Genomic DNA, 55,567 nt, shown 5'->3' with positions numbered 1-55,567 from the left:
ATAAAACTCATTTCTTCTCTCTTTATAAGCATTAGCAATAGAAATATTAAACTCATTAAAGTTTTGGGGACTAAAGTTAGGATCTAAGATTGATATATCCTCATTTGTTAAGTTAAGTTTAATCTCACCTTTGGAACTGATACTTGTAGCTTGGATTCTTTTCTTTATATTTACTTTAGCAAGGTTTACAAGTTGTTCAAGCACTTCTCCATCTAAATGACTAGTATCTCTTACCTTAGCAATAGCTTGAATGTCTTCAGCTGGTACGTACTTCCTAACAAGTTCCCTACGTTGTGCTTGCATTATATCTTTTAATAAGTAGCCTTTAGCAAGTAGTGTTTCTTTATTAAAATGCGAACTTAAATGTTTGCGTGCTAAAGTATCAATCTCATTAATACGAGAAGCCTCACTTAATAATTTATTTTCTTCTTCCAAGCGTGCTTGCGTATCGGCAAGCTCCTTTGATATCCTCTCATTAATACTTAAATTCTGACTATCAGATTCTCTTGTTGCTTTATATGCTTTATATTCTTCATATTCCTTTAAACTTAAAGTAATACTATTTTTATCCTCTTTATTATCCTCTGTACTTTGCATCAAGTTATCCTTTTGCGCGCTATCTACATTTTCTTGTGTTTTTTTGTTCATAAAATCTCCTTTTAGCCTTCATAAAAAAATAATTTTGATCTTAAAGCGTCAAGTTCTCTTTGACTTAACGTATTGCTTGATTCTAATTCCTTATATTTAAGGGTTAATTCTATAAGTCTAGAATCTCTCTCATATTTTTCTTCTTCACTCAAAATATGCAATGAATTAAATCTCATGTCTAAGTAGTAATGCTTACCCAGTTTACTATTACAATTAATTTCTAGCTCTTCTTGAACACCTTTTAGAAAGTCATAGTAATTCGATCTGTCCCCCTTACCATCACTTCCCAGTCCCTTAACTTGTTCATTAAAGCTCCTTGTTAGTGGTTCTTTTGTGTCAGCACCTATCTTTGCTTTTACTAATGCTAATGCTTCCTTTAAATAGGTTAAGTCATACTTAATAACCTCCAGTGAGGCATCTGGTGTGCCACTGTAAAATATTCCTTCATTATTTAAGTTAGATTTAAGTCTGGAAAGCTCTCTTTCTAAATCTCTATTTACACTCTTAAACGCACTTATATGATTCCTATCTAAATCATTTCTTTTAAAGATATTAGGAAATATGCTCATCCTATCATTAACACCCTTAGTTAAAAGTTCCAATGAGGTTGTAGCATTACTTAAGGCATCTTGTAATGATACTAATGATTCATCCCTGTAAAATAAAAAGTTATGACTCTCTATCCGCTTTTCTATTTCTTTATATATTTGTTCAAAAAGATATATATTAAGCAAAAAGCTTTGCGTATAACATGGGCTGTATGCTTTAAGCACATAATCATAATTGGAGTGTATGATTACCCTGCTCTTATGAATCTGTATTTCCTTATAAGATATCTTCCCATTTGTATTTACTTTTAAAGTATATGTTATATAAGTAGCATCAGGCCCCTCATCACGAACATTACTATAATCAAGATACATAAACCCAATAGGCAATTCTTTATTTACTTCCAAGTATAAATCTTGTAGCTGATCTGCTGTTTTAACTAAAATGTATCCAACACCATTAAAACGATAACTAATAAGACACTGCAATAATGTTGCTTTTAGCTCTATTTTTAACGTTTCTAAAGCATCATTAACATTCAAAGCAGTAGTTACACTATTTAAAGTGATTCCATTCTTAAGGCAATCTTCTGCTACATTTGAAATGTAGTTTCTAAAAAATATTGAATATTTATATAAATCTCTTGAATTAATCTTAAAATTTAAGCTCATGGCTTATTTAACCTTTAACGATAGCAAGTATAATGCAATATTTAATTTTTGCTAATTATTTCTAACAAAAAAATTAAATAATTTTTGTAAAAAAAATGCCGGAAAAAATAATTGACAGAAAGTCAATTAAATAAGGGGCTAGTTAAATAAATTTACTTTACTAATAGTGATATTAATGCTAAAAATATTCCTATATTAAGGGTAATAAGGGTTCCAAACATCCAATTATGTAATCTTAATGTACTTTTAAGTTCTATTGTATTAGTATCAATCTTGTTATCAAGTTCAGTAAATTTAGTATCAATCTTTACATTTAGATTATTCTCAACATTATTGATTTTATTATCAAGTTCATTGAATTTAGTGTCAATCTTGTTATCAAGCTCAGTTTTGACTGCTTTAATCTCAGCTTGCAAACTTGACTCTACCTTCTCAAGCTTAAGATGAAAGTTATTCTCTGCAGCATTAATCTTATCTTCTAATCGCTTCTCAATACCACTTATCCTATCTTCTAACTTATCAAATTTAACATTAAAATTATTCTCTAAATACTCAATATCTTTATGAGTAAGCTCATTACGATAATATCTGTAAGACAGATCAATAGCAATCTCTCTATTTATCCCAGCTTTGGTAAGTTCTGCTATAACCATTTGTTGTGTAATTACTGGTTGTGCAAGTCCCATAAAAATCTCCTTATTTAATTATTATATAATATTTTAAGTGTTATAGGAACCTTCTTTTAGTAAAATGTGCTTTAAGAGAACGCGTACCTGAAGTTAAGAATAAATATGCTGCTGAGAGGCTATCTAATGAATCATCAGCACTCTTTCCATCTCCTTTGTACTTATAAATATCAGCAATTGCTGACTTGCTTGAATAGTACATAATACTTAAGTTAGAACTTGCAAATGGTCCTATTAACGTAGCAATTCTAGTAAATTTATTACTTATAGGTTTAATTGGCGCAATTCTAAACTCATGATTCATACCTGCTCTAAGTTTAAGAAAAGTTTTAGTCACATTCCCATGCCCAGAAGTATCATCCCTATCTTCAACATATAGTGTATGTACATTAAGGTTTGTTAAAATAGTTTTAATTGTATTTAATACCCTAGGGTCACTGACTGGTAACTTTTCTTGAAATATAAATGCATAATACTTTTGATCTACTCTTTCTAAAACACAAAGCGCAGTATTATCACCTCCAATACTGTATGCAGGATCTAAATATGCTATTGGTGCCTTAAATTCATGATTACTTGTAAGATTAATATTGGTAAATATCGAATCGTATGAGGCAACCCATTCTCCCAAAAGTACCCTTGCTTTATATGTTGGCATGTCTTTATAAATCTCTTCTTGGGTTTTAATAAATTCTTTTGATATTAGTTCATTATCATATGTTGTAAAGTTATATGTAGCATAAGTTTTCTTGTTATCAATGTAATCAGTTTTAAAAAAATGTTCTGGACTGTCTGGATTTGTATCAAATATAATAGTTTCCATACCTACTCTAAGTCTCTTTAAACATTCTATTAATGTTTCTTTATGCAGTGTAGTTGCTTCATTAACGTAAATAAGAGCGGAATTACTTCCTCTAAACCTTTCAAAATCACTTGCCTTATCTCCACCATATAGATTGACTCTTAAGGAGTCTATTTCAAAATATGATGTATTAGAAAACTTTGGCGTAAAGGGTACTCTTAGCATGCTAGCAATCTTTTCAAACTGCCCTAAAACATTAATCTCTAATGATTTTTGTGAATTACCTAATATAAAATTATTGGTATCCTGTTTATAAAAATGTCTATTCTTAATGAGCATCTTTAGATATAAATAGCAAGCCAAGAATGTTTTACCACTGGCAATACCACCTGACAGGATAATTTTACTTTGATTATTATTCTCAATTAATTTTAAAACCTCACATTGTTTCTTAGTTAGATATGTCTTCTCAAACCCTCTAAAATCAATAACAGTTGCTTTCAGTTTAATTAAATCTGCTATATCAATACCAAATTCACGCTTGTATTCTTTTTGCATTTCCTTAAAAAGAGGTAGTTTATATATATCCATTTCCTAACCTTTAAATTTAAAATTTAGATCTCACATCAACATCAGTAGCTTTAAGCTTAAGCATTGTCTTATAATAAAGTGACATCTTCTTAAGTTCTCTTTCCCTTTTAAGTTCATCCAGTTTAAGTTTTAATTCTTCAAGTCTCTTACTCTCTTCATCTGAATGCGAAAGATTATTATCCCTAATTTTATTATCAAAACTTATAATCTTAGATTCTAATATTTCTATCTCGTGATTATGGGCTTTAAGTTCCAACTCTAAATAACGACTAAATGAATTTATAAATTCAATTCCCAACATGCTTCTGGCCATACTGAACTGACTTTTAAGATCACGCGCTTGGGCCGTACTTTGTGAAGCATGAAGCAAAATATTAGTTAGAGTATCCTCATGAATAGTAAGCTTAGCAGTTTCTTTAACGTATTCAGGGTCATCCTTAACCTCTTCCCACTTGCGTCTCATCTTTCCTACATTAACACGACTTACTCCCAGCTCTTTTGCTATTGATGCGTCATTAAGCCTGCCTTCTTTAAAATACACAACATAATCATCAAATGACTTCTTTACTCTTCTCATATCTCTTTAACCCTAGTCTAAATTAATAAAACTTAACAAAAACCAATATAAACTCTATAACAAAACAATCAACTTTACAAAAACAATTAAGACTTATAAGTACATATACCTTAAGAAAAAATAGAGATATATTTTTAAAATCATAAAGATAAGGAGGTTTGTTATGAAAACGATTAATTTTATTTTGGTTTTATTGCTACTAATTAGTAGTTGTGAATATGAGAATGGAAATATTACACCCAAAAGTAGAGGTAAAAGAGCATTAAACGAAGAACAAGCAGAAGTACAAAAAACACCTGAAGAAATGTTAAAAGAAAAGCTAAATGATAGTCAAAAACAAGGTTTAAACTTCTTAAAAGATGCTTTAGGTGATGATTCTATTTTCAACAAAATTTTAAGTCATGATGAATCTAAAATAAAGGAAGCCCTTGATCACATACAAAGTGAACTTGCAAAATGTACAGGTAATGATGCTAGCCAGCAAAAAGAAACTTTTAAACAAGTAGTAAAGGGCGCTCTTAATGGTGGTAAAAACTTAGATAAGTTTAAGGAACAAGCATCAAGCGCTTGTAATGCAGGTGGTTAAAAGCACCTCTTATAATCACAGATGAAAGTTAAGAAATAGTATTTAAGAAAGGAAGATTTAAAAGAGTAAAGCCACAAACAAAGATAAAGAAAACAAAGCAGTAAGATAAAGGCAACAAAAATTCTAGACAAAAAAGCGTGAAAAAGAATAAATTAAACTGGTTACAAAAATGGTAAAGGAAGATAAAAAGTAAACAATTGGTTAACAAAAAGAAAGAGGTTAAATTTTAAAGAGCAATACGTACCATTGTAAAATGAAGATCCACTAAAAAGACAAATAGAGTATATGTAGAGGATATTTTCAAGTATTTGTTAAAGATAGGATAAAGTATACTAGAAATATTAACCTAACATATCAAAAAGTACCCTTTCTATTTACATAAAGTACCTTAGAGGGGGTATTTTATATACAATGAAGCGACGTTAGAATTGACTTACAATACAAGTATTTGCTAACATTTTTGTAACTAATTTTAAATATTTTTAAAATCTTTAGTTAACAATAAAATGCATGAAAAGGAACTCTTAACTAACAGTAATCTTAACTTTATTAATGAACTAATAAAGCAAAATGAATGCCTCAATGAAGAATTGTCACAACTTAAAAGTACACTTAAGAGTAAAAATAAAGCTTCAAAACAATCAAAAAACACTCCTGTAAGATTCTATCTAAATGACAAAACAACCAAACTAGTAAAAAAATGTATAAAAAAGCTTATACAAATCAACCCAATCTCAGGATGGTTTGTATATATCTTAAGTATTACTGGTTGCAGAGGTGTTGAGATACAAAATGTAAGACTATCTGATGTATCAAAAGAAACAAGCTGTGATGGTGAAGTATTCTATTCTCTTCGTGTTAATGTAGCAAAGAAGAGAAGTAGTATCTGCATAAGAGAAGTAGTTATTAGTGAGTCTGAATTTTATGCTATTATGCAAATACATCAAGAACATTTTGCAAGCAAAGGAAAAGACAAAAGGCGTACTTATCTTTTTCAAAAGAGTAAACACAAATTCCGTGACAATAGAATTAGCATAATTAAGATTTCAAAACAATTTAAATCATTGCTAGAGAGCGCAGGATTTAAACACCGTAAATCTTTACATATATGTAGAAATATATTTATTGCCTCACTAAAATCTAAAGGATACAACTCATTTGAAATTAAAGAACTTATGAAATACTCATCTACTACTGAGATTGATAATGTTTATGGACTCTCCCATGCAAGTAAAATTAATGCTTACAAAGATATCAAAACTAGCTTGAAATAACTTACAATTTTTGCTAATTTATTATATACTTCTACTAAAGTTATTATCAAAATTCATTTTACCGCATATAAATATGTACAAATATAAATATCTAAGAACCAATCCTTAGGTATTTTTTTTAACAATAAATTATTTGCTAAGCTCTAGTTTTTGGCAATTATTTAGTGTATAATACATATAAACCCTGAAAGTTTAAACCAATATTTCATTTTTAAAATAAAAAAAGACTCTACTTCTCTCAATCTTTTAGAGTCTTTTTTTATACACAAATTAAGAATACAAATTCACGCTTTCTCTTTAAACATTTCAAGCTGAATATGACTAGTATTTTTACAAGTCATACTTGATTTACTGGTTCTATATGAAGTTGCAAGTATTTCATGTTTAGTATGCCCAAAAGTATTAGCTATTCCAGTTGAACGAGCTATATAATTAACATTAAGATTATATTTCAAGAAAAGTTCTAAAACCCTTAAATCATCAAATTCACTTATTGCAAATTGCCAATTATATCTCTTCATCTCTACAATGAGCCTCTCAAGAGAATCTAAACCCCACCCCCGATTATCAGCAAGACTTCCACGTGAAATTGAATATGGTGGATCAAGATATACAAATGTTGAAGCGATCTTATCTCTTTTCGGCAAAGCACCCAGAAAATCAAAGATATCACGCGAAGTAAATATTGCATAATCAAGCATCTCTTTTACTCTAGACTTATAAGTCTTAAGCATACCCAAAAATAATCTCTTAGAATTACTTCTATCTAACCTCATAGTTGAATTACAGGAAGCATAAATAGAATACAAACTTCTTAAAACCATATATTCTATTTTGTCTTGATTTTCATTTATAATTCTGTCATAAATAATTGCGTCTCTTACCTTCTTATAAAGTGAATCAGGATTTCGTCGCAAATAATAAAAAAACTTATAAATAAACTGAGAATTATCATTGAGTATATTGTAACAAGCTAATGGTTTTGCAAAAAAGATTGCTCCTGTTCCAAAAAATCCTTCAATATATGAAGTATGCTTAGGAAAAAGACTTATAATAACCTTACTATAACGATACTTACTTCCCTCTCTAGCTAGCAGTTTCAATGTTTCCTAAACACTCTCCTTGATGTAATTTGATATTCAACTCCTCTTTCCTTAAGCGTAAGTGAATCATAAAGAACACTGGTATCGTTAGTTGCTATAAAATGATAGCCTGATACACCTTTGATTTTAACTTCACTTATTTCAAATTCATTATTTGTGCATCTGTAAGAATGACTTATCCAACGCACACTTGTCTTAATCCCAAAACTTTGGAGTATACTGCATGGATTTAGAATATAACAATTACTTTTAATGTATCCTAAACCAACAAATTTATGATAATTATTGTTAATATCATTAATACTAAACTGCAATTTTTTAAATCGTTCTATGTAATAATGCAGACATAAAAAGTAACATCCCCACTGACGTATTTCTAAAATTAACTTTGGATTATTTTGCGTTATTTTCATCTTTAACCTCTAACCTTTAATCTTTAACCTCTACTATCAAATTTAATACTTTGAAATTCAACTTCAAACAGCGATAAATCTTCAAAAAAAATTAACATAAGGTCCACAAACATAGAAGACCTGAAATGCTTATTTACAGAAAGACTTTTTTCCTTAATCTTAGTTATTCCACATATAGCTTTAATATGTGGAATCCTTAGGCAAAACCTTAAAAAAATATCAAGATAATGCCTCGCCAATGAACAAGTAAATTCCTCATCGTAAGGTTTTACAAGCACTACCGCTCCCTTCTCAACTACCTTACTAAATAAAACTTCTTCAAATTCATCTCTTTGGTCCATCATCTTCTCTACAAGTTCAATTTTTGCATAGATCATACTCAAAACTCCTTAGCTTACAATTATTTTGATTGCAATATATCATTCCTAAAAAGGGATATCCTCATGAAACCCTTCATCAGAATCAACCTTATTAGGTGCTCTTAAAGCAGGCAATGGGCTTAGTATTTGAATCTCATCCACTAAAATGCTGCTCTTGCTTCTCTTATCACCAGTTCGCTTGTCATCCCAACTCTCATACCTTAAAGACCCATTAACTACAACTTGTTTCCCCTTTAAAAGAAATGCTATTAGTTTTTCTGCTCTACTTCCAAAAAGTACACAATCAAAAAATTGAGCATAATCTATCCATTCATTATTCCTTTTTATTCTCCTATTATTAGCTAAACCAAACTTCAAAATAGGAATGCTGTTGTTAACGTAAGTAATTTCACTGTCTCTAGTCAGACGTCCTGATAATACTACTGAATTAATATCAGACATGAGAGCTCTCCTTATCCCTTAATCTACTCATCATTTCCATGAGTCTTAAATCATGATCAAGTCTTCTCATATCCTCTAAAAATTCTTGTCTTGAGTAATAATCATAAATTATTTTTTCTAAAGTTCTTTTGCTAAATTTACATAAAAACTTCACAACCTGATAAGTAATTAGTAAAAGTACTACCATAAAGCTAATCCTCATAACCTCCAACCTTAAGCACTTACAATGGAAGTTTCAATATCAGACCATTGCTGCACTGAATCTAAACTACTAGCAAGAAAACTGATATTGCCACTTAAAGACTTAAATCTATCTTTAATAGCTCGCTTGGTTGTATCTAAAGAGAATAGAATACCTTCAAAATTATAATTTACATGTTCCATTAATGAAAATTCTGCAAATATTTCATCTATTCGGGATTTAAGTTTATCTTTCATGGGTTTTGTTGCCTTATATAGCTCTTGTGTATGTCTACTCTTAGCTATCTCTTCTGCTTCTTCTATCTCTGTTTGCAAAGTACTAATTTCACTAAGATATCCTTTCAACAGATTATCCTTCTCTTCATCAATCTCCAGGTCAGTACATCTTACAAATTCTAGAAAGTTATCTTTATACTCTGATTCTGAAAAATATTTGTATACCTCACTACTCTCAATCCCTTCTTGAATTAGTTCACTTAAACTATCTAAATCTATATTCTCAATATCATACTTTGCTCTTAAAGCTTCAGAAATACTACTTACTTCCGCTTCCATTGTTGAAACATCAAACATTACTTCATTAATAAACTTATCATCCCTCTCAATTACACAATTAATAGCTTCATTACCTATTAGAAAAAACAGATTCCCCTTACTTAAACCTGTACATAAAAGTTGTATTTGCACTTGAACGTAATACTTGAAAAAGTATTTGTTTTCTAAAAAATTACCATTCTTATTGTATTCAATTACAGCACTCTTTAAATAAATATTATCACTGCATTTAATTTCTAAAAGCTCTGCTTCCCCTTCTTGGTTTTCAAACCAACCATCAATTGTTGAACCAACCAAATTGTCCCGTCCCTTAAACTTCTTGAAGTAATTATATTTATCTATCCCATTTGCATATTTATTCTTATGTAAAACAGCAATCTCATCAGAATGCATACGTACAAATTCATCAAACCCTAAATTCTCAAGTAGCTTTCCTTTCCTCATGCTTAAGTTCTCTTCTAATGAAATCTCTTTTCCTAATAATTTCAAGACCCTATCAAGCATTAATTTTGAAACACTCTCAGCTCCAATAAACATACTCCCAACTTCACTTGCTCCTATACGCTTTAATGAATTCCTTTGAATACTAAAATCAACTTTGCTATTAAACTTGAAACATTCATTTTTGCCAATTCTTGATAGCTTGCGTCCTATTCTGCTGATTTTACTTACACTTTTTTGTCCCTTATTATCTGGTCTTGACTTTGATGTGCAAATGAATCAAATCCTTCAAACATTTTTTGATCATACAAACTTGGCTGCTCCATCCCTACCTCTACTATTTTCTCATTTGTTTTTGTTTTTTTTATCATATCAAACTCCTTATTATTTGTTTTATAACAAAAATAATATAGCAAAAAATTGTTTTTGTCAAAACTTTTGCTATATTATTTTTTTGTTCTTTTAATAAAAACATTTTATAAAATGTTTTTATTAAAAGAACAGTTTACTTTTCAATGGGTATTGCGTTATGATGAGTAACAGTAATACATTAAAGGAGTTTGAAATGGGAAGAACAAAAAAGCCTACAAACAAATACCAACATAAATTAATCGTTTTAATATCTACACTAAACTACATGAACTTAAAGCTTAAAAAATACACTCAAAGCAACATACTTTATTACTTTAATAACAATATGAAAAGAAATGGTCAAAAGCTTGCTAAGCTTAAAACACTTCAAAACTATTTATACAAATTAGAAAAAGAATTCAAAGTAACGATTAATTATTACAGACATTTGGGTGTTAACATGGGAACTGAAATTTATTACGAACTTAAATACTCCAAAAAAGAATGTTACAGTATAATCAATAAACTCTTCAGAGAGAAAAAAGGAGGGAAATTTCAAACTCGCGTTAAAGCAAATATTAAAAAGGTTTGCACTAAAAATGGGAGTGTAGAAAAATGGGAGTGTATATATAATATATATAATAATAAAAAAGAAGAAAAGAAAGACATAAAAGAAATAGAAAAACTGCAAGTAAAAAAGTATGCTAAAAAATGTAATTTTAGATCAAATGCTTTCTTCTCTATTTTGAATTTAAAACTAGAAAAAGATGTTACAATTAAAGTGCTTAAGGTACTTAAAAGAACAGAAAACTTCATTGAAAAAACTAAACACAAGAAAAAAAGCAACATTGAGCTAAAAGAAAACAAGCTTGCAAGTAAGCAAAAGGAATTAAGTAGAATACTGGATGAAACAAAAGTCATCTTAAAAAATGAAGGCTATAACAGTAAACAGTTAGAAATCCAAATACAAAAGGTATATGAGCAATATAAAGATAAACCACACTTTATCATAGAAAACAATAAGTACAATGACTTAGAAAAGATAATAGGGAAGCTTAAAAAGACAGTTGAACGTGTTAAAGTAACCATAAAAGAAGATGAGAAAGAAATTAGGAATAACGTATTTAGCATATTTCTTGAACAATTAAGACATAAAGTAGACACATCAGTTTTAGTACCAATACTGAAAGATTATTTAAACAAACAGGACAAATTAGAATATAACAAGGTATTTAATAATCATTATTACTATGAGCTTTTAGAATTAGTTGAAAATGGCGGGAATTATTTAAAATTAGGAGAACCCAAAAAAATTACGAGTTAAGGATTGGTTATGGAGAGTGTATTAGAACGTCTCAAAAAGAAAGAATCAGAGATTAAAGAGAAAAGAGATAAACCCATCTTTGTTAAGATAGAAAGTCATAATGACAGGACATTATACCACACAAAAATTATGATGGATTTCTACGCATTTGGAATCAGTGAAAGACAAAATAGTAAATTTTTTATTGCATTCAGGGGATTATTTAATAGGGAAAAAGTAGAATGGTTCAGTTTATTTGCTCTAAGAGATGATGATAAATGCTTAGGTATTTTTTATGGTTGTAGAAAACCAATAAAGAATGTGGTTAGAAGATATGAGGAGAACGGGGTTATGAAAGCATCTACCTTTTCAAAGGTTTACTACATAGAATTTAGATTTAAAAAAGGCAGTGTGTTTTGTTATTTAAGAGGAATTTCTTACTTGCTTAGAGAAGATAAGATAGATACAAAGTATTGCAAATCTTTAATTGAAAAGCTTGCAAACTTAGAAAAACAAGTATATGAGTTTTATGGTAAAAAGTTACCAGACGGAGGGCGCATAAATAAATGGATAGAAAAAAACCTAAAATAATTAGTATTGCAAGTCTTAAGGGTGGTGTTGGGAAAAGCAGTACTGGATTAATATTTGCAATTCTTTTGGCAAAAGAGTATAAAGTGCTTTTAATAGATATCGATACACAAGCATCAATAACAAGTTATTTCTTTGATAAGATTAAAGCAAAAGGCGTGAGCTTGGCAAATATTAATATATATGAAGTGCTGAGAGAAGATTCTTTAGAAATAAACAATTCAATTATAAGTGTTGATCACAATTTAGATCTGATACCTAGTTATTTAAGTTTGCACAAGTTTAATCAGGAAGCCATTTCATTTAAAGAATTACGATTGAAAAAGAGATTGGAATCTTTACAGGATAGTTATGATTATATCTTAATTGACACGCCGCCAAGTTTAGACTTTACTTTAATAAATGCCTTAGTGAGTAGTCATTATATACTGGTTCCAATAACAGCTGAAAAATGGGCAGTTGAAAGTTTAGACTTATTAGAATTTTATTCGAAAAAAATAGGAGCTAATATACCTACCTTTATACTAGTAACAAGATTCAAAAAAAATAATACTCATAGACATTTACTTGATATTTTACAATCAAGAGATGATTTTTTAGGAACTATATCTGAGAGAGAGGATTTGAATAAAAGGATAGCAGAAAACAATGTTTTTGATTTAAATAAGGATTATATACATGAATATCAAAGCGTACTTAGATGTTTTTTAGACAAAATGGAAGTTACGTTATCTTATGGATGGAAAATATGATGGGAATTTTAAATAAGGGAGAGAACAAATTTCCGGTGCCGGAAAAAAAATTTAATTTAAGGAGGTTTAGGTATGAATATACAATTAAATAAAAGAAATTTATCCAATGAAAGTGATGCATTAGTTAAATATAAGTCATTGAAATCAAAATTAATTATTAACTTTAAATCTGAAATTTGTTCTAGAATAGAAACGATGAAAGTTTTAAAAGAAATTAAAGATAACGAGTATTATAAGTTAGATGGGTATAAAAACTTTGAAGATTTTACAAAAGATTATAAATTAGCTAAATCTCAGGCCTATGATTACTTGAAAGTCGCTGGTGCTATAGAAGAAGGAATAATCGAAGAAAGTTTTTTAATAGAAAATGGGTTTAGGCAAACGTTGTATGTCTTGAGAAATAGTGACAGTAATACACTAAATAAATCAAGAGTAAATCCAATAAAACCGTTGAGGTTTCAACTTAAAAGTCAAGAAAGTTATGATTTTTATAAGAAAAATGCCAAATTTACTAGCTTTTTGATGGATAATCTTTTTGAAAATCAAAAAGATTTGCTTGAAAAGCTTATGAAAGAATTTAAAAGTTTAAAAGGCGATTCATAAGGAGTGTTTATGAACAATTTAGCATATAAAACATATAGAACAGAAGATTTAAGGATGGAGTTTTTAAATAAGGGGTTTACTGAAGAAGCAGTAGATTTCATTTTACTTCATAATGATAATTCTAATTTTGAAGTCTTAAGGGAAAAGATGAATTCATTAGAACAACAAATGATTAATGTAGAACAGAACTTAGAAAAAGATATTGAATTCATTAGGATGGAATTTAACAATAAACTAGAAAATTTGGATACTAAGATAGATAATGTAGAGAAGAATTTACAGAAAGACATATCTAATTTAGAGCGCAGTTTACTTAAAGAAATAGAAAGAAATAATGCAGTCTTAAGAGAAGAAATGAAAAAAGATAATGCAGTCTTAAGAGGAGAAATGAAAAGTAACAATTCAATCTTAAGAGAAGAAATGAAAAAAGATAATGCAGTCTTAAGAGAAGAAATGAAAAGTAACAATTCAATCTTAAGAGAAGAAATGAAAAAAGATAATGCAGTCTTAAGAGAAGAAATGAAAAGTAACAATGCAGTACTATTAGAAAAGCTTGATATGTCAAATAAAGTTTTATTAGAAAAGCTTAAGATAGGGAATAGGATGTTAAACCTTATTTCATTGATAGGAATGCCCATCATTACTTCTATTCTTGTATACATAATAACAAACTATTTTGGGAGGGGGTAATGATACTGAAAATACAGGTAGTTGATTTTACTTTATATTTGGTGTACGATAATTATCGTTAGTAGTGCTATTGTTTTAGGACTACCTTTAATGTTCAGCATTAATAGCCTTTAGAGCTTAATTAAACATTCTATTTGAGAGTTTTTAATTAAGCTCTAAAATTTTGTATTCTTATGTCTTAAGTTTTAACAATGCAATATTTGGTAAAACTTTTTTATTAAAATGTTGCGTCAAAAAGTTGACAAAAAATGGGTTTTTGATATATATTTATTTTTAGTAATACATTAAAGGAGTTAAATATGACAAATACAAAGAATATAGCAAAACCTGAGATATCAAATACGATTAGCACAATAACAGAAAAAATGAATTCAAGTAATATTTATGAGGTATGGGAAGCATATAAGAGTATGCATGGACTTAAAAGAATGGATACTCAATCAGAGAGAGAAATCTTAACTTTACTACAAGTAAATAATCTAAATCCATTCAAGAAGGAAGCATACATAATCCCATTTAATGGGAGATATGCAGTTGTGGTAGCATATCAAACCTTACTTATAAGGGCATATGAGGCAGGGTATAGTAAATATAGCCTTGAATTTAAAGAAGAGATGGTTAAGACAATTAAAATTGATTCTAAAGGTAATAAAATGGTACAAGAAGATTGGCAATGTACAGCTTACTTCAAATCAGAGCATGGTAATATTTATAGTTTTTCTGTTTTATTTAATGAGTATTACAAAAACTCACCTATTTGGAGAGAGAAACCAGTATTTATGTTAAGGAAATGTGCAGTTAGTTGTCTATGCAGAACTTTGCCAGGCGCGGGGCTTGAGAGTATGCCCTATATAAGAGAAGAGTTAGGAGATACAGATGATCTTTATGAAGCTCATAAGGTACAACAAATAGGGCATACTGAAACTGAAAAAATAGTGACTAAAGAGATGCGCCCTGTTGATTATGAGTCTGTTACCAAAAGTGATAATAAGCATGTACCATCCAATCTATCAGTTGAGAGTGAGGAAGATAATGATGCAAATACCTTAGGAACTAGACAAGACACAACAGAGGAACAATCTAAGGGTGTAGAAACCCCACCTGTAGATGTGAATAGAGTTGTGAAATCTAATAATACTAATACAGTAGGAGTAAATAAAGATAATAAAGCTAATTCAATTAAGTTTAGTTGCTATAAAAGTCTTCTTATAGCAGCACGTGGTATGCATAAGCATTTGGTTGATAAACCATTTAAGAGTATATCGCAGATAAATGCATATTTAAGTGCTATAAAGAAGGGGGATGATTCTTCCTTTTTAGAGTATTTTAATATGAATAAAGCTTTAAGGAGTGTTAACTATTGGATAGAACTCATTAGAGAATATATATTTAAGAATAATCATCTTATGAGGAAGTTAGATCAATTTGAGGCATTTATAGCGCTTATGCAGCCTAAATATGAGGATAGTCCACTCAGATTATTTGGATTCTTGTCAAGAGAAGAAGAATTAAGATATTTATTTGATACATAGATGATAATTTAAAGCAAATAAGCCCCATTAGGGGCTTTAAATAATATTAATTTTTAGTTTTGAATATTTTTTGTAAACCGCTTCAGCAATAGGTTTAGTTATCTTGATGTATGCTTTGAAAATGTTGATGTTAAACATTAAATCCTGGATTGTCTGTTCAGACTTGAGTATAGAAGAATCAAAATAAGTAAACTTAGGATACTTTGGATCATTAACTTTCTTTTTTGTACGTGTTAAGAATACTTGCAAGTACATAACATAATCAGCTAGCTTAGCTTCATAAGTACTTAATTCTGTGAGGGTTTGGGTTTTAGGAAATGTTGGTTCTTCCGTTAGAGAAGCAATAGATGTACATGAGAAGATAAGCGTTAAGAAAGTTAAATTTACTAGTTTTTTCAAATTAGGCCTCCTTTAACATTTTGATGTAAGTACTCATGAGCTTATTACGTTTAGCTCTAAGTTGGGAAATGTATTTTGAATAATCATCATAATCCCCAGCAGTTTCTATTATCTCGATGTTGAGCCTTAGTATTTCTTCAATTTCAGAGAGTAGTTTGATAGCTTCCTTTTGTTCCATTTGATATACACTTGCCTCATATAGTGAGTAAAAATAATTAACCACTTTGGTGAAAATATTAATGTAGGTTACGGTGTTTTTACCTTGGTGGTTATTTTTTATAATTTCTGTAAATTTGTTTAGGATATCAACACTCAATTTAGCAGTACTTAATTTCATTTGACCTCCTTTTCAATTGATGAGATTTCTAATGGTAATTGCATATTATCTGGATTGCTATTAACCTTTTCTATGAATTTTTTGATTTTAGTTTGGATAGGTTCAAGTGTTTCTCTTATTTGCGGAGTTAAGGCATTCTCTAACCTTTCCATATTTTGTGTATAGATAATCTGATATTCTGTGTAAATGTCATTTAATAGCATGAATGTTTTATGAGCATTTTCATTAAACGACCCATCTTCAAAATTAGATAGTGTGTCAAATAATGTTACGATTGCATTTAAAGCAGTATCTAAAGAATTACGATCAAGTATCATAAATCCTCCTTTTCTTTGTCTCTGTCATGTATTTTTATCTTACTTAATAAGATACTTAGCATATCTTTGATTACTGGTTTGAAAATCAAACCCAGACTTAATATAAAAATACTAATAATGATTAACTTCACTTCATTGATGTTAATTAGTTGAAGTAAAAAATCTAATATGTTATTAATACTTAATTCATTCAACTTTATCACCTCGAGTTTATAATAGGTAAGCTACAACTATATAGCAAAGAATAGCAAAAACTATATAAAGTTATAACTTTACTAAAACCGGAACACGATTACCATTTATATATCCACGTTTTTGAATGTACCATCCTCTAAGTACTGGACATAAAATATCTACATAAGCATTTTTAGCACCGTAATAATATGCTGTTGACTTTTGTGAGCTATCAGTGTATTTAAGTGCTACTTTTTTTGCATATTTAGTACCAGACGCATTGATTGTGAGAGCAACAGTAATGTCTAAATAAATAGGGTTATCATCATCAGATGTATAAAATAAGAGTTCAACTTCTTGATTTGAATATTCTGATGTCATGTCTAATACGTAAGCTTGATTTTTAAAATAAGATGGGTAAATATATGAACTTGTAGTTTTGCTTTTTGTTGTAGTAAACCCAGAAGGAATTCCTGTTAAATATTCAGGTACTGGGGATTTTTGTAGCGTACTATAATTCATAATTACAAACTTATCATTTTTAGTTAATGTAGTTGATGATATATTTCCTATAATTCTGTCTCTTACTTTATCAGAAATATTATAAACACCGTTATTGGCATTGTTGAGTAATTTTTCAAGCACTTTATTATAAGCTTGATTTATAAAGTTTTCATTTGCTAATAGTTCAGTAGCAATTGTGTCTTTAATGACTTCTTTGAAATACTCAAGTCCCTCATTTTTGAAGATTTTGTCTTTAGTTTTTTTAAGAAAATTTTCATATGTAATTGCATTGCAATTAGAACCTCCATCATCAAGTAGCATTAAATCAGTTTTTTGAATATCACCAACTCTGTTTAGGTTGTTGATTTGGATAAATTCTTCTTCATCAATTAAGAGTTTCTCTTCACTTGACATTAATGTTCTCCTTAATTAAAAGTAATAATTTCTATGTTTTCATTATTTGTAATTTTTAAGACACGTCCTATAGGAATGAGATTTTTTATAAATGCATAAATTGAGTGTGAATATCCTTTAGGAAGGAAATTGAATGTTAAAAATTTATATGCCGTTTTAAATCCTTTTTTTGTTTGATGTAATCGAATACGTTTTGGTTTATGCCCTTTAACGGTGCTAGGAGAGATAAAGGAAATAAAGTTAGTTTTTATCCTGTTTAATAATTTTATGTTAATTACACCAGCTTGTGGGGTAGTAACTTCAATATCGACATTTAAGAAGGCCTTAAAAAGTCTTATAAATGATTCATCAGTGCCAATATGACGTAAAGCAAAAAGTACACTATCAATGTTTGCTACAAGTGATTCGAGTGGTTGGCTTTCAGAGTAAAAGATTCTAAATAGATTGGATAACCAAATGGCAATAAAACGTGATGAGCAGTGGCGTGTAGCAGTAATACTTGTGAAATTAGAATTTAGCCTTTTTAGTTCTAAATACATTGTATTTGCATACTCTAATTCATTTTGTATGAACTTTTCAACCCCAGTATCTTGAAGATGGATGGGTATTTGCATTTTTAATAGCTCCTTTAAGTTGTAATGTCAATGATTAATCTGTCAGTAAGATTGAAGATAAGTATTTCCTCAGGCTTAACTTCAATATTAGTATTTTCCTTAAATTCTGAATCAGTAATGCTTGCAATTTTAGTGTCATCTGTGTCTTTAATGCAAGCATATATTTTCATACTCTTAATTCCCTTAATTTCATTAACAGGAGCTATAAAATCTTGATATTCAAAGCTGATACCCATATCAGGATAGTTATTAGTTACAATACGTTTGTATATATCTCTTATTTGCATGTCTATGTTAAGATATATGTGATTTTTAAGATCAAGTTGATATTTTACTTTAAGGTATACGTATTTTTTCTTTCCTAAAGATATTTTATAGCTTTTGAGTTGATTGTGAGTGTTAAGGCCATCAATTGTGATACTACCATTAAAGAGTGTACCTACAGGCATAGTTGAATAAAGCACTTTCCAAAGTTTGGCTTTAAATGTAGAATCAGTGATATCAGTTTTACTAGAATTTAGTAAAGAGTCATTTAATATAAGATAAATATCAGCTGTTCCGACTTTAGAATCAATATTGACGTACTCTATTTCTTTAAGTTTAAGCAATGATGAACGAACCGCATCAAAGGTAGTGCTCTTAACACTTATGTGCTCTTCGATTGCCTTAAAGTATTCGCCACCGGGACTTACTTTAGAGAAAAATGAATTAAGTTCATCAATGATTTGTTCTTCAATTGTTGCAAGTGAGGTTGCAATAATATTGTAAATGGAGGATGGGTCATTATTAATGACAATCCCATGCATATCTCGTAAGTATGCTCGTTTGGCATTAACTATTTGTTGGATATTCTGTTTTAGAATACCAAAATCAGGATCAAAAAGAATGCTCATATTCTAATCTCCATATCTAAAGTGTCGTTTGCAAATTCAAATATAATGTTTAATGTGTTATTTTTAGTAATTGTTTCAATGTTGACAACATCAATTTTGAGGTCTTGTATAATGCTTGAAAAGTAAGTTTTAATTTGTGTTAAAGAGCTTGTCTTAGCAAACCTTGTAAAGAAATTATAATCAAATCCCCAATTAGGAGCATTCTTAAGACTACCCTTTGGAGTTCTTAAAAATATAAATAAACGTTGCTTTTGTTCATTTATTCCACTAGTTAATGCTAAGTCTTTTTTAAAAACCAAATTAAATTGATTGTCAATCTGTAAATCCAATCTTTAACCTTTTAATGATTCTAATTTAACCTTTAACCGGTAGTAAGTATAGCACTATTTTAGCAAAAACCTATTTTAGTAACATATTTATTTTATTTGTAATCTTTGTAAGATTGCTGTAAAAGCTAGGTTCAACACTAGCATTCCCAATTACCCGTAAATTGTATAGACAAGAAACAATTTCTTCTAATACTGACCTTAAACTTGTATTGTTAGCTTTAATGTCTATGGGGTTTTGTATGTCAATTGCAAAGTCATTAACTTTGATAGTAGCATTTTGCATGTTAATTGGCCTTAGAATATAAAAATAGTTTTTGTCAAAATAATGATTATCATCCTCATTAAAAAGGTTAATACTACTTTGAAGTAAGATTACCCCGTCATTTTCTTTAAGATTAAAATGCATGTTTGATATATTGCGTGTCTTAATCTCTAAGTCTGTGTGTCCAGAGAGTAAAACAATACCTTTTTGTGTAGAGGTGTTAAAAGATTTAATTATTCCTATTTTAGAGATAAAAATGTTTCTATAAATCCATAGTTTTATTTCTTCTTGTGTTAACGGGGAGCCTTTCATTTGGCTATTCATTCTGTATATTTCATAATTCAAGTTCATTTATTTAGCCGTCCCATTTATTTCTAAGTAATTAGAGTCATCATAAAGCTTAAGGATAAGCGAGCATTCACCAGTATTGCTTAAGATAGCATTAGACTCTATAATACTGCTCTTAACTTCTTTTCCAAGCGAGTCAATAAATTTTATCCTGTCACCAACTTTCAGTTTGTGTGTGTACATAACTTTGGCATTCCAATATATAAATCTTATACTTAAAGTACTGCCAATAGTAATCTCTTGTTGAGGAATAAACTGCAGACCAAAATCTTCAAGAGGTAGATAATTTGTATTTTGCTCTGCAGGTGTGGCGTTAGTAAAAATATAATTACACTCAACATGAGTGTTCCCGAGAGCCGATTCTTTAATAAGTTGTGTATGCTCCTTAGGTACAATATCTGTTCTAACGCTTTGAACATACTTTTTAGTTATCTTTTCAAGAAACTCAAGAGGAGTATTTGCACAAAAACTTTCTGTTATAATTTTTGTTCTATCAGCATAGCTCATATTGATAATGCATTTACCAGGAAAAGCTGATTTAATTGCATTCTCTACACTCATTCCTTGGAATTGATTTATTTTAAGCTTGCGATTGAAATAATTACTTTTTGTTGCCAAATGAATTTCAAGGTCAACACTAAAATCACCATTAGCATAATCAGTACTCATAGGAACACCCAAATAACCTGCCATAATAAAGTCATAATCTTTAGAGTCTGCGAACTTTTTATAAGATATTTTTACAATATCTCCTTCATTTACATTATCGGTAAAGTCTATAGGTAGGTTCCAAAGGGTTAGCTTGCTTTTCTTTGCACACACATAATTGTTACTTGAGTACATATCAGATATTGATATGTCAATGTGTATTCCATCTTCAGTTTTAATTATAATTTTAGGCTTTTCTTCTGATGTGATATTCTTAGTGCTAGTTTTACTTGGATTATAAAATTCGATTTTGAAGTCGTATTTGATAAGTCTACATTCCATGAAGTTACCCTTTATATATTGAAAATGTTTTAAGAACTTCTAAGGTAAGACTAATTTCAACCTCATCAAGGTATACTGTGTCCTTAAGGGTAAGAGAGGTAATTGCAACAATACCCCTAAACCCTAAAGTTGGACTGTAGAAACTAAATGGTACACTCTCTTCAACTCTATTAATAAGTTGTTGTTTTGCCAGATTACTGGTATGAGGAAAGATTAACTTTCCAAAAGCCGTATTAGCCGAGAATTTAAGCAGTTCCTTATAAGCACTAGTTAATACAGCATTATTTAATGTGATAACTTCACCAGTGAAAGTTGGATTGTAACTTACATATTCAGATTTACGTGTGTAGTAGTCAATTACAGGACGCTTTGAACATGTTGTGGTGTAAGTTGTGCTAATTAGTTCAGTTTTGGGTAAGATGAAAAATCCTTGTGGAACGTATCCAAGTCCCTTAAAGTCCATCCTTGGACATAAACTTAAGAAGTTATATGCCATAAACACACTAGAAATTTCATTGAATGTTTCTTTAAGGATACTTGTTACTTGTGATGGAGTAAGCTTTAAGAAGTCTAGTGTTGCCTTTACTGGTGCTGTGTCTTTATATTTATGAATAAAGTCTGTTGTAAATTGTGGTATCATATTTAAATGTTCCTTAAGGTGTTTTTATACTTGCGTCTGTTTCTAATTTTGATTCAGTATCAGTACTTAAGAGTGGTGAATGGCTTTTATCTGTTGTAGGTATTGAACCAAATAACCATTTGTATGCCCAATTAGGCAATGTTAATTTTAGAATTTGATTTCCAAGCTTTATAAGCCATTCGTTAATGTCACCGAAAAAACTTTTAATTCCGTCTATTATGGGCTCAACAATATGTGTTTTGACGGTAAAACCTGTTAACCATTTAGTTATGGTTTCTATTTTTTCCAACATGGGTTGGAATACACTAGCTGAAAGTTTTCCAAATGAATCTTGAGCTTTATCCAGACTATCCTTAATTTTTTCAGCTTCACTAGCATAAGTAGGAAACTCAAGAGAGTTCCAGTCCTTAATAATTTCTTTTAATTTGTCTGTTCTGTAATCAAAGGTATAACCAGTTGCTACTCTGTCATATTCCATTTCAGCTCGTTCATTATATTTATCAGTAAATTTATTAAATGAACTCATAATGTTATAAAGAGAACCGCTTTTGCCTTGCAAGAATTCTGCTACTGCAGTAATAGCAGAATTCTTATCACCAACAACCCCGGTAGATTTAAGCTTTGCAGCAAATGCTACAGCCTGCTTAAGATTATCGTCATTGTTTTGACCTAAGTGTTGTAATACTTTTCTAAGAGTCCCAGCAGAGTTGAGAAAATCTTCTCTTTCAATGCTGTTCCCAAAACCAGGTATGCCTTGAAGCATGCTATCAAGTTTGCTCTTTTCATTTGTTGTAAATACTCTTGAAGTAATTAAGTCAAGCTTTTGAAATCTAGCATCATTAAGTATAGATTTTTTTGCAAAATTCAAGATATCACCAATACCACTTTGAAAGGTATGACCCACTATATGTCCAAGAGCAGTTCCAGTAGCAATTTTCAAAATGCTGCCGCCTTTAAGAATACTTTTTTGAATAGCTTTGTGAAGTATTGTTTCCTTATGCTTGCCACTTTTCATTTCTTCATATTCTAATTGTCTTCGGTCTTTACTTGACATAAGTGAACGCTTGAATGCTTTTTTTCTAGCTTCTTCAAATTTGTATCCTAGCTTAACAAGTTTTTTAGTTTCAGTAAATCTAAACTTTTCTACCCTTTCTCGTAATTTCTCATATTTGGTTTGTTTGGCTAGTTCACGTTTCTTCTCAGATAAGTTATGTTTTAAGATATCTTTAGTGCTCTTTAGAGAAGATTTTTTAGGTTTAATTAAATGTTCTAGTTTAGAAATGTCTTTTTCTAATGATTTGCGAGTTGATGCATGATCTAGCACTCCTGTAAATTTAATTGTAAATTTTGGAGTATTCATAACATTCCCTTAGAGAGAGTCATTTCAAATATTTGCTTTTCAAGTTTCAGATTCGATATTTTGTAAACCTCATTTAGTTCTTCGTAGTTCAATGTTTTGACTTCATTTAAAGTGCAAATACCCATGATAACAGGAAAGAAATATTTGTTTTGTTTTATCTCTTCAAGTAACTTAAAATATTCAAGTTTGGTTTCATTAAAGATTTTACTTCCATTATGGATTTTCATCCTGTATCCCCATTGATGTTTGTTGTGACTTGATATTTTGTATTATCTGTTCATAATTCCAACTATCATTAATGTAATCAAATTGTACAAATCCATCAGCATTATTTAGATAATGGCTTAAGTAAACTAAAGTTGGTTTCTTAAAGTCAGGATCTGATTTGAATACATCAAACTGAATTGAGTAAAGTATGTACTTAAGATAATCTTTGTAGTAAGTAATGTACTCTCTATTTTCATTTAAAATAAAGTAAAATTCATCTAAAAAGCCAGGTTTAATCATAAGGTCTGTTATTGCTCTTAAGTATTCAAGATTATTAAGTTTTTTGATGCCTTCATTTTGTGAAAATCCTAATATAGAGTCCCATTCGTAAACGGGCAGTACTCTTACTTCAAATGTAAAAGTCTTATCTTTAGTTAAGATATTCATTTTGTAACGCGTAATCATAAAATCCTCCTTAAGCGTTCAAAATTAGGTGTTTACTGTGCAGTTAACCGCTCTGATTTCAAATGTAACCTTTTCAGCTTCAGCAGAATAACTTCTTGAAGGTTCTTCTGCAAAAAATGCATATTGAGATACAATTTTGATGTCTTCTAAGTCATTGAATACTAAATCTAACATCTTTGCAGTTTTACTTTGATGAGTATTATAAAATTGGTCTTTTGAAAGCTTTGTTAGCAATTTGTACTCATAAGATCCAATTGTAACTTCAATATTGAATATGAAAGTAATGGTTCTAGGATCCCTGAAGCTAACTACGGGGAAACCCCTATCTTCACTGCTAGCTACTGCTCTTGTTGTAGGTTCACTTGTAAGTTCTAACTTACCGCCTTGAATTTCATTCCCACCAATTGAAAAAAATATGTTCCTTAAATCATAGTATTGTTCCATTCTCAATTCTCCTTCAAGCTATTTATATAACTATTTATATCTTGTGCTGTGATGTTTAAAAGGACAGCGTTCATAGAGTGGTTATAAGTAATCTCTATTGATAAGAAAAGCTTTAGCTCGGGTGTTGGTGATATGTGAATCTTAAGCTTGGAGTAAGCAACAATAATATTCCTATCAATGAAACGTTTAAGCATACATTCAACAGCAGCACTGTAAGCATTATCTCTTTTTCCTGAGAGTTGTAGTTCTGATAGTTTACTATTCTGTCTACCATTAACATTCCATACTCTAATAAGCTCGGATGTAAGTTCAGATTTGATATAATGATAAGTAAATAATTCGTCAATGGGAGTTCCTTCAAGAGTTACTCCTTCCTTAAAAGCCATAACACCATCAAGACCAGTCTCATTAAGCAATGAGTAAAAGTTAATATTAGCATTCCTAAGTTTACAGGTTGTATCCCCATCAGTAATAGGACTCATACCGCTAAACTTAAGTCCATAAGGGTTTACAGCATGAAATATACTCGCTTCATGTAAGTATTTAGATATAAATCTTAAGTGTAAGTATTCCTCTCCTTTAGAGTAGATAACAATAATTTTAGATTTAGAATTCGTACCATTTTTAAACAACTCTTTTATTTCAGATTCTTTTGTTGCAAATACAAAGAAGTGAGCAGGGTCTTTAAAATGAGTATAATCATCCTTATATATTGTAAGCCCATCACCACCATCACTGTTACTTGAATAAGTATTAATAAGGGCAACAAAAGTATATCTATTGTCTTTAAGTTGGGTTTTAATTGCCTTTGCTTCGGTTCCCTCTTTATATATAAGTAGCTTGACTGATCTAAGTCCGGCATCACCTGCTGAGAAGAATGCTTGCATTGCTTTTTTTAGGTATTCTCTCTCCTTATTAAATTCATCCTCACCATTATTTCCTTCCTTTTCAAGTGCCTCGATTTGTTTTTCAAAGCTATTTATATTTAAGTTTAATATCTTTACCTTAGGTGTTGAATCATTGAGTTTGATCTTTGCACATTTATACACTAGTAAGGGTGTATAGTAACTTACATAGTTTATATCTAATTCAGAATGTGCCAAATTCACACTGATTGTATCTTGTGGCATTCTGTTCTTCCTCCTTAATTTGGTTTTCTTTTACTTGTACATTAGCTTTAAAACCACAACTTGCAGAGTATGCTAACTTACTATAATTGCTTTCAATATCAATAAGACCAGAATTTTGCATATTGGTTGTAGCATAAATGTAAAACTTTAGCTCTATTTCATGAGTGCTTATACCTTCTTCAGGTTTGAACGAACAACTTTGGGTACCTAAGTCATGTAAAAAATCACTAAATAACGTATAAAGTGACATAAGTCTCTTATATGCATTTTTATTAACGTTTGCAAATGCCATGAAATAGATTTGGAAACAGATACCAAATTCATTTACATTTTTGTAAAATGAACCGGTTCTTAAGTTGTGATTAAAGAGACCTAAGGTATTTTCAAATTTTATTGCAAGGATATTGGGCTTTTTTATTGTATGTTCAGACATGTATGGATGGTTATGCGTATTTATAATATCAACATCAAGTTTATGAATGCTTGCAAATTTAGTGAAGTCTTTTAAAACTGATATCAGAGATTGCTTTATAGTAGTAATATCCAGTATCATTCATTTATCCTATATTCAATGGTCTTAAGCATAAGTCCGCTGCAACTGAGTGGTACCTCAGGTGTTTTGCTACCCCTTCTCTTTTTTAAAGCAATTGTCTTAGGAGAGAGTGCAGGTTTTACTTTAGATGCTAATACGTAATTTTTATAATATTCTATGAATGCATTTCCCAAAGCATTCATACCATTTTGAATGCCTTTATTAAATTCATTATTCATGTAATTGGTATTAACGTACTCTCTAAACTGAGAAGAATTAGCTACTTCGGTCAAGTGCTTACGTATGGGTAAATTCCTAGTACCCATTTCATGTATAAATGCTACCAAAGCACGCCCCCCAAACCAACCAATCTCTAATTCTATTTCTCTAAAACCTTTTATCTCCATTCTAAACCCCGTAAAATTAAAGTCTTATAACCAACGCTAGAGTCAATATTTATAATTTCAAAAAATGAACCTTCAAGTGATACTCTGTCTTTAATTTCAAAATTAATCTCAGCATTTGTATAAAGCTTTGATAAGTTTTTCAAATCATAAATATTAGAGTCATTAATTTTTACAAGTTCTTGTGGAGAGATATCGATAATAATTCCAACAAATTGAGTGTAATTATTTTTATCGAAATTAATCTCAGGGCTTTCAAACTCATCATCATGCGAATATGTTCCTTTGTAAAACAGGAAGTATGATTCTTCACGAAACCTGCCAATCATGCGTTCTGCCATACTAGCAAGCCTGTCTCTTGTGCTCATTACACAACACCTATGCAGTAAGTCTTACGCGCTCCTGACTTAATTTGTGTGATAAGCTCTTCAAAAGAGGAACAATAATCTTTACTCCCACAATTCAATTCGGTACCTGAGGATGGATAATAATCAATCTCAAGCTCACCAAATTTTTCTTTTTTGATTTGTTCAAGACCAAACTCACGAATCACACCAGAACGCTTTAGATGGCAACCTATGTAATAATAAAGCAGTAGAGATGCTTGACTAATATTTAATGTGCTAAGGTTAACACCACGTGTATTAAGTATCATCTCAAGTAGCTTTGCTTGTTCTTCAAACTTTGCAAAACTTAAATCCTCTTCAGATAAATCTAAGAGAGCTTTAATTCGTAAGTAAAGCTCTCCAAAACCTTCTGATGATTCTACATCACTATCCATAAGTCACAATTCCTTAACTTTGCTTAATATCAACTCTTAAAATAGTCTTCTGTGTTGCCAAAAGTCCACCAAGTACAAAATCAATGTATGAATGAGCAATATCAGTTGAATCCTTATCAACTTGTTCATTTGGCATTGGTAACATATATTTACTTGGTTTAAATTTAATTAGTTCTGCATTTAATGGATAAATTAGTACCTGATTTGAGAGTAAGTTACTTGTCTCTACGTAAACTTCTTGTCTATTATTAACAGCTTTAATAGTCTTAACCAAAAAGTCTTCCCAAGAGTCAGTTGAAGAATAAATATTAGATGATGAGGACGCATTTGGTATTGCATATGGTTTTACAAGTTTCAAACTGGTTGCTTGGTCAACTAATACCATCATAGGAGTAGAAAATTCATCACCAAGTTCTAACTTTGCAAGTCCTGATTCAATCTTTTCAAAGATCTTATCCATCTTATCTTTATCACTACTGCTTACTTCTTCTTTGACTTGATCTGGCATATTAAGTAGGCCATACATATTAGGAAGCATACGTTTTTGATTCTTTCCATCTTTTTGGATTGAAACAGTACCCGTTAATATGAAGTGATTTATAAGTTTAATAATCTCATTAATTGCAAGCTTATATGCTTCCTTGAAAGGCAATAAATTATTATTTACATCGCCTGCATAATCATTATTTTTATAAAACTGTTCAGAAGTTTGCTTTAAATGTCTAAACTTATATTGTAATTTAAGGTAGTTAAGCTTGACTGCTTCTGACCTAAATCCTATTGTTGCAATAGTATTAACTTCATTTACTAATGTTGTAGGGTTGGCATTAAGAAACGCATCCCATTTTATTGTTCTTAAGTACCCGGTCTTTAAATCAACATCTTCGATTTGTTCATTTGAAAACCAGTTGTAAAATACTGGTAACTTTATTTTAGAAAATATATTTGATATTTCCTTAGCATAATAATTTTGATCATATAATTCTGACATCTTCAAACTCCTTTAATTTATTAACTTGGTTTACCTTTATTGCCATAAACAGCTACATGTACTACGTAAAGTTTCTTTTCGGTACTATCAAGTTCAATTGAATCTGATAGGGCTACTACACTAATTTTGTTATTACTTGAACTATTCTTTTCAACCTGACCATCTGAGTTAAATTTAAGCTTATCTTTTCTCTTAATAGAATTGTCTTTTGCAACAAGATACCCTTGAAAGCTATTTGTAATAGGTATTACTGTAGCAGTTTGTGTAAACTCATCAATATCTGTGCAGATACCATAAAGGTCATCCTCACCCCCAGCTTCAACATGTGGTTCATAGTGTGGTTTACTATTATCTGATGTTGTATCTACAACAAGCTTTACTCCTCTTTTATATGGATACCCTTTAAAAAAATAATTCTTAAATTTGTCGTGCCTACTAGTTACAGTTCCACCAGAATTACTAAAATGTAAATTTTTATTCCTAAAATCAGCTGTATTACTAAAAGTACCAGCATCCCTGGTAGGATTCTTCATCAGCTTTTTAAGCTCTTTAGCTTTATCTTCATATTGTTTTACTAACTGAGTTACATTTGACACTTTAATCCTCCTATTTTAAGAAACTGCCTTATTACCATAAAGAGCTATCTTTACTAAATACAATTTATAATCTTCTTGTCCTCTTTTAGATTCATCATCAGTAAGCTGCAAAGTAAATATGTTACTAAGTGCAATTGCATTAATTGAAACTGATGAAGAACTAGATGTCTTAAAGGCTTCTCCATTTGAATTGAAATCTAATTTATCACCAACCTGAATACCAGAAGAATTTTGCGCAAATACATATCCTTCAAAATTATTTGTTATTGGTATTACTGTTGCGATATTAGTATATTCATTAATATCAATGCATATTCCATAAAGGTCAGCACCACCACAAGCTTCAACACAAGGTTCATAACCATCCTCAAAAGATAACTTAATTCCTCTCTTGTATGGATATCCTTTAACAGGATAATTTTCTAATCTGTCAACACTGCTAGTTATAGTCCCACCTTGATTTGCAAAGTGTACTCCTTTATCCTGAAAACCTATATCTACATGAAAAAGACCAGCATCTCTATTCGGGTTCTTCATTAGGTCTTGTATTTCTTTTACTTTCTTATCATATTCAGTTTTTAGTTGTGTTATGGCCTGTGACATATATACTTATCTCCTTAAGCGGTTTTTTGTTTTCCAAGCTTATAAAACTCATTTCTTCTCTCTTTATAAGCATTAGCAATAGAAATATTAAACTCATTAAAGTTTTGGGGACTAAAGTTAGGATCTAAGATTGATATATCCTCATTTGTTAAGTTAAGTTTAATCTCACCTTTGGAACTGATACTTGTAGCTTGGATTCTTTTCTTTATATTTACTTTAGCAAGGTTTACAAGTTGTTCAAGCACTTCTCCATCTAAATGACTAGTATCTCTTACCTTAGCAATAGCTTGAATGTCTTCAGCTGGTACGTACTTCCTAACAAGTTCCCTACGTTGTGCTTGCATTATATCTTTTAATAAGTAGCCTTTAGCAAGTAGTGTCTCTTTATTAAAATGCGAACTTAAATGTTTGCGTGCTAAAGTATCAATCTCATTAATACGAGAAGCCTCACTTAATAATTTATTTTCTTCTTCCAAGCGTGCTTGCGTATCGGCAAGCTCCTTTGATATCCTCTCATTAATACTTAAATTCTGACTATCAGATTCTCTTGTTGCTTTATATGCTTTATATTCTTCATATTCCTTTAAACTTAAAGTAATACTATTTTTATCCTCTTTATTATCCTCTGTACTTTGAATCAAGTTATCCTTTTGCGCGCTATCTACATTTTCTTGTGTTTTTTTGTTCATAAAATCTCCTTTTAGCCTTCATAAAAAAATAATTTTGATCTTAAAGCGTCAAGTTCTCTTTGACTTAACGTATTGCTTGATTCTAATTCCTTATATTTAAGGGTTAATTCTATAAGTCTAGAATCTCTCTCATACTTTTCTTCTTCAGTTAGCACATGCAATGAATTAAATCTCATGTCTAAGTAGTAATGCTTACCCAGTTTACTATTACAATTAATTTCTAGCTCTTCTTGAACACCTTTTAGAAAGTCATAGTAATTCGATCTGTCCCCCTTACCATCACTTCCCAGTCCCTTAACTTGTTCATTAAAGCTCCTTGTTAGTGGTTCTTTTGTGTCAGCACCTATCTTTGCTTTTACTAATGCTAATGCTTCCTTTAAATAGGTTAAGTCATACTTAATAACCTCCAGTGAGGCATCTGGTGTGCCACTGTAAAATATTCCTTCATTATTTAAGTTGGATTTAAGTCTGGAAAGCTCTCTTTCTAAATCTTTATTTACACTCTTAAACGCACTTATATGATTCTCATTTAAATCATTTCTTTTAAAGATATTAGGAAATATGCTCACCCTATTATTAACACCCTTAGTTAAAATTTCTAATGAGGTTGTAGCCTTACTTAAGGCATCTTGTAATGATACTAATGATTCATCCCTGTAAAATAAAAAGTTATGACTCTCTATCCGCTTTTCTATTTCTTTATATATTTGTTCAAAAAGATATACATTAAGCAAAAAGCTTTGCGTATAACATGGGCTGTATGCTTTAAGCACATAATCATAATTGGAGTGTATGATTACCCTGCTCTTATGTATCTTTATTTCCTTATAAGATATCTTCTCATCTGTATTTACTTTTAAAGTATATGTTATATAAGTAGCATCAGGCCCCTCATCACGAACATTACTATAATCAAGATACATAAACCCAATAGGCAATTCTTTATTTACTTCCAAGTATAAATCTTGTAGCTGATCTTCTGTTTTAACTAAAATGTATCCAACACCATTAAAACGATAACTAATAAGACACTGCAATAATGTTGCTTTTAGCTCTATTTTTAACGTTTCTAAAGCATCATTAACATTCAAAGCAGTAGTTACACTATTTAAAGTGATTCCATTCTTAAGGCAATCTTCTGCTACATTTGAAATGTAGTTTCTAAAAAATATTGAATATTTATATAAATCTCTTGAATTAATCTTAAAATTTAAGCTCATGGCTTATTTAACCTTTAACGATAGCAAGTATAATGCAATAATTAATTTTTGCTAATTGTTTCTAACAAAAAATTAAATAATTTTTGTAAAAAAAATGACGGGAAAAAATAATTATAGAAAGTCAATTAAATAAGGGGCTAATTAAATAAATTTACTTTACTAATAATGACATTAATGCTAAGAATATTCCTATATTAAGGGTAATAAGGGTACCAAACATCCAATTATGCAATCTTGATGTACTATCAAACTTGATTTTATTAATTTCCATATCTTTTCTAACAAGAGAAATTTCATTGCTCACAGATGCAATGTCAGATTTTAATTCATTTCTAACGTTATCAATCTTATTATCAAGTTCATTGAATTTAGTATCAATCTTATTATCAAGTTCATTGAATTTAGTATCAATCTTATTATCAAGTTCATTGAATTTAGTATCAATTTTGTTATCCAGTTCATTGAACTTAGTGTCTATTTTGTTATCAAGTTCATTGAATTTAGTGTCAATTTTGTTATCAAGCTCAGTTTTGACTGCTTTAATCTCAGCTTGCAAGCTTGACTCTACCTTTTCAAGTTTTATATCAAAGTTTTCTTTTAAAAACTCAATATCTTTGTAAGTAAGCTCATTGCGATAATATCTGTAAGACAGATCAATAGCAATATCTTTATTTATCCCAGCTTTAGTAAGTTCTGCTATAACCATTTGTTGTGTAATTACTGGTTGTGCAAGTCCCATAAAAATCTCCTTATTTAATTATTATATAATATTTTACATGTTATAGGAACCTTCTTTTAGTAAAATGTGCTTTAAGAGAACGTATACCCAAAGTCAATAACATATATGCTGCTGATAGGCTATCTAATGAATCATCAGCGCTCTTTCCATCTCCTTTGTACTTATATATCAGATATAGCTGACTTGCTTGAATAGTACATAATACTTAAGTTAGAACTTGCAAATGGCTCTATTAACGCAACAATTCTAGTAAATTTATTACTTATAGGTTTAATTGGCGCAATTCTAAACTCATGATTCATACCTGCTCTAAGTTCAAGAAAAGTTTTAGTCACATTCCTATGCCCAAAAGTATCATCCCTATCTTCAACATATAATGTATGTACATTAAGGTTTGTCAAAATAGTTTTAATTGTATTTAATACCTTAGGATCACTGACTGGTAACTTCTCTTGAAATATAAATGCATAATACTTTTGATCTACTCTTTCTAAAACACAAAGGGCAGTATTATCACCTCCAATACTGTATGCAGGATCTAAATATGCTATTGGTGCCTTAAATTCATGATTACTTGTAAGATTAATATTGGTAAATATCGAATCGTATGAGGCAACCCATTCTCCCAAAAGTACCCTTGCCTTATATGTTGGCATGTCTTTATAAATCTCTTCTTGGCTTTTAATAAATTCTTTTGAAATTAGTTCATTATCATATGTTGTAAAGTTATATGTAGCATAAGTTTTCTTGTTATCAATGTAATCAGTTTTAAAAAAATGTTCTGGACTGTCAGGATTTGTATCAAATATAATAGTTTCCATACCTACTCTAAGTCTCTTTAAACATTCTATTAATGTTTCCTTATGCAGTGTAGTTGCTTCATTAACGTAAATAAGAGCGGAATTGCTTCCTCTAAACCTTTCAAAGTCACTTGCCTTATCTCCCCCATATAGATTGACTCTTAAGGAGTCTATTTCAAAATATGATGTATTAGAAAACTTTGGCGTAAAGGGTACTCTTAGCATACTAGCAATCTTTTCAAACTGCCCTAAAACATTAATCTTTAATGATTTTTGGGAATTACCTATTATAAAATTATTAATATTTTTTTCATACACATTCCTATTTGTAAGCAGTATTTTTAAGAATAGATAACATGCTAGAAATGTTTTACCGCTAGCAATCTCACCACAAAGGATTATTTTAGTTTGTCTACGTTTTTCAATAGATTTAAGTACTTCTTGTTGCTTTTTAGTTAAGTGTCTCTCCTTAAACCCTTTAAATTTAAAATTTAGATCTCACATCAACATCAGTAGCTTTAAGCTTAAGCATTGTCTTATAATAAAGTGACATCTTCTTAAGTTCTCTTTCCCTTTTAAGTTCATCCAGTTTAAGTTTTAAACCTTCAAGCTCCCTACTCTCTTCTTCTGAATGTGCAATTTTATTACTTAAAGTCTTCTTATAAAGATTGCTAATTTGCGACTCTAATTCTTCTATTTTGTAATTATGAGTTTAAGTTCCAACTCTAAATAACGACTAAATAAATTTATAAATTCTAGTCCCAACATGCTTCTGGCCATACTAAACTGACTTTTAAGATCACGCGCCTGGCCTACTTTGCAATGCTTGAAGTAAATATTCTTCAAAGTATCTTCACGAATAGTAAGCTTAACAGCACCAGTAATATACTCAGGGGCATCTTTAATTTCTTCCCACCTGCGTCTCATCTTTCCTACATTAGCACGACTCACTCTCATCTCTTTTGCAATACTAACGTCATTAAGCTTTCCTTCTTTAAAATACACAATATAATCATCAAACGATTTCTTTACCCTACTCATATATTTTTAAACCTAGTATAGATTAACAAAATCTAACACAAGATAGCATAAACTCTATAACAAAGCAATAAATTTTACAAAAACAATTAATACTTATAAGTACATGTACCTTAAGAAGGTAAATAGAGATATATTTTTAAAATCATAAAGATAAGGAGGTTTGTTATGAAAACGATTAATTTTATTTTGGTTTTATTACTAATAATTAGTAGTTGTGAATATGAACATAGAAATGCTACACCTAAAAGAAGAGTTAAAAGAAACTCGGAAGAACAATCAGAAGTACAAAAAACACCAGAAGCAGTGCTAAAAGAAAAGCTAAATGATACTGAAAAATCAAATCTGGATTTCTTAAAAGATGCCTTAGGTGATACGGAAAAGTTTAATCAACTTCTAAATCTAGATGAAGAAAAAATAAAAGCTGCACTTGAGCATATAAAGACTCAACTTGAAAGCTGTAAAGAAAATGCTGAAAACAGCAAAGCTACTTTTAAAGAGGTAGTAAAAGGATACTTTAGCAAAATGGATGATAATACACTCAATGGTTTTAAAGACGGAGCAACAAGTGGTTGTGTAGAAGGAGGAACAGGAGGTTAGATGAAACTCGCATAATCACAGATAAAAGTTAAGAAATAATATTTAAGAAAGAAAGATTTAAAAGAAAAAGGCAACAAAATTTCTAAATAAAAAAGTGTGAAAAAGAATAAATTAAACTCGTTATAAAAATGATAAGAGTAACTATAAAAATTAACTTTTAGTTAACATAAAAAATACAGTTAAAATTTAAAGAATAATACGTCTTATTGCAAAATGAAAAGCTACTAAAGAGACAAATAAAGTATATGTAGAGTAAATATTTAAGTATTTGTTAAAACCAAGTTAAAGTATTCTAAATATATTCCAAACATATTTTTTAAAAAAACCTATTCTATTTATATAAATAACCCTAGAGGAGATATTTTATATACAATGATGCGATGTTAAAATTGACTCTACGTTTAAGTATTTGCTAATATTTTTATATACCTTGGTACTACTTCCCATTTCAAAAATTTTACCAACTACCAATAAATACCTAAGCATCAAATTAAGTATTTATTTACAAAAAATTATTTGTTAAACTTTTGTTTTTGATAATGATTTGATTTATTATATATATAAATAGTGAAAGATTAAACCAATATTCCACCTTTTATTTATAAAAGTAATAACCTACATCTTAATCACGCTTAAATATACGCTTAGACGTTCAAAAAACTCTTTTTCCCTCTCTTTAAGTTCAAGTGAACCATAAAGCACACTGGACTTGTTAGCTACTATAAAATAATAGCTCAGAACACATTTGATTTTAACTTCATTTATCTCAAATTCATTACTTGTATATCTGTAAACAGGGTCCTCCCACCTCACACTTATATTAATACCAAAACTTCTAAGTACAGCGCATGGATTTAGAATATAATAATTACTTGTTATATATCCTAAATGAACAAACTTGTGATAATTCTTATTTATATCATTAACACTAAACTGCAACTTTTTAAATTTTTCTATGTAATAATGAAGACATAAAAATGACATCCCCACTGCTGTATTTATACAATTCTCACATTTTAAAGACCTACTAAATACAATTTAGTTGCCTTTCATAACAAAGATAATAAAACCTTCAGTTCTTTTACAAAAAACACAATCACAAAACTAATCTGGCTAAAACATCCCTTTAAACGCTGCTTTCCACATCTATTAATCTCAAGATCACTAGATTTTACAAATTCTAAAAAATCAAATTCGAAATCCATATCACACAACTCTTGATACACAAAGCTCTCTTTCAAAAAATCTCTGATAATAATACTCAGCTCGTCTAACTCAATATTCTTGATATCAATATCACTATTTAATTTTAAAGATTTGGCAATATTATTTACTTCTCTCTCCAATCTTGAAACCTCAGTCATTACATCACTAATAAAATTATCATCTCTATCAATTACACAGTTGATGGCCTCATTACCTATAATAATAAATAAATTACCCTTGTTTAAACCTGTACATAAGAGTTGCATTTGTACTTGAACATAATATTTAAAGAAATATTTATCTTCTAAAAAATTACCTGTCTTATTGTATTCAAAAGCTGCACTTTTTAAGTAAAGATTATCACTAAATTTGATCTCAAGTAACTCTGCGTCTCCCGTACTGTTCACAAACCATCCATCAATTATTGACCCAACTAATGTCTCACAGCCCTTAAATTTTTTGAAATAATTATATTTGTCAACACCGTTTGCATATTTGTTTTATGCAAAACTTCAATATTGCCTTCGTGCATACGTACAAATTCTCTAAATCCTAGGTTTTCTAGTTCCTTCCCCTTTCTCATACTTAAATTATCTTCAAATGGAATTTCTCTTCCTATAGCTTTAAGTATTCTATCTCTCATTAATTTTTTAAAGAATCAGCACCAATAAACATGCTTCCAACTTCACTTGCACCCATACGCTTCAAGACTTTTCTTTGCATATTAAAGTCAACCTTACTATTAAACTTAAAACATTCATCTCTGCCATTTTTTGGTAATTTACGTCCTATCCTGCTTATTTTACTTACTTGTTTTTGTTTACCTTTAAGATTTCCTTGAATTTGATATGCAAAAGATTCAAATTTTTCAAATACCATCTATCCGCACAAACCAAATTGTTGCATCTCTACCTCTGCTCTTTGATTATTTATTTTTGTTAAATTCTACAAAAAAATATCTTTTATTAAAGACTAGTTTACTTTCCGGTAATAATTACGTTATTATGATTAGTAATAATAAACCAAAAAAATAATAGGGATTAGAAATGAAAAGTAAAAAAAACCTACAAACAAACACCAACACAAATTAATCGTTTTAGTATCTACATTAGATTACGTGAACTTGAACCTTAAAAAATACACTCAAAGCAACATACTTTATTACTTTAATAATAATATGAAAAAAAATGGCCAAAAGCCTGTTGAACTTAAAACACTACAAAGTTATCTCTATAAATTAGAAAAAATATTAGGTGTCACAATTAATTATTATAGACATTTGGGCGTTAACATGGGAACTGAAATTCATTACAAACTTAAATATTCTAAAAAAGAATGTTACCGCATAATCAATAAACACTTTAGAGAAAAAAAAGAAGAAAGACACAAAAATCGTGCCAGTGCATATATTGAAAAGACTTGTATTCAAAATAGCAGTGTAGAAAAATGGGAGTGTTTTAATAATAATTGTAATAATAAAGAAGAAGATAAAAACATAAAATCTATAGAAAAATTACAAGTAGAAAAATACGCTAAAAAATGCAACTTTAAATCAAATGCTTTCCTCTCTATTTTGAATTTAGAAGCGGAAAAAGATTTTAAAAATTCAATCATTAAAAGCCATTAAAATAGCTGAAAATAGTGGGTATAAAAGTATAAATGACATTAAACCAAATAACAGTAGGCTTAAGAATAAACAAAAAGAATTAAGTAAGATACTAGATGAGACAAAAGATAATCTAGAGAATGAGGGATATAACAGCAAACAATTAGAAACACAAATACAAAACGTATATGAACAATATAAAAACAAACCCCACTTTATCATAGAAAAAGACAAATACAGTGATTTAAAGAAAATAATAGGCAAACTTAAAAAAACAGTTGAATATACTAATAAAAACACACAAAAAAATGAGAGAGACATTAGGAATAACGTATTTAGCATACTTCTTGAACAATTAAGACATAAAGTGGGCACATCGGTCTTAGTACCAATATTAAAGAATTACTTAAGCAGGCAGAACAAATTAGAGAATATAACAAGGTATTTAGTAACCATTACTGCTACCAACTTTTAGAGTTAATGGAAAATAATAAAGATTATTTACAATTAGGAGAATCTAAAAAAGTTACAAGTTAAGGATTAGTTATGAAGAATGTATTAGAACGCCTTAAAGAGAAAAAGTTAGAAATTAAGGATAAGCTGAAAAGTAGAGGTCTTTTCACAAGAATAGAGAAAGTTGATAGCAAAACAATATATCACACAAAGATAATGAATGATTTCTATGCGTTTGGAGTTGATGAAAGACAAAAGGATAAATTTTTTATTTCATTTAGAGAGCTATTTAATCAATCAAAAATAGAGTGGTTTAGCTTATTTCCTATAAAAGAAAGTGATAAATTCTTAGGTATTCATTATGGCTATAGAAATCCTCTACAAAATATTATAGTAAGATATGAGCATGAAGGAGTATCTAAAACATACACTTTTTCAAAAGTTTATTACATAGAATTTAGATTTAAGAAGGGTAGTGTGTTTTGTTATGTTAAGGGAATTTATCGTTTAATTAAAAAAGAAAGGTTACAGACAATATATAATAATTTACTGCTTAGTCGAATTCTCAATTTAGAAGAACAAGTATATGAATTTTATAATAAGAAACTACCAGAAGGAGGGATAATTATCAAATGGATAGAAAAAAACCTAAAATCATTACTATTGCTTCAATTAAAGGAGGTGTCGGGAAAAGTACAAGTGCTATAATATTTGCAACTCTTTTGGCAAAAGATCATAAAGTGCTTTTAATAAATATGGATACCCAAGCGTCTTCTACTAGCTATTTTATTAATACAATAGAAAAACAAAAAGTGGATATTATTCAATATAATATATATGAGGTAATAAGAAATAATATAGATGTTAACGAATCAATTACAGTATCTATGATGGTTTAGATTTAATTCCAAGTTATTTGAGTCTGTATCAATTCAATTCAGAAACTATTTTATTTAAAGAAATGAGATTAAAAGAAAATTTAAAATTACTCAATATCAAATACGATTACATAATATTAGATACTAATCCAAGTTTAGATTTTGCTTTAGTTAATGCTTTAGTTGTTAGTGATTATATTATAGTTCCAATGACGGCTGAGAAGTGGGCTGTAGAGAGTTTACAATTACTAGAGCATTTCATTAAAAAGGCAGGATTGAAAATACCTATATTTTTAATTGTAACAAGATTTAGAACCAATAAAACACATAAATATTTGTTAAACTTGATAGAACCTAGAGAAAATTTTTTAGGTTCTATCAAGGAACGAGAAGATTTAAATAGAAAAATAGCCAATAATGCTACTTTTGATCTTGATAAAGATTATATAAAAGAATATCAGGATATATTTAATAAATTTTTTAAAAAAATAGATATGATATAGAAATTTTTGTCCATTTAATGGACAAAAGGAGTATAAAAGTGCAAATTCAAGTAAATGATAGGGTTTTAAAGAAAATTGATAGTGAAGAAGAATTAAGGATTTATTACAATAGATTAAAGGAAAATTTTATAAATTCCTTTAAAAAGGAAATAGTCTATAAAATAGAGTGTATGAAGATCCTAAAAGAAATAAAGGATAATCAGTATTATAAGTTAGATGGATTTAAGACTTTCGATTCATTTACTAAAAATTTTAAAATAGCAAGGAGTCAGATATATAATTATTTAAAGTTAGCAGGTGCCATGGAAGATGGACTTATCAGTGAAGAGTATCTATTAGAGAATGGTATTAATGATTCACTTGATTTAATAAAGAATAAGGAAAGAGCAACACTTAAAAAATCAACGCAAAATTCAATTAAACCCCTTCGTTTCCAACTTAAAGACAGGAAAGTTATGATTTTTACAAAGAGCATTCTAAGTTTACAGCATTCTTTTTAGATGAGATTTTTTCAAATCAGAAAGATTTACTTGATAAGCTTCTGAAAAAATTTAAAAAACGAATGATAAGTTTTTATAGCTATTTAAATAGCAGTTGATTTTACTTCAATTTTGATGTATTGTACTATTAGTAGGTTCTCATTTTGAACTATCTATTTTTTTTGGTTATTTTGTTGAGGCAGTAGGCCTTACTTAAGTATTTTATCAAAAATACTTAAGTAAGGCCTAATTTTTTTGTTCTTATGTTTTAAGTTTTAATAGTGTGGTGTTTAAAAAAATTCTTTTTTTGTCAATTCTTAACAAAAAAACTAATTTTTAGTATTATACTTTCTTTATAAGAACCAAAAAATTATAGGGGTTAATCACGACAAATAAAATAACAAAAAATATTATAAATACAAAAACTAGAATGCGTAAAGCAGTTAAGAAACTAAATAAACAAACAAGAAAAGTAACAGATATAAGAGTAAATAATCAAAATTCAGTAACAAATGAAAATCAATCAAAGATAAACTTTCTAAAGTCTTTGCATAGTCTACAAATGCATTTAAGTGGTGTTGCTAAGAACCTTAATGGATATGGATATAAGTATCAAGATTTTAATGAGATAATAAGAGAAATAAAGAATGTTATAAGGAGAAATAATCTAGATATTGGTTTCGTGCAATATCCAACTATAAAGAATTTTGATGGTGATTTAGTTAATTTTATTACAACAACATTTTACAGTCCCAAAAGTGGATATAGAGAGTCATTTGATACACCTATTTACAGCGAAGAATTAATTTCAACGGGAGTAAAGAATCAAAATACATTACCTCAACTTGTAGGTTCATGCATAACATATTTAAAAGATATGCTCTTGTAGCATACTTTTTAATTAAGAGTGAAGTTGACACTGATGCTAGTTACTTGGAGCATGTTCAAGAAGCTAATCAAGAACAAGCTAATAGTGTAAGTGTTTTACTTGTAAAATCTCTAAAAAAAGTAAAGGTATTAATACTAAAACAGTAACTAAAGGCATAACAAAACAGCAATCTGTAAGTCATAAATCTGTAACTAGCCTTAAAAATCTTCTTAAACGTATACTTGCTAAGTATCATTATTACAAGAAATTACTACAAGCATCTAAAAGGATGCATTCGGTATTAGGTGAGACATCTTTTGATAATTTAGAAATGATAGATAAGTTTTTACTACAATTAAAGAATGATGATGATTCGAGTATACTCAAGTTTTTTGAAACTAAACCAGAGCTTAAAACTATAAAGTATTGGACTGAGCTTATAAATGATTATTTAACTTATTTTATCGCTTAATGATAACTTAGATTGTTTATTTGTAACTTTATTTTTACTTCTTAGTTGTGGAAGTGGTAGTACTAAGACGGAAGATCCTAAACTGTGTATTTAACATCTATAGCTAATTTAGGGAAAGGATTTTTAGATGTTTTTGTGACTTTTGGTGATATGGTTACTGGAGCTTTTGGTATTAAGGCTGATACTAAAAAGAGTGATATAGGAAAGTATTTTACTGATATTGAGAGTACTATGACAACAGTTAAAAAGAAGTTGCAAGATGAAGTTGCAAAGAATGGGAATTACGTAAAAGTTAAAACAGTTGTTGACAAGTTTATCACTGACACATTAGATAAGATTGCATCAGGAGCAAAAGAAGCAGCTAAAGGTGCTACAACTGATGTTGTTATTGGTAATGCTAAACAAAATGAGGATGCTGTAGCAGCAGAAGCAGCAAGCGTAAACTCACTTGTTAAAGGAATTAAAGAAATAGTTGGTGTAGTGTTAAAAGAAAATGAAGGGGATGCAGGCACTACTAAGACCAAAGATGAACAGCAAAAATCAATTGGTAAGTTGCTTGGTGGTAAAGATAATGGTGGAGCAGAAGCACAAGCAGCAGCAGCAAGTGCATCAATAGGAGCAGTAAGTGGTGCTGATATTCTTCAAGCTATTGCTAAGTCTGCAGAGGCTATTGGTGAGCCCACTATTCAGGCAGCAAAGAATGCGGCAGAGATTGCTGTTGCTAAAAAAGAAGACAATAAGGATCTTGGGGTTTCAGCACAAAAGGATGCAGTAATAGCAGCTGGTATAGCATTAAGGGCAATGGCAAAGGATGGTAAATTCGCTGCTAAAACTGGTGAAGAAAAATCTGCACATGCAGTAAATGGAGCAGCAGCAAGTGCAGTAGGTAAAACATTAAGCACCCTTATTATTGCTATTAGAAATACAGTTGATAGTGGATAAAAACAATAAATGAAGCACTAGCAGCTGTTAAGCAAGAAGATAAGTCAGCAGAAGCAACTAATCCTGCAGAAGCAACAACTAATGGGCAGCAAGCGAATAACTAGTTAAGGGTAAATATAAAGGATAAAGTTATTGTAAGGGAATAAATAAGTTAAGTAGTTATTATAAGGTAAGTTATTTTGAGAAGGTTTTTCTGCCTTAACAGGAGTTGTAAGCTCTGCGATTGCAGCTTCCACTGCTGCGTTAGCAGCCTTTAATAACTCATCAACTGATTTGTTGAGCTTAATAAGTTCAGAGGCTCCTTTATCCTTAGTACCATCTGATACATCTATAGCGGTCTTGGCATTAACATCAGTAACACCTTCTTTAGCAAGATCAGTATGCTTTGATTTTACTTGGGTTACGAATGCTTCACTTTCTTTCTTAACCATGCCAACCTTTGTCTTTAATTCATCAGAGATTCCAACGATTTGCTCTAATGATGTTAATTTAGCTTTTACAGTCAGTATTACTTGAAATACCCCTGCAATTAACGATCCATTATGGTCCTTCTCGTCCTCAAAGTTACTATTATCATTTTTAATTTTCTTACCAATAGCTTTAGCAAGTTCATCAATAGACTTAACCAAAGTATGAACTTCTTTAACGCTTGCTGCAAAATCACTAGCATCTTTTATCTTTTTACTTATCTTTGCCAAATCAAGTACTGTTCCGTCAGACTTAGCCACTTCGTCACTTTTAAGCTCTGGACCTCCATTATTACATGACATAAATACCATAAATAAAGTCATTATTATTGCACTTATTCTTTTTCTCATTTTTTTACGTGCCTCCTTTTAACTTATGCATTACCTTCAGCATCAGAACTATCGTTAGCTAATAGTTTCCTGTGCCGAAAACAAGAAAAGAGTTTCCCTTAAATGACTTTATTTTTTCTGGCTCTTACCTTTTACTTAATTAACTTATCTTACAATAACTACTTAACTTATTTATTCCCTTAGTTAAGACTTAGCAGGGGTTGTAAGCTCTGCAATTGCAGCTTCTACTTCACCCTCAGCTGCCTTTAACAACTCACCTATTGATTTGTTAAGTTTAACAAGTTCAACACCACCTTTTTCTCCAGCAGGAGTATTTACTTGATCTATAGCTTTTTTTACATGCTCATCCGTAGTCTCTGCTTTAGAAATATCAGAATCTGCTTTTATTTTATCCACAAATTCTTTACATTTACTCTTAGAATCAGTAATCTTTCCTTTTAGCTCTTCAGAAATTTCAGGCGTGTCCCCTAATTTTTCCAATTTAGCTTTCACAGTCAACATTACTTGAAATGCTCCTGCAACTAACTCTCCATTCTTATTATTTTTACCATTATCCACTTCAAGGTCTTCGGAATTTTGCATTTTGCTTAATTTTCTTTCCAATAGCTTTGGCAAGCTCATCTATTGACTTAACCAAGGTCTCTACTTCTTTAACACTTGCTACAAAAGTACTAGCATCTTTTATTTTTTTACTTACTTTTGCTTAATCAATTACTATCCCATCAGATTTAGTTACTTGACCTTGCTCTGCTGGTCCTGCACTACCATAAGATACAAATAAAACAAAGTCATTGTTCTCGCACTTAATTTTTTTCTTTCCAACATCTACCCCAATTTCCCTCTTGCCCTTACCACACATTTAGCTTACTTTTAAAGTATTTAATTATTTGATTACAATAAAAACATGCTCTTAATATCATACTTACAATTATTTATATTCAATCTTTACTCATGTAAATAATTTGATATACAATCAAACACTCCCTAAATAACATCAGAAGCTAAGAGCATTACGCTCCTAGCTTCATATTCCTTTTTGACTTTATTTCTCCCTGCTCTTACAGCTTACTTAATTAACTTATCTTACAATAACTTTATATTTTTAGTTTTATGATTTATTTAATAGTTGGTTGAGCAGTGCCAGATTCAGTAGCTTCAGTAGTAGTTTCAGAATATTGTATTCCCTTAACAGATTCTCTTATCTTATCTAGATTGCTACTTACTGTTTTCCTAATTATAAAATCAAGTACTCCTAATACCTTATTTACTGCACTTACTGCTGCTGCTTTAACTGCTTCAGTATCTGCAGCATTAGCACTGAATTTACCACCTTTAGTCATTGCCTTAAGAGCAACAGCAGCTGCTAAGTCTGCATTAGTTTTAGCACCAGCTGCAGCATCAGCCTTGTCATTAGAAGCAGCTAGTGCACCAGCTTCATTATCGGCACCGTTAAGTTTATCAGGAGCAGTAGCCTTAGCATTTTTAATTTTATCAATCATAGCCCATGGATCTGCTTTAGCAACTTCAACTGCTAATTTATCACCAGCTCCAGCAGAAGCCTTGGCAGTATGACCACCAAGAACAGCAATAGCATCAGTATCAGCATTAGCAGCGGCTATCTGATTACCTGCATTTCCAGCTTTAATCTTTACATCAGACTTCTCTGCTACATCAATAATTTCTTTAACTCCTGCAATAATAACTTCAACTCCATTCTTATCAGCAGCACCAGGAACAGCAATCAGCATTATCACCAATATTAGTATCACCAGCTTCCTTAGCAACCCCAGCAAGTTTAATTAGAGCAGCAATTAGTTGTTCAAAGACATCACTAGCACTGTTAATTGCACTCTTAACAGCTTCAATTGTGCTGCTATTAGCATTCTTTGCTTCAGATATTTCACCTGATAGCTCGTTTAACTTATCCTTAGTAGTTGTAAGTTCATCTCCTATTTTCTTAAAGTGTTCACCTACTTTACTTTTCTTGTCACCAGATTTAACAGTATTAAATCCTAATGCATCCTCTATTGCATTTCCAAAAATGCCAAAAATCTCTTGAAACCCATGTCCTATCTTCACTAATGAATCTAAGAAAGAATTTTTAGATTCAGCAGCCAATTTAACTTCTCATTTTTCATTACAACAATATAGAAGACATCCTGGATTTATCTCTAAGATTGCCTTTTACTCTAATTACTTAATAATTTAATTCTAACTATCTAGTTTATTGCTGATCTGTAGATTTTGGAGATCTTGCCTCATCCATTTTTTCTTTTGCTGTTTTAAGCACATTCTTTGCTGTCTTTTTAATTATATCCTCCACTGCTACTAACAGCTTATTTACTGCAGTTACTCCTATGCCTTGTACTTCTTTCTCTCCTCCTGCATTATTAGCTGCTGCTCCAGCTCCTAGTTTACCTGTCTTAACCAATGAACGTAATGCTATCCCCCCTGCTACAGCTGCTGCTTTTGGATTAGCACTATTTGATAGGTGAGCATCTGATCCTCCTTTAGCAAATTTCAATGAAGTTGTATTTTCATCTGCATTCGCTGTTAACGCTGCATCACTTTCTCCTGATCTAACTATTGAGTCTAATATCTCCTCACCACTTACTGCTGCTAATATTATTGCAGCTTTACCTGCATCAGTTGCTGATGGATTACCACCACTTGTAGCCAATATCTTAGCACCATCCTTATTATCTACTCCATTTACTGTCAATGTTGTAGCTCCTGCTTGTAATGCTTTAACACCTACATCTGTTGCTATTTCCACTATTCCTTTCAATGCCCTAAACATTTCTTTTAACTGAGCATCGTCTGACGCTGTTCCTGTACCCTGAACATTATTTGCATAACCTATTACATTAGTATCGCCTACTTGTCCTAAAGATTCTAAATGGCCTTTTAATTTGCTTAAAGTAGCCTTAGCAGTATCAACTGCATCCTTAATTCCCTTGTTTAGACCACCTTTATCAAGCTCTGTCTCTGAGTTTTTTACTATCTGTTCTAACTCTTCTGATGCTTTTCCAAGCTTATCACCTAAGCTGTTAAAATAACCCCCTACATCCTCTTTTTTTGTAGTTGATTTAGCAGTAAAGCCTAATGTATCTGAGAGTAACTCTAAAAAAGAATAAAAAGCATTCTCAGCACTTCTACCTACCTCCATTAGCACTGCACTTAAACTTCTCCCTCCTGTAGCTGCTGCACCACCATTAGCAGCATCAACAGCCTATTGTCCACAACCCATAAATAGAAAACTACAAATATAACAATACTCATTAAGGTTTTATTTGTGACTTTTAAAAAATTCTTCATACTATTGAAACTCTGAACAATCAGAGGGTAGGTAAAACAAAAGGAAAACGAATCTCATAAAGAGAGAAAAGTTTTCCTCAAATGACTTTATTTAGTTATGTATATTGTTATTAATTCTGATTATTGACCTTTAGTTTCAGAAGTTTGTTTATCAGTAATTACAGGAGTATCAGTAGAATTAAATTTTATAGCATCTTTAACAGTTTTAAGTCCCGCATCAATAGTTTTTCTTATTGCTATTGTAAGAGTACCCAATGCCTTAGTTACTGCACTTAAAGCTGAATCTTTAACTATAACAACAGCATCAGCAGCATCATTATTACCAGCAAATTTACCACCCTTTGCCATTGCACGCAATGCTATAGCCCCTGCTACAATTGCATCTTTAGCACCAGCACCAGCAGCAACATTATTATTAGCAGTATTATTCTTAGCTAATGTAGCGGCTTTACCACTAGAACCTTTAGCAATAGCTTGTAATATGTCAGCCCCAGTAACAGCCCCAACAGCTTTAGCAGCATCAGCTGCTGCTTTTTTCGCATTTGCAGCTGCATTACCAGCCTTATCATTACCAAATAAATTACCTGCATCATCACTATTATTAGCTCTTACACTAGAACCATCTTCTGCTTTTTTATCAGTACCAGCATCAGGATTTCCTTCTTCAAGAACTACATCTACAATGCTTTTAATTCCCTTAACTAATTTATCAACCTCCCCAACGGCACCACCAGAATCAGCAGCAGCCATATTGCCAAGTAATTCATCACCTTCAGCACCCTTTACAGCATCGTCTGCCCCTTCTATTATTTTATCAAGAGTATTAGTAATTAGAGCTTTTACAGCAATACCTGTAGCATCTGCATTAGGATTATTTTCGGATTTCATGTCCTCTACAATTTTCTCAAGGGACCTCTTAGTAGATGAAACAGTATCATGAACGGTCTTAAAGTAAGCTGCAACATCAGATTTTTTTGTCTCTGTACTAAAACCTAATACCTTGGAAACTATATCTCCAAATGATGTAAACACATTTAAGAAGTCATTACCTAAGTCTATTACTGACTTTAAAAATTTACTCTGAGGATCTTCCGCAACCCCACCGCTATTACAGCTTACTAATACCATAAATTAATTACTGCTCTAATTAAACTTGCTGAGACTGCTAAATAGGCTGGTAATGCTGATATTGGTGATGCAACTACTGATAATAATGCTCAGGTGCTGATGAAGCTAGTGTAAAAGCTATAATTGAAAGTGTAAAGACAATTATTGATGTAGCAGAGAAATCTGGCATAGAAATCAAGCCTGGGGCAATTTTGGTAGACCGGTGGCTAATGGAGATGGGCCTAAAGCTCTAATTCATAACGCTCAAGCTGGTGCAGGTGATGATGCAAAGCTAGTAGGTGAAGCATCAAAAGCCGACCCATGGGCAATGATTGACAAGATTAAGAATGCTAAGGCTTACTGCCCCTGCTGCTAATTCTGAAGTCGGAGTACTAGCTACTGCTACTAATGGGCAATAATGCTGCCGGCAGTGCAGTTACTAATGCAGACTTAGCAGCAGCTGTTGCTCTTAAGGCTATTACTAAAGGTGGTAAATTTACTCAACCTGATAATAATAAAGGTGGTGCAGTTAAAGCAGCAGCAGTAAGTGCAGTAAATAAGGCATTAGGAGTACTTGATTTTATAATTAGGAAAATAGTAAGCAGCAATCTAGATAAGATAAGAGAAGCTGTTAAGGGAATGCAATATTCTGAAACTACTACTGAAGCAACCAAATCTAGTACTACTACACAACCCGCTGTTATTAAATAAATTATCTAATTAAATAGTCTAAATAAAGTCATTTTAGGAAACTTTTCTTTTCATGAGATTTGTTTTCCTTTTATCTATATCTATCTCCCCTGAGAAAAAAGGAGGCACGTAATAATGAAAAGAATTACTTTAATGCGTTATTAATGACTTTGTTTTTACTTTTTAGCTGTGGGAGTAGTAGTACTAACGCTGAGGATCCTAAAACTGTATTCTTAACTTTTATTGCTAATTTAGGTAAAGGATTTTTAGATGTTTTTGTGACTTTTGGAGATATGGTTGCGGGTGCGTTTGGTATTAAGGCTGATACTAAAAAGAGTGATATAGGGAAGTATTTCACCGATATTGAGAGTACTATGACAACAGTTAAAGAGAAGTTGCAAGATGAAGTTGCAAAGAATGGTAATTACGTAAAAGTTAAAACAGTTGTTGACAAGTTTGTTGCAGATGTTTTAGACAAGATTGCAGAAGGGGCTAAAATTGCTGCTAGTGGGGCTACTGGCACTAGTAGTGAGTTAATTGGGAGTGCTACTAAAAATTCTGGTGCTACGGCTCCCAAAGCGGATTCAATAAACACGTTAGTTAAAGGGATTAAAACTATTGTTGACGTGGTTTTGAAAAAGGATGAGGGGAGTGCAGAGGCTACAAAGACAGCAGAAGATGATAAAAAGGATATTGGCAAATTGTTTAGTACCACTGCTGATGATGGAACAGATGCAGAGGCAGCAGCTAGTGCATCAATTGGTGCAGTAAGTGGTGCTGACATCTTAAAAGCTATTGCTAAGTCGGGCGAGGCTGCTACTGCTGGTGATATTAAAATTAATGAAGCAAAGAATGCAGCAGAGATTGCTGCTACCAATAAAGCTGATACTAAAGAGGCTAAACAGAAAGATGCAGTTATTGCTGCGGGAATAGCATTAAGAGCAATGGCAAAGGATGGTAAATTTGCTGCTAAGAATGAAGAGAAATCTGCACATGCAATAAATGGAGTAGCAGCAAGTTCCGTTGGTAAGACATTAAGTACTCTAATAATAGCAATAAGAAATACAGTTGATAGTGGATTAAAAAAGATAAATGAAGCACTAGCTACAGTTAAGCAAGAAGATAAGTCAGCAGAAGCTACTAATCCTGCAGAAGCAACAACTAGTTGACAACAATAAAGAATTATTAATAAAACATAACTAAATAATAAAGTCATTTTATGAAAGTTTTTCTCTTTTTATGAGAATTGTTTTCCTTTTTTGAATTTTGGTGGTGCATTAAATATTTGTACTAAGGATAAGACATAGCTTTTGTTTAGTCTTATGCTCATTAGGTGTAAGTAAGTACTATGAGATTAGTTTTGTTTAGTAAATAATTAATTTTACTTTATTAAAATAATTTTGAATTGCCTTTAATTATTACAAAATAAAATAATTGAGGTTTTATGAAATTTATTTTTTGATATTTAAATTATATGGTATATGTTTGGTAGTAATTATTATATTTCAATATTGAGATTTAATAGTTGAATAACCTAAGATCCCAGGAGGGAAATATGAGGAAGAGTATTTTAGCAGTATGTATGTTCATATTATTGTGTTTGTTATCATGTGATATAAATGCCCTTAATAATTTATTAAGTGAAGTAAGGGAAAAATTTTTAGATGAGAACAAAAATGATAAAGACCATAGACAAGGAAATCAAGAAGAGAAAGAACAAGAAGATGTTATTAGCAATGTTAAAGAAAGAGAAATACAACAAGACATGGAATTAGAACCTGTTAATGCGGGATTTGCAGTGTCTCAACAATTGTATCCATACTATCTTCAAGAAGAAATAGAGATAAAAGAAGAGGACCTAGCTCCAAGTACTGAGTACGAAAAAGACGCACAAGCAGAAATTGAAAATGTAAAAAGGGCTCTTGAAGATTCCAAATTTGATCAATTAATTGAGAACTCACGTAAGCTTCAAGTAGAGTCTAAGCAATTGGAATCCGATTTTTATAGAATATTTTCAGAACTCCAGACGAAACTTCAAGAGCAAAGGTCTCTTCCTAAAATCAATAGTCAAACAGATAGAACAAAGATACAAGAACTAATTAAGTTGCAAAATAGGTTCAATGAAAAAAGGACCCAGATCGATATGTTTATGACCCAAGTTGATGCAGGCTTTAATGAAAGAAGTTCCGCAAAATACTTTTTTGAAGAATCTGAAAAAACTTTAAAAGGAGCTATTTCTGAAAGATTAAGAAATAAACGTAGAAGTTACTCATCAAGAAGAGGGAATAGTGATTTATTAGCTAAAAAGGCACAAAGTGAAGTAGAAAATTCTTTAAGTTTATTAGAATCTTCTTCTGGGAAAATAGGAGAAGCAATGGGAATAAAGAAAGATATAGAGGAACTCATTAAAGAGGCTAAATCTTATCTATCAAGTCTTGCAAGATAGAGATACCAAAGGTTTAAGTATTTTATAACATTAGTATTTTCAAGAAGAGTTCCTTTATAAGGGACTCTCTTTGATTTTTTAAATAAGCTTCTAAAAATGCTTACCTTTGTAATTGACTATGCATTTTTTTATTATCATATCTTAAGGGTTTGTAAGTATAAGGATTATTGTTCCAAATTGTTTTTGAAAGGTGTTAAAGAGCTTTGTTATAATAATGTAAATTGAGTAACGAATAAATTAAAAAGTGGGGGTGCATGTTTGAATACTGAGATCGAGAAAGAGAGCTTGTTAAATCAAGAATATAAGGTTTTGGATAAAGGCTTTATAAAGCTTATTGACTATATGGGTAGTGACGCAAGAATAGTTCAGGCAGCAAGGATTTCATATCGAAGTGAGAGCATTAAGAGAGAAGATAATGAGCTTATCGATTATTTAATCAGAAATGAACATACAAGTCCATTTGAACAGGTAGTGTTTGCATTTCATGTTAAGGCTCCCATATTTATTGCAAGACAATGGATGAGACATAGAACAGCAAGGATGAATGAAGTTTCTGGTTCTTATAGTTTGATGAGGGAAGAGTTTTATGTGCCTTTAGAAGAAGACATAAAAATTCAAAATATTGAGAATAGTCAAGGTGAGGATGAAGGAATTACATACAGCCTTACAAAGGATATAATAAGTAATTTAAAGGAGATTCAAAGTTCTTGTTACGAGCTATATCAAAATATGATAGATTGTAATGTTTCAAAGGAAGTCTCTAGAATAGTTTTGCCCTTAAGTTTATATACCGAATGGTATTGGCAGATTGATTTAAATAATCTTTTTCATTTTATTAAATTAAGATTAGCTTTAAATGAGTCAAAAGAGGTTAGAGAACATTCATCAAAGGAAATGCGTGAATATGCCAAGATATTGCTCAATGTTATTGAAAAAATAGTACCCATTGCTACTAAAAGTTTTAAAAATCATATTTTGAAAGGTTGTAGGTTATCTTATGAAGAGATAGTTGCAATTTCTGGAGTTTTGAATACCAGTAAACTAAAATTAAGTGATAAGGCATTAAAGAGATTGCAAGATAAACTTAATATTGAACAATAAACGAAGCTTCTTCATGATATTATTTAACTTAAGTAGTAATAAATCAAAGTAAAACATTGTGACTTAGAGATTGAATTTCTGATGTTGCAAAATTAGCTGAAGATATTTTTATCAATGGTATTTTGGATAATATAAATTCTTATCATAGGTGCTATGGTCAAAAGTTAATTGTTTAATATAATTTTATTTCTTCGTATGCTTGATAATCGTTTTTATTACTTTATTGAACTTTTGAAAGCAAAGAACTTACGTCTTTTTTGAGCTTCTCTAAGTTTGTCTTTGCTCGCTGGTCTTTTTGGTATCTAAAATTATTAGTAGTAAGATGTGTAGCATTGCTTAGACTTTCTTTAATTGTACTTAAAAGTTTTTTAAGATCTTTTATTAACTTATTTTTGTTAAATCTGTATAATTTATTTTGAGCCTTGTATTTTTTCTCGTTTGTAGGTCTTATATTATAACTAGGGTTTAATTTCATTTTATTGAATTCAATTTTTCCCCAATCATCTTCTATTTGTTTAGCTAGTTTAAGTTCTTTTTTACATTATTTTTGGTTTTTTTGAACGTGATTTATATTCCCTATTTAATCTGTTTTCTTCATCTTCGTCTCCGTTATTATAGTCATCTTTATCCTCGTCATCATCATCATTATCTTCTTCTTCTTCTTCTTCTTCTTCTTCTTCTTGTGAAGTTGAATAATTGTGCTCAAAGTCATTATAACCGCCACTTAAACTGATAGGACTAGTATTTACGGCCACTTAGGCCAGGTTCAGAGTTATAAGTGAAATCAAAGTTATTTGAATCGCTGATTTTACCTTGAAGAGAATTGTTGTTTGAGGTACTTCCAAAACTGTCCGGATATGAATTGTAACTAATATTAATAGGCGTTGTGTCATACCCGAAGACTTAAGTAATTTGTGTCTCCTTCTTCGCTGCTAAGAGTATCCCCTTCGGCAAAGCCACTTATACTATATCCTTTGCTGAAATTTCATCCTTTTTCCCAACAGAGCGTGGTAACTGCTATTCTTGACCGCTTGCTTAAAGTACCATCAAGCATAGGGCCCCGAATCTTTTTTTATAGATCTTCTATTTCTTAGTGTAGATCCCTTACTTCTTGACTTTTTAGTAGTATTGTTTTGATTCTTGCTAGAAGAATTTTCAATAGTTTCTTCACTAGTCTTCAATGTGGAGTAAATTAACAGATTTATCTTTTAGTTTGCCATTAAATATTAAAACACAACTAATAAAACTTAAAAGAAAACTTAAGCCTAAATACTGTGTTTTTGATTGCATATATGTAGTGTCTTTCCTTTTAGTTTGATTGATTTTAGTAAGTATAGAGTAATTATCAAATGATTTTAGGGATACTCAAAAATAACATGTTTTAGGTAAGTTACTAACTTGTCTTTATAAAGACAAGTTAGTAACTTACTATTAAATAGTGCGGGATTATTTATAAGTACTTTTCTTTCGTTAAGGATTAGTGCATAAACGTATTGTAAATCTTTAGTTGTGATTTTACTGCTGCAGTTAAAGGACCAGCAATAAGCGCGGTTGCTAAAGCCCTAGATATATGCACTATTGCGATAAGGAAAACAATTGATGCAGGACTTAAAAAAGTTAAAGAAGCTATGAAAATTAGTCCTAATGATACTCTTATAAGTTTTGATAAGCCAACCTCTGAAGCTAAAAACTAGTACAATAAATACTGAAAATATAAAGTCATTTAAGGGAAACGCTTTTCTTAATCTTATGTAAAGCAGTAAAATTATTCGCTTGAGACGGTTCTGATGCTGAAGGTAATGCATAAGTTAAAAGGAGGCACGTAAAGAAATGAGAAAAAGAATAAGTGCAATAATAATGACTTTATTTATGGTATTAGTAAGCTGTAATAGTGGAGGGCCAGAGCTTAAAAGTGACGAAGTGGCTAAGTCTGACGGAACAGTACTTGATTTAGCAAAAATAAGTGCAAAGATAAAAGAGGCTAGTGCTTTTGCAGCAAGTGTAAAAGAAGTTCATACTTTAGTTAAATCAGTAGATGAGCTTGCTAAAGCTATCGGGAAGAAAATTGGTGCCAATGGTCTTGAAACTGATGCTGATAAGAATGCAAAATTAATTTCAGGAGCATATAGTGTAATATCAGCTGTAGATACTAAATTAGCATCATTAGAAAAAAAAGTTGGAATTTCTGATGACTTAAAGGGAAAAATTACTGCTGTTAAGAATGCAAGTACAGCCTTCTTAACCAAGGCTAAATTAAAGACAGCTGATCTTGGTAAAGATGATGTTAAGGATGCTGATGCTAAGACCGCTATAGATATAGCAGATACTGGAGCCAAGGATAAAGGTGCGGAAGAGCTTATTGCTTTGAATACATCAATTGATGAATTGTTAACGGCTGCTAATGGTGAAGTAACATCTGCAATTAAGGAGCTTTTAACCCCTGCTAAGTCAGAGTCTGCTAAGCCTTAATTAAGAGATAAATAATTTAATCATTTATTATTATAAGATTACTTTTTAATCTAAGGTAATTATCTAATAAAATAAAGTCTATAAATAATAAGCTAAGAGTATGCTTCTCTTAGCTTATTTTGTTTTTTTATTCTCTCTTTATTTGCTTTACTACTTTATTATATTTTTTAGATTACTTTGATTACTTTTATCTTTTAGACTTATATTTATGCATTGTTTTTAACTTATTTTATCGCTTAATGATAACTTAGATTGTTTATTTGTAACTTTATTTTTACTTCTTAGTTGTGGAAGTGGTAGTACTAAGACGGAAGATCCTAAACTGTGTATTTAACATCTATAGCTAATTTAGGTAAAGGATTTTTAGATGTTTTTGTGACTTTTGGAGATATGGTTGCGGGTGCGTTTGGTATTAAGGCTGATACTAAAAAGAGTGATATAGGAAAGTATTTCACTGATATTGAGAGTACTATGACAACAGTTAAAAAGAAGTTGCAAGATGAAGTTGCAAAGAATGGTAATTACGTAAAAGTTAAAACAGTTGTTGACAAGTTTGTTGCAGATGTTTTAGACAAGATTGCAGAAGGGGCTAAAATTGCTGCTAGTGGGGCTACTGGCACTAGTAGTGAGTTAATTGGGAGTGCTACTAAAAATTCTGGTGCTACGGCTCCCAAAGCGGATTCAATAAACACGTTAGTTAAAGGAATTAAAGAAATAGTTGGAGTAGTTTTAAAAAAGGATGAGGGAAATGCAGACGCTACTAAGACAGCAGAAGCTGAGAAGAAATCAATTGGCAAGTTGTTTGGTACTAACGCTGCTGATGGAGCAGAAGCACATGCAGCAGCAGCAAGTGCATCAATAGGGGTAGTAAGTGGTGCTGACATCTTGCAAGCTATTGCTAAGTCTGATGAAGCTGGTGTTGGTGAAATTGAGATTAAGAAAGCAAAGAATGCGGCAGAGATTGCTGTTGCTAAAAAAGAAGCTGCTAAGGAACTTGAAGTAGCTGAAGTACAAAAGGATGCAGTTATTGCAGCTGGTATAGCATTAAGGGCAATGGCAAAGGATGGTAAATTCGCTGCTAAGAATAATGAAGAGAAATCTGCCCATGCAGTAAATGGAGCAGCAGCAAGTGCAGTAGGTAAGACATTAAGTACTCTAATAATAGCAATAAGGAATACAGTTGATAGTGGATTAAAAACAATAAATGAAGCATTAGCTACAGTTAAACAAGAAGATAAGTCAGCAGAAGCAACTAATCCTGCAGAAGCAACAACTAATGGGCAGTAAATAAAGAACTAGTTAAGGGTAAATATAAAGGAAGTTATTGTAAGATAAGTTAATTAAGTAAGCTGTAAGAGCTGGTAAAAATAAAGTCAAAAAGGAATATGAAGCTAGGAGCGTAATGCTTTTAGCTTCTAATGTTATTTAGGGAATGTTTATTTGTATATCAAATTGTTTATATGAGTAAAGATTGAATATAAATAATTGCAAGTATGATATTAAGAGTATATTCTTATTTGTAATCAAATAATTAAATACTTTAAAAGTAAGCTAAATGTGTGGTAAGGGCAAGAGGGAAATTGGGGTAGATGTTGGAAAGAAAAAAAGCAATGGGCAAGCGGCAAGGGGATTTGTACTATTAAAAACTAAATTA

Annotated in this window: 69 protein-coding genes and 10 pseudogenes (1 of these 79 cut by a window edge); 25 read left to right on the top strand and 54 right to left on the bottom strand. The window is 30.6% G+C overall.

Annotated features, from left to right (window positions below):
* From bhYOR_RS07885 to bhYOR_RS07865, 5 genes are all read right to left on the bottom strand, one after another.
* A protein-coding gene (locus bhYOR_RS07885; protein ID WP_025400152.1) for a DUF1357 family protein crosses the window boundary here: on the bottom strand, positions 1-648 show its 5' portion. It extends 27 nt beyond the left edge of the window; only the first 648 of its 675 coding nucleotides appear in the window; the start codon lies at positions 646-648; the stop codon falls past the left edge of the window.
* An 11-nt stretch (positions 649-659) separates the two neighbouring features.
* On the bottom strand, positions 660-1,868 hold the full coding sequence (locus bhYOR_RS07880) for an anti-CBASS protein Acb1 family protein (protein ID WP_247088689.1): 1,209 nt from the start codon (positions 1,866-1,868) through the stop codon (positions 660-662).
* A 152-nt stretch (positions 1,869-2,020) separates the two neighbouring features.
* Positions 2,021-2,554, bottom strand: a complete 534-nt coding sequence (gene bdr, locus bhYOR_RS07875) for a Bdr family repetitive protein (RefSeq protein WP_247088687.1) — start codon at positions 2,552-2,554, stop codon at positions 2,021-2,023.
* Positions 2,555-2,594: 40 nt separating this feature from the next.
* Positions 2,595-3,947 carry a PBSX family phage terminase large subunit gene (locus bhYOR_RS07870; protein WP_247088685.1) on the bottom strand — a complete coding sequence of 451 codons (1,353 nt, stop codon included), beginning with the start codon at positions 3,945-3,947 and terminating at the stop codon, positions 2,595-2,597.
* Between the two features lie 16 nt (positions 3,948-3,963).
* The gene (locus tag bhYOR_RS07865; RefSeq protein WP_247088683.1) at positions 3,964-4,524 is read right to left on the bottom strand and encodes a DUF603 domain-containing protein; all 561 of its coding nucleotides are present in this window, start codon (positions 4,522-4,524) and stop codon (positions 3,964-3,966) included.
* Between the two features lie 163 nt (positions 4,525-4,687).
* On the opposite strand from bhYOR_RS07865, the gene bhYOR_RS07860 reads away from it, so the two are divergent.
* Together bhYOR_RS07860 and bhYOR_RS07855 are read left to right on the top strand one after the other, a co-directional pair.
* On the top strand, positions 4,688-5,110 hold the full coding sequence (locus bhYOR_RS07860; protein ID WP_247088673.1) for an Mlp family lipoprotein: 423 nt from the start codon (positions 4,688-4,690) through the stop codon (positions 5,108-5,110).
* A 506-nt stretch (positions 5,111-5,616) separates the two neighbouring features.
* Complete coding sequence (locus bhYOR_RS07855) at positions 5,617-6,384, top strand: tyrosine-type recombinase/integrase (RefSeq protein ID WP_247088399.1); 768 nt, start codon at positions 5,617-5,619, stop codon at positions 6,382-6,384.
* A 284-nt stretch (positions 6,385-6,668) separates the two neighbouring features.
* Here bhYOR_RS07855 and bhYOR_RS07850 read toward each other — a convergent pair whose 3' ends face one another.
* The 7 genes from bhYOR_RS07850 to bhYOR_RS07820 all read right to left on the bottom strand — a co-directional run bounded on the left by bhYOR_RS07850 (position 6,669) and on the right by bhYOR_RS07820 (position 10,289).
* Positions 6,669-7,487: a DNA adenine methylase gene (locus bhYOR_RS07850; RefSeq protein ID WP_247088671.1), complete on the bottom strand. Its 819-nt coding sequence runs from the start codon at positions 7,485-7,487 to the stop codon at positions 6,669-6,671.
* Positions 7,484-7,900, bottom strand: coding sequence for a DUF261 domain-containing protein (locus tag bhYOR_RS07845; RefSeq protein WP_025434179.1), 417 nt, complete (start codon positions 7,898-7,900; stop codon positions 7,484-7,486). Before bhYOR_RS07845 ends, bhYOR_RS07850 begins: the two co-directional genes overlap by 4 nt.
* A 23-nt stretch (positions 7,901-7,923) precedes the next feature.
* A complete protein-coding gene (locus bhYOR_RS07840) occupies positions 7,924-8,277 on the bottom strand; it encodes a hypothetical protein (protein ID WP_025434178.1) in 354 nt (117 codons plus the stop codon).
* A gap of 48 nt (positions 8,278-8,325) precedes the next feature.
* Entirely contained in the window at positions 8,326-8,721 is a 396-nt protein-coding gene (locus tag bhYOR_RS07835; protein WP_247088669.1) for a single-stranded DNA-binding protein, read from the bottom strand.
* On the bottom strand, positions 8,714-8,908 hold the full coding sequence (locus tag bhYOR_RS07830) for a hypothetical protein (RefSeq protein WP_025434177.1): 195 nt from the start codon (positions 8,906-8,908) through the stop codon (positions 8,714-8,716). The genes bhYOR_RS07835 and bhYOR_RS07830 overlap by 8 nt, the downstream gene beginning before the upstream one ends.
* Before the next feature lie 26 nt (positions 8,909-8,934).
* Positions 8,935-10,038, bottom strand: a complete 1,104-nt coding sequence (locus tag bhYOR_RS07825; RefSeq protein WP_407933145.1) for a DUF244 domain-containing protein — start codon at positions 10,036-10,038, stop codon at positions 8,935-8,937.
* A 107-nt stretch (positions 10,039-10,145) separates the two neighbouring features.
* On the bottom strand, positions 10,146-10,289 hold the full coding sequence (locus tag bhYOR_RS07820) for a hypothetical protein (RefSeq protein ID WP_247088665.1): 144 nt from the start codon (positions 10,287-10,289) through the stop codon (positions 10,146-10,148).
* Between the two features lie 194 nt (positions 10,290-10,483).
* Here bhYOR_RS07820 and bhYOR_RS07815 point away from each other — a divergent pair, with 194 nt between their 5' ends.
* The 6 genes from bhYOR_RS07815 (at position 10,484) to bhYOR_RS07790 (ending at position 15,737) form a co-directional block, all read left to right on the top strand.
* Positions 10,484-11,593 (top strand): plasmid maintenance protein, encoded by a 1,110-nt coding sequence (locus bhYOR_RS07815; RefSeq protein ID WP_247088663.1) that lies wholly within the window; start codon positions 10,484-10,486, stop codon positions 11,591-11,593.
* A gap of 9 nt (positions 11,594-11,602) precedes the next feature.
* On the top strand, positions 11,603-12,163 hold the full coding sequence (locus tag bhYOR_RS07810; protein ID WP_025434392.1) for a DUF226 domain-containing protein: 561 nt from the start codon (positions 11,603-11,605) through the stop codon (positions 12,161-12,163).
* Positions 12,139-12,912 (top strand): ParA family protein, encoded by a 774-nt coding sequence (locus bhYOR_RS07805; RefSeq protein WP_025400436.1) that lies wholly within the window; start codon positions 12,139-12,141, stop codon positions 12,910-12,912. Before bhYOR_RS07810 ends, bhYOR_RS07805 begins: the two co-directional genes overlap by 25 nt.
* Before the next feature lie 72 nt (positions 12,913-12,984).
* Positions 12,985-13,515, top strand: a complete 531-nt coding sequence (locus bhYOR_RS07800; RefSeq protein ID WP_025434391.1) for a chromosome replication/partitioning protein — start codon at positions 12,985-12,987, stop codon at positions 13,513-13,515.
* Positions 13,516-13,524: 9 nt separating this feature from the next.
* Positions 13,525-14,205, top strand: coding sequence for a Bdr family repetitive protein (gene bdr, locus bhYOR_RS07795; protein ID WP_247088661.1), 681 nt, complete (start codon positions 13,525-13,527; stop codon positions 14,203-14,205).
* Between the two features lie 299 nt (positions 14,206-14,504).
* Positions 14,505-15,737: a recombinase RecT gene (locus tag bhYOR_RS07790; RefSeq protein ID WP_247088659.1), complete on the top strand. Its 1,233-nt coding sequence runs from the start codon at positions 14,505-14,507 to the stop codon at positions 15,735-15,737.
* A gap of 36 nt (positions 15,738-15,773) precedes the next feature.
* Here bhYOR_RS07790 and bhYOR_RS07785 read toward each other — a convergent pair whose 3' ends face one another.
* The 28 genes and pseudogenes from bhYOR_RS07785 to bhYOR_RS08340 all read right to left on the bottom strand — a co-directional run bounded on the left by bhYOR_RS07785 (position 15,774) and on the right by bhYOR_RS08340 (position 33,960).
* Complete coding sequence (locus tag bhYOR_RS07785) at positions 15,774-16,136, bottom strand: BBA14 family lipoprotein (RefSeq protein WP_247088657.1); 363 nt, start codon at positions 16,134-16,136, stop codon at positions 15,774-15,776.
* A gap of 1 nt (position 16,137) precedes the next feature.
* Complete coding sequence (locus tag bhYOR_RS07780; protein WP_025407106.1) at positions 16,138-16,473, bottom strand: BlyB family putative holin accessory protein; 336 nt, start codon at positions 16,471-16,473, stop codon at positions 16,138-16,140.
* A complete protein-coding gene (locus bhYOR_RS07775) occupies positions 16,470-16,790 on the bottom strand; it encodes a BlyB family putative holin accessory protein (protein ID WP_025434310.1) in 321 nt (106 codons plus the stop codon). The genes bhYOR_RS07780 and bhYOR_RS07775 overlap by 4 nt, the downstream gene beginning before the upstream one ends.
* Positions 16,787-16,984 carry a BlyA family holin gene (locus tag bhYOR_RS07770; RefSeq protein WP_025434156.1) on the bottom strand — a complete coding sequence of 66 codons (198 nt, stop codon included), beginning with the start codon at positions 16,982-16,984 and terminating at the stop codon, positions 16,787-16,789. Before bhYOR_RS07770 ends, bhYOR_RS07775 begins: the two co-directional genes overlap by 4 nt.
* A gap of 70 nt (positions 16,985-17,054) precedes the next feature.
* Entirely contained in the window at positions 17,055-17,882 is an 828-nt protein-coding gene (locus tag bhYOR_RS07765) for a DUF685 domain-containing protein (protein WP_247088345.1), read from the bottom strand.
* An 11-nt stretch (positions 17,883-17,893) separates the two neighbouring features.
* Positions 17,894-18,496, bottom strand: coding sequence for a DUF735 family protein (locus bhYOR_RS07760; protein ID WP_247088347.1), 603 nt, complete (start codon positions 18,494-18,496; stop codon positions 17,894-17,896).
* Between the two features lie 14 nt (positions 18,497-18,510).
* Positions 18,511-19,389: a DUF276 domain-containing protein gene (locus tag bhYOR_RS07755; protein WP_025400196.1), complete on the bottom strand. Its 879-nt coding sequence runs from the start codon at positions 19,387-19,389 to the stop codon at positions 18,511-18,513.
* Positions 19,386-19,718 carry a hypothetical protein gene (locus bhYOR_RS07750; protein WP_025434159.1) on the bottom strand — a complete coding sequence of 111 codons (333 nt, stop codon included), beginning with the start codon at positions 19,716-19,718 and terminating at the stop codon, positions 19,386-19,388. The genes bhYOR_RS07755 and bhYOR_RS07750 overlap by 4 nt, the downstream gene beginning before the upstream one ends.
* Positions 19,719-19,788: 70 nt before the next feature.
* Positions 19,789-20,331, bottom strand: a complete 543-nt coding sequence (locus bhYOR_RS07745) for a DUF777 family protein (RefSeq protein WP_025434160.1) — start codon at positions 20,329-20,331, stop codon at positions 19,789-19,791.
* Positions 20,332-21,318 carry a DUF693 family protein gene (locus bhYOR_RS07740; protein WP_025434161.1) on the bottom strand — a complete coding sequence of 329 codons (987 nt, stop codon included), beginning with the start codon at positions 21,316-21,318 and terminating at the stop codon, positions 20,332-20,334. It abuts the gene before it with no gap.
* A gap of 4 nt (positions 21,319-21,322) precedes the next feature.
* Positions 21,323-21,958, bottom strand: a complete 636-nt coding sequence (locus bhYOR_RS07735; RefSeq protein ID WP_025434162.1) for a DUF792 family protein — start codon at positions 21,956-21,958, stop codon at positions 21,323-21,325.
* A gap of 13 nt (positions 21,959-21,971) precedes the next feature.
* Positions 21,972-23,318 carry a DUF759 family protein gene (locus bhYOR_RS07730; RefSeq protein ID WP_247088655.1) on the bottom strand — a complete coding sequence of 449 codons (1,347 nt, stop codon included), beginning with the start codon at positions 23,316-23,318 and terminating at the stop codon, positions 21,972-21,974.
* Entirely contained in the window at positions 23,315-23,545 is a 231-nt protein-coding gene (locus bhYOR_RS07725) for a DUF1322 family protein (RefSeq protein ID WP_025400198.1), read from the bottom strand. The genes bhYOR_RS07730 and bhYOR_RS07725 overlap by 4 nt, the downstream gene beginning before the upstream one ends.
* Positions 23,532-23,990, bottom strand: a complete 459-nt coding sequence (locus tag bhYOR_RS07720) for a DUF1473 family protein (RefSeq protein ID WP_025400199.1) — start codon at positions 23,988-23,990, stop codon at positions 23,532-23,534. Before bhYOR_RS07720 ends, bhYOR_RS07725 begins: the two co-directional genes overlap by 14 nt.
* A gap of 24 nt (positions 23,991-24,014) precedes the next feature.
* Positions 24,015-24,434: a DUF1463 family protein gene (locus tag bhYOR_RS07715; protein WP_025400200.1), complete on the bottom strand. Its 420-nt coding sequence runs from the start codon at positions 24,432-24,434 to the stop codon at positions 24,015-24,017.
* 2 nt (positions 24,435-24,436) lie between these two features.
* On the bottom strand, positions 24,437-25,564 hold the full coding sequence (locus bhYOR_RS07710) for a DUF787 family protein (protein ID WP_247088653.1): 1,128 nt from the start codon (positions 25,562-25,564) through the stop codon (positions 24,437-24,439).
* Positions 25,524-26,117 (bottom strand): DUF764 family protein, encoded by a 594-nt coding sequence (locus tag bhYOR_RS07705; protein WP_247088651.1) that lies wholly within the window; start codon positions 26,115-26,117, stop codon positions 25,524-25,526. Before bhYOR_RS07705 ends, bhYOR_RS07710 begins: the two co-directional genes overlap by 41 nt.
* Positions 26,114-26,503 (bottom strand): hypothetical protein, encoded by a 390-nt coding sequence (locus bhYOR_RS07700; RefSeq protein ID WP_247088649.1) that lies wholly within the window; start codon positions 26,501-26,503, stop codon positions 26,114-26,116. The genes bhYOR_RS07705 and bhYOR_RS07700 overlap by 4 nt, the downstream gene beginning before the upstream one ends.
* Positions 26,494-26,868, bottom strand: coding sequence for a DUF1506 family protein (locus tag bhYOR_RS07695; protein ID WP_025434322.1), 375 nt, complete (start codon positions 26,866-26,868; stop codon positions 26,494-26,496). The genes bhYOR_RS07700 and bhYOR_RS07695 overlap by 10 nt, the downstream gene beginning before the upstream one ends.
* On the bottom strand, positions 26,868-27,281 hold the full coding sequence (locus bhYOR_RS07690; protein WP_247088647.1) for a DUF3890 domain-containing protein: 414 nt from the start codon (positions 27,279-27,281) through the stop codon (positions 26,868-26,870). The genes bhYOR_RS07695 and bhYOR_RS07690 overlap by 1 nt, the downstream gene beginning before the upstream one ends.
* Positions 27,282-27,294: 13 nt before the next feature.
* Positions 27,295-28,272: a hypothetical protein gene (locus tag bhYOR_RS07685; RefSeq protein WP_247088638.1), complete on the bottom strand. Its 978-nt coding sequence runs from the start codon at positions 28,270-28,272 to the stop codon at positions 27,295-27,297.
* A 20-nt stretch (positions 28,273-28,292) separates the two neighbouring features.
* Entirely contained in the window at positions 28,293-28,868 is a 576-nt protein-coding gene (locus bhYOR_RS07680) for a DUF228 domain-containing protein (RefSeq protein WP_025400150.1), read from the bottom strand.
* Between the two features lie 15 nt (positions 28,869-28,883).
* Entirely contained in the window at positions 28,884-29,471 is a 588-nt protein-coding gene (locus bhYOR_RS07675) for a DUF228 domain-containing protein (RefSeq protein ID WP_247088636.1), read from the bottom strand.
* Positions 29,472-29,485: 14 nt separating this feature from the next.
* A complete protein-coding gene (locus bhYOR_RS07670; RefSeq protein WP_247088635.1) occupies positions 29,486-30,160 on the bottom strand; it encodes a DUF1357 family protein in 675 nt (224 codons plus the stop codon).
* 11 nt (positions 30,161-30,171) lie between these two features.
* Positions 30,172-31,380, bottom strand: coding sequence for an anti-CBASS protein Acb1 family protein (locus bhYOR_RS07665; RefSeq protein WP_247088632.1), 1,209 nt, complete (start codon positions 31,378-31,380; stop codon positions 30,172-30,174).
* Between the two features lie 151 nt (positions 31,381-31,531).
* A complete protein-coding gene (gene bdr, locus bhYOR_RS07660) occupies positions 31,532-32,119 on the bottom strand; it encodes a Bdr family repetitive protein (protein WP_025434409.1) in 588 nt (195 codons plus the stop codon).
* Positions 32,120-32,159: 40 nt separating this feature from the next.
* Positions 32,160-33,411 (bottom strand): annotated as a pseudogene (locus tag bhYOR_RS07655) (PBSX family phage terminase large subunit); the annotation flags it as partial.
* Positions 33,404-33,960, bottom strand: a pseudogene (locus bhYOR_RS08340) (DUF603 domain-containing protein). The pseudogenes bhYOR_RS07655 and bhYOR_RS08340, both read right to left, overlap by 8 nt.
* A 165-nt stretch (positions 33,961-34,125) precedes the next feature.
* On the opposite strand from bhYOR_RS08340, the gene bhYOR_RS07645 reads away from it, so the two are divergent.
* Complete coding sequence (locus tag bhYOR_RS07645; protein ID WP_025400154.1) at positions 34,126-34,557, top strand: Mlp family lipoprotein; 432 nt, start codon at positions 34,126-34,128, stop codon at positions 34,555-34,557.
* Positions 34,558-35,172: 615 nt separating this feature from the next.
* On the opposite strand, the gene bhYOR_RS07640 is transcribed toward bhYOR_RS07645, so the two are convergent.
* The 4 genes from bhYOR_RS07640 to bhYOR_RS07625 form a co-directional block, all read right to left on the bottom strand.
* Positions 35,173-35,541, bottom strand: a complete 369-nt coding sequence (locus bhYOR_RS07640; RefSeq protein ID WP_051480189.1) for a DUF261 family protein — start codon at positions 35,539-35,541, stop codon at positions 35,173-35,175.
* Between the two features lie 65 nt (positions 35,542-35,606).
* Positions 35,607-36,170: a PDDEXK family nuclease gene (locus bhYOR_RS07635; RefSeq protein ID WP_051473531.1), complete on the bottom strand. Its 564-nt coding sequence runs from the start codon at positions 36,168-36,170 to the stop codon at positions 35,607-35,609.
* A gap of 26 nt (positions 36,171-36,196) precedes the next feature.
* Positions 36,197-36,406, bottom strand: a complete 210-nt coding sequence (locus tag bhYOR_RS07630) for a hypothetical protein (protein WP_051473533.1) — start codon at positions 36,404-36,406, stop codon at positions 36,197-36,199.
* Positions 36,406-36,642: a hypothetical protein gene (locus tag bhYOR_RS07625; protein ID WP_051473536.1), complete on the bottom strand. Its 237-nt coding sequence runs from the start codon at positions 36,640-36,642 to the stop codon at positions 36,406-36,408. Before bhYOR_RS07625 ends, bhYOR_RS07630 begins: the two co-directional genes overlap by 1 nt.
* A gap of 205 nt (positions 36,643-36,847) precedes the next feature.
* Between bhYOR_RS07625 and bhYOR_RS08285 the strand changes: the two are divergent.
* The 9 genes and pseudogenes from bhYOR_RS08285 to bhYOR_RS07585 all read left to right on the top strand — a co-directional run.
* Positions 36,848-37,390: pseudogene (locus tag bhYOR_RS08285) on the top strand (plasmid maintenance protein); the annotation flags it as partial.
* Positions 37,359-37,844 (top strand): plasmid maintenance protein, encoded by a 486-nt coding sequence (locus tag bhYOR_RS08280; protein WP_330378883.1) that lies wholly within the window; start codon positions 37,359-37,361, stop codon positions 37,842-37,844. The pseudogene bhYOR_RS08285 and the gene bhYOR_RS08280, both read left to right, overlap by 32 nt.
* A gap of 71 nt (positions 37,845-37,915) precedes the next feature.
* Positions 37,916-38,530 (top strand): DUF226 domain-containing protein, encoded by a 615-nt coding sequence (locus bhYOR_RS07615; protein WP_025434377.1) that lies wholly within the window; start codon positions 37,916-37,918, stop codon positions 38,528-38,530.
* A pseudogene (locus tag bhYOR_RS07610) lies at positions 38,455-39,203 on the top strand (ParA family protein). Before bhYOR_RS07615 ends, bhYOR_RS07610 begins: the two are co-directional and overlap by 76 nt.
* A gap of 38 nt (positions 39,204-39,241) precedes the next feature.
* Positions 39,242-39,703 carry a chromosome replication/partitioning protein gene (locus tag bhYOR_RS07605; RefSeq protein ID WP_407933143.1) on the top strand — a complete coding sequence of 154 codons (462 nt, stop codon included), beginning with the start codon at positions 39,242-39,244 and terminating at the stop codon, positions 39,701-39,703.
* 409 nt (positions 39,704-40,112) lie between these two features.
* Positions 40,113-40,571, top strand: coding sequence for an ERF family protein (locus tag bhYOR_RS07600; RefSeq protein ID WP_051480188.1), 459 nt, complete (start codon positions 40,113-40,115; stop codon positions 40,569-40,571).
* Positions 40,538-40,717, top strand: a complete 180-nt coding sequence (locus tag bhYOR_RS07595) for an ERF family protein (protein WP_051480187.1) — start codon at positions 40,538-40,540, stop codon at positions 40,715-40,717. Before bhYOR_RS07600 ends, bhYOR_RS07595 begins: the two co-directional genes overlap by 34 nt.
* 122 nt (positions 40,718-40,839) lie before the next feature.
* Complete coding sequence (locus tag bhYOR_RS07590; protein ID WP_040126318.1) at positions 40,840-41,022, top strand: hypothetical protein; 183 nt, start codon at positions 40,840-40,842, stop codon at positions 41,020-41,022.
* Positions 41,009-42,068: pseudogene (locus tag bhYOR_RS07585) on the top strand (variable large family protein). The gene bhYOR_RS07590 and the pseudogene bhYOR_RS07585 overlap by 14 nt, the downstream one beginning before the upstream one ends.
* Here the strand turns inward: bhYOR_RS07585 and bhYOR_RS07580 are convergent.
* From bhYOR_RS07580 to bhYOR_RS07555, 7 genes and pseudogenes are all read right to left on the bottom strand, one after another.
* Complete coding sequence (locus bhYOR_RS07580; protein ID WP_025434376.1) at positions 42,069-42,782, bottom strand: Vsp/OspC family lipoprotein; 714 nt, start codon at positions 42,780-42,782, stop codon at positions 42,069-42,071.
* Between the two features lie 183 nt (positions 42,783-42,965).
* On the bottom strand, positions 42,966-43,385 hold the full coding sequence (locus tag bhYOR_RS07575) for a Vsp/OspC family lipoprotein (protein ID WP_281506153.1): 420 nt from the start codon (positions 43,383-43,385) through the stop codon (positions 42,966-42,968).
* Positions 43,342-43,467, bottom strand: a complete 126-nt coding sequence (locus bhYOR_RS08275) for a Vsp/OspC family lipoprotein (protein WP_281506155.1) — start codon at positions 43,465-43,467, stop codon at positions 43,342-43,344. The genes bhYOR_RS07575 and bhYOR_RS08275 overlap by 44 nt, the downstream gene beginning before the upstream one ends.
* 18 nt (positions 43,468-43,485) lie before the next feature.
* The gene (locus bhYOR_RS07570; protein WP_241763819.1) at positions 43,486-43,641 is read right to left on the bottom strand and encodes a hypothetical protein; all 156 of its coding nucleotides are present in this window, start codon (positions 43,639-43,641) and stop codon (positions 43,486-43,488) included.
* A gap of 256 nt (positions 43,642-43,897) precedes the next feature.
* Positions 43,898-44,903, bottom strand: a pseudogene (locus bhYOR_RS07565) (variable large family protein); the annotation flags it as partial.
* 103 nt (positions 44,904-45,006) lie between these two features.
* A pseudogene (locus bhYOR_RS07560) lies at positions 45,007-46,100 on the bottom strand (variable large family protein).
* A 120-nt stretch (positions 46,101-46,220) separates the two neighbouring features.
* Positions 46,221-47,228, bottom strand: a complete 1,008-nt coding sequence (locus bhYOR_RS07555) for a variable large family protein (protein WP_025434175.1) — start codon at positions 47,226-47,228, stop codon at positions 46,221-46,223.
* A gap of 95 nt (positions 47,229-47,323) precedes the next feature.
* On the opposite strand from bhYOR_RS07555, the pseudogene bhYOR_RS07550 reads away from it, so the two are divergent.
* From bhYOR_RS07550 to thyX, 4 genes and pseudogenes are all read left to right on the top strand, one after another.
* Positions 47,324-47,918: pseudogene (locus tag bhYOR_RS07550) on the top strand (variable large family protein); the annotation flags it as partial.
* Positions 47,919-48,061: 143 nt separating this feature from the next.
* Entirely contained in the window at positions 48,062-49,066 is a 1,005-nt protein-coding gene (locus tag bhYOR_RS07545; RefSeq protein ID WP_040126259.1) for a variable large family protein, read from the top strand.
* 386 nt (positions 49,067-49,452) lie between these two features.
* Positions 49,453-50,343, top strand: a complete 891-nt coding sequence (locus bhYOR_RS07540; RefSeq protein ID WP_080684299.1) for a P12 family lipoprotein — start codon at positions 49,453-49,455, stop codon at positions 50,341-50,343.
* A gap of 258 nt (positions 50,344-50,601) precedes the next feature.
* Entirely contained in the window at positions 50,602-51,444 is an 843-nt protein-coding gene (thyX, locus tag bhYOR_RS07535; protein WP_025400181.1) for an FAD-dependent thymidylate synthase, read from the top strand.
* A gap of 220 nt (positions 51,445-51,664) precedes the next feature.
* Here thyX and bhYOR_RS07530 read toward each other — a convergent pair whose 3' ends face one another.
* The 3 genes from bhYOR_RS07530 to bhYOR_RS08270 all read right to left on the bottom strand — a co-directional run bounded on the left by bhYOR_RS07530 (position 51,665) and on the right by bhYOR_RS08270 (position 52,625).
* Positions 51,665-51,919, bottom strand: coding sequence for a hypothetical protein (locus tag bhYOR_RS07530; RefSeq protein WP_025400180.1), 255 nt, complete (start codon positions 51,917-51,919; stop codon positions 51,665-51,667).
* 61 nt (positions 51,920-51,980) lie between these two features.
* Entirely contained in the window at positions 51,981-52,199 is a 219-nt protein-coding gene (locus tag bhYOR_RS07525) for a hypothetical protein (protein WP_025434171.1), read from the bottom strand.
* A gap of 291 nt (positions 52,200-52,490) precedes the next feature.
* Positions 52,491-52,625, bottom strand: coding sequence for a hypothetical protein (locus bhYOR_RS08270; RefSeq protein WP_281506166.1), 135 nt, complete (start codon positions 52,623-52,625; stop codon positions 52,491-52,493).
* A 330-nt stretch (positions 52,626-52,955) separates the two neighbouring features.
* Between bhYOR_RS08270 and bhYOR_RS07520 the strand changes: the two are divergent.
* The 3 genes and pseudogenes from bhYOR_RS07520 to bhYOR_RS07510 all read left to right on the top strand — a co-directional run.
* Positions 52,956-53,138, top strand: a pseudogene (locus bhYOR_RS07520) (variable large family protein); the annotation flags it as partial.
* A gap of 136 nt (positions 53,139-53,274) precedes the next feature.
* A complete protein-coding gene (locus bhYOR_RS07515; protein WP_025434170.1) occupies positions 53,275-53,913 on the top strand; it encodes a Vsp/OspC family lipoprotein in 639 nt (212 codons plus the stop codon).
* Between the two features lie 226 nt (positions 53,914-54,139).
* A pseudogene (locus tag bhYOR_RS07510) lies at positions 54,140-55,200 on the top strand (variable large family protein).
* The last annotated feature ends 367 nt before the right edge of the window (positions 55,201-55,567 follow it).

This window comes from Borrelia nietonii YOR, assembly GCF_023035795.1.
Classification (GTDB): Bacteria; Spirochaetota; Spirochaetia; order Borreliales; family Borreliaceae; genus Borrelia; species Borrelia hermsii.
The sequence above is the reverse complement of the archived record's forward strand: the minus strand, read 5'-3'. Positions and strand labels throughout refer to the sequence as shown.

What these genes read in the sequence shown, in the direction of transcription:
- bdr (WP_247088687.1), bottom strand. Translation starts at nt 2,554, where the DNA reads ATGGGACTTGCACAACCAGTAATTACACAACAAATGGTTATAGCAGAA.
- bdr (WP_025434409.1), bottom strand. Translation starts at nt 32,119, where the DNA reads ATGGGACTTGCACAACCAGTAATTACACAACAAATGGTTATAGCAGAA.
- bhYOR_RS07730 (WP_247088655.1), bottom strand. Translation starts at nt 23,318, where the DNA reads ATGAATACTCCAAAATTTACAATTAAATTTACAGGAGTGCTAGATCAT.
- bhYOR_RS07600 (WP_051480188.1), top strand. Translation starts at nt 40,113, where the DNA reads ATGCGTAAAGCAGTTAAGAAACTAAATAAACAAACAAGAAAAGTAACA.
- bhYOR_RS07675 (WP_247088636.1), bottom strand. Translation starts at nt 29,471, where the DNA reads ATGTCACAGGCCATAACACAACTAAAAACTGAATATGATAAGAAAGTA.
- bhYOR_RS07840 (WP_025434178.1), bottom strand. Translation starts at nt 8,277, where the DNA reads ATGATCTATGCAAAAATTGAACTTGTAGAGAAGATGATGGACCAAAGA.
- bhYOR_RS07735 (WP_025434162.1), bottom strand. Translation starts at nt 21,958, where the DNA reads ATGATACCACAATTTACAACAGACTTTATTCATAAATATAAAGACACA.
- bhYOR_RS07685 (WP_247088638.1), bottom strand. Translation starts at nt 28,272, where the DNA reads ATGTCAGAATTATATGATCAAAATTATTATGCTAAGGAAATATCAAAT.
- bhYOR_RS07755 (WP_025400196.1), bottom strand. Translation starts at nt 19,389, where the DNA reads ATGAGCATTCTTTTTGATCCTGATTTTGGTATTCTAAAACAGAATATC.
- bhYOR_RS07725 (WP_025400198.1), bottom strand. Translation starts at nt 23,545, where the DNA reads ATGAAAATCCATAATGGAAGTAAAATCTTTAATGAAACCAAACTTGAA.
- bhYOR_RS07880 (WP_247088689.1), bottom strand. Translation starts at nt 1,868, where the DNA reads ATGAGCTTAAATTTTAAGATTAATTCAAGAGATTTATATAAATATTCA.
- bhYOR_RS07805 (WP_025400436.1), top strand. Translation starts at nt 12,139, where the DNA reads ATGGATAGAAAAAAACCTAAAATAATTAGTATTGCAAGTCTTAAGGGT.
- bhYOR_RS07780 (WP_025407106.1), bottom strand. Translation starts at nt 16,473, where the DNA reads ATGAAATTAAGTACTGCTAAATTGAGTGTTGATATCCTAAACAAATTT.
- bhYOR_RS07765 (WP_247088345.1), bottom strand. Translation starts at nt 17,882, where the DNA reads ATGTCAAGTGAAGAGAAACTCTTAATTGATGAAGAAGAATTTATCCAA.
- bhYOR_RS07855 (WP_247088399.1), top strand. Translation starts at nt 5,617, where the DNA reads ATGCATGAAAAGGAACTCTTAACTAACAGTAATCTTAACTTTATTAAT.
- bhYOR_RS07760 (WP_247088347.1), bottom strand. Translation starts at nt 18,496, where the DNA reads ATGCAAATACCCATCCATCTTCAAGATACTGGGGTTGAAAAGTTCATA.
- bhYOR_RS07695 (WP_025434322.1), bottom strand. Translation starts at nt 26,868, where the DNA reads ATGAGCACAAGAGACAGGCTTGCTAGTATGGCAGAACGCATGATTGGC.
- bhYOR_RS07555 (WP_025434175.1), bottom strand. Translation starts at nt 47,228, where the DNA reads ATGGTATTAGTAAGCTGTAATAGCGGTGGGGTTGCGGAAGATCCTCAG.
- bhYOR_RS07540 (WP_080684299.1), top strand. Translation starts at nt 49,453, where the DNA reads ATGAGGAAGAGTATTTTAGCAGTATGTATGTTCATATTATTGTGTTTG.
- bhYOR_RS07590 (WP_040126318.1), top strand. Translation starts at nt 40,840, where the DNA reads ATGCATTCGGTATTAGGTGAGACATCTTTTGATAATTTAGAAATGATA.
- bhYOR_RS07860 (WP_247088673.1), top strand. Translation starts at nt 4,688, where the DNA reads ATGAAAACGATTAATTTTATTTTGGTTTTATTGCTACTAATTAGTAGT.
- bhYOR_RS07515 (WP_025434170.1), top strand. Translation starts at nt 53,275, where the DNA reads ATGAGAAAAAGAATAAGTGCAATAATAATGACTTTATTTATGGTATTA.
- bhYOR_RS07800 (WP_025434391.1), top strand. Translation starts at nt 12,985, where the DNA reads ATGAATATACAATTAAATAAAAGAAATTTATCCAATGAAAGTGATGCA.
- bhYOR_RS07530 (WP_025400180.1), bottom strand. Translation starts at nt 51,919, where the DNA reads ATGAAATTAAACCCTAGTTATAATATAAGACCTACAAACGAGAAAAAA.
- bhYOR_RS07740 (WP_025434161.1), bottom strand. Translation starts at nt 21,318, where the DNA reads ATGGAATGTAGACTTATCAAATACGACTTCAAAATCGAATTTTATAAT.
- bhYOR_RS07865 (WP_247088683.1), bottom strand. Translation starts at nt 4,524, where the DNA reads ATGAGAAGAGTAAAGAAGTCATTTGATGATTATGTTGTGTATTTTAAA.
- bhYOR_RS07640 (WP_051480189.1), bottom strand. Translation starts at nt 35,541, where the DNA reads ATGTCATTTTTATGTCTTCATTATTACATAGAAAAATTTAAAAAGTTG.
- bhYOR_RS07775 (WP_025434310.1), bottom strand. Translation starts at nt 16,790, where the DNA reads ATGATACTTGATCGTAATTCTTTAGATACTGCTTTAAATGCAATCGTA.
- bhYOR_RS07580 (WP_025434376.1), bottom strand. Translation starts at nt 42,782, where the DNA reads ATGAGAAAAAGAATAAGTGCAATAATAATGACTTTATTTATGGTATTT.
- bhYOR_RS07595 (WP_051480187.1), top strand. Translation starts at nt 40,538, where the DNA reads ATGCATAACATATTTAAAAGATATGCTCTTGTAGCATACTTTTTAATT.
- bhYOR_RS07810 (WP_025434392.1), top strand. Translation starts at nt 11,603, where the DNA reads ATGGAGAGTGTATTAGAACGTCTCAAAAAGAAAGAATCAGAGATTAAA.
- bhYOR_RS07830 (WP_025434177.1), bottom strand. Translation starts at nt 8,908, where the DNA reads ATGGTAGTACTTTTACTAATTACTTATCAGGTTGTGAAGTTTTTATGT.
- bhYOR_RS07715 (WP_025400200.1), bottom strand. Translation starts at nt 24,434, where the DNA reads ATGGAACAATACTATGATTTAAGGAACATATTTTTTTCAATTGGTGGG.
- bhYOR_RS07870 (WP_247088685.1), bottom strand. Translation starts at nt 3,947, where the DNA reads ATGGATATATATAAACTACCTCTTTTTAAGGAAATGCAAAAAGAATAC.
- bhYOR_RS07705 (WP_247088651.1), bottom strand. Translation starts at nt 26,117, where the DNA reads ATGATACTGGATATTACTACTATAAAGCAATCTCTGATATCAGTTTTA.
- bhYOR_RS07570 (WP_241763819.1), bottom strand. Translation starts at nt 43,641, where the DNA reads ATGTGTGGTAAGGGCAAGAGGGAAATTGGGGTAGATGTTGGAAAGAAA.
- bhYOR_RS07545 (WP_040126259.1), top strand. Translation starts at nt 48,062, where the DNA reads ATGACTTTGTTTTTACTTTTTAGCTGTGGGAGTAGTAGTACTAACGCT.
- bhYOR_RS07670 (WP_247088635.1), bottom strand. Translation starts at nt 30,160, where the DNA reads ATGAACAAAAAAACACAAGAAAATGTAGATAGCGCGCAAAAGGATAAC.
- bhYOR_RS07645 (WP_025400154.1), top strand. Translation starts at nt 34,126, where the DNA reads ATGAAAACGATTAATTTTATTTTGGTTTTATTACTAATAATTAGTAGT.
- bhYOR_RS07790 (WP_247088659.1), top strand. Translation starts at nt 14,505, where the DNA reads ATGACAAATACAAAGAATATAGCAAAACCTGAGATATCAAATACGATT.
- bhYOR_RS07630 (WP_051473533.1), bottom strand. Translation starts at nt 36,406, where the DNA reads ATGAGAGATAGAATACTTAAAGCTATAGGAAGAGAAATTCCATTTGAA.
- bhYOR_RS07720 (WP_025400199.1), bottom strand. Translation starts at nt 23,990, where the DNA reads ATGATTACGCGTTACAAAATGAATATCTTAACTAAAGATAAGACTTTT.
- bhYOR_RS07835 (WP_247088669.1), bottom strand. Translation starts at nt 8,721, where the DNA reads ATGTCTGATATTAATTCAGTAGTATTATCAGGACGTCTGACTAGAGAC.
- bhYOR_RS07710 (WP_247088653.1), bottom strand. Translation starts at nt 25,564, where the DNA reads ATGCCACAAGATACAATCAGTGTGAATTTGGCACATTCTGAATTAGAT.
- bhYOR_RS07615 (WP_025434377.1), top strand. Translation starts at nt 37,916, where the DNA reads ATGAAGAATGTATTAGAACGCCTTAAAGAGAAAAAGTTAGAAATTAAG.
- bhYOR_RS07700 (WP_247088649.1), bottom strand. Translation starts at nt 26,503, where the DNA reads ATGGAGATAAAAGGTTTTAGAGAAATAGAATTAGAGATTGGTTGGTTT.
- bhYOR_RS07690 (WP_247088647.1), bottom strand. Translation starts at nt 27,281, where the DNA reads ATGGATAGTGATGTAGAATCATCAGAAGGTTTTGGAGAGCTTTACTTA.
- bhYOR_RS07745 (WP_025434160.1), bottom strand. Translation starts at nt 20,331, where the DNA reads ATGAACTTGAATTATGAAATATACAGAATGAATAGCCAAATGAAAGGC.
- bhYOR_RS07845 (WP_025434179.1), bottom strand. Translation starts at nt 7,900, where the DNA reads ATGAAAATAACGCAAAATAATCCAAAGTTAATTTTAGAAATACGTCAG.
- bhYOR_RS07665 (WP_247088632.1), bottom strand. Translation starts at nt 31,380, where the DNA reads ATGAGCTTAAATTTTAAGATTAATTCAAGAGATTTATATAAATATTCA.
- bdr (WP_247088661.1), top strand. Translation starts at nt 13,525, where the DNA reads ATGAACAATTTAGCATATAAAACATATAGAACAGAAGATTTAAGGATG.
- bhYOR_RS07625 (WP_051473536.1), bottom strand. Translation starts at nt 36,642, where the DNA reads ATGGTATTTGAAAAATTTGAATCTTTTGCATATCAAATTCAAGGAAAT.
- bhYOR_RS07820 (WP_247088665.1), bottom strand. Translation starts at nt 10,289, where the DNA reads ATGATAAAAAAAACAAAAACAAATGAGAAAATAGTAGAGGTAGGGATG.
- bhYOR_RS07815 (WP_247088663.1), top strand. Translation starts at nt 10,484, where the DNA reads ATGGGAAGAACAAAAAAGCCTACAAACAAATACCAACATAAATTAATC.